This is a genomic window from Pseudomonas sp. PICF6 (assembly GCF_009831705.1).
Lineage (GTDB): Bacteria > Pseudomonadota > Gammaproteobacteria > Pseudomonadales > Pseudomonadaceae > Aquipseudomonas > Aquipseudomonas rhizophila.
On sequence record NZ_WUUD01000016.1, the window covers coordinates 298417 to 356087 of the forward strand.

Consider the following 57671-nt stretch of genomic DNA (forward strand, 5'->3'; position numbering starts at 1 on the left):
GCACCAGCATGAATTTGCCGTCTTCGAGTTGGTTGACGCGATCTCCGATCGCCAGCTTGAAAGTCGTCACAGGCTCCTTGCCGTTACCGTCGGGCGACGGGGTCGATTCTTGGTATTCATGCACTGAATAGACGCGACCTTCGGCGTCCCGCGCATGAAATTGTCCGACAAGTACTGCTGCCATTGCTTAGAACCTCTGGAAATAAATCACTCGATTTGCGGTTCTGTAGACCTTGGTCAAGCGCGGTAAGTTTTCCTACATGAAAAAAATAGTCCAGTCGGAAGGTTTTCGGTTCTCCGCTGGTCCAATTGTTCGCCCGATCATCTATAAATGGGGCTCCCTTGAACCCATCGTCGAGAAGTGTCCAATGAGTAATGTCTACACCGTGGCCGTTTTAGTGGGGAGCCTGCGCAAGGCTTCGATCAATCGCAAGCTGGCTCTGGCCCTGGCGGATCTGGCGCCGAGCAACCTGAAGCTGGAAATCATCGAGATAGGCGACCTGCCGCTCTACAACGAAGATATTGACGTCACACCCCCACAAGCCTACAGCACTTTCCGTGAGCAGGTTGGCGCGGCCGACGCATTGCTGTTTGTCACGCCTGAATACAACCGCTCGGTTCCGGCCCCGATGAAAAATGCCATTGACGTCGGCTCGCGGCCTTACGGCAAGAGCTGCCTGAGCGGTAAACCGGGGGCGGTGATCAGTGCCTCGCCGGGAGCCATGGGTGGTTTCGGTGCCAATCATCATTTGCGCCAGTCCCTGGTTTTCCTCGATGTGCCTTGCATGCAACAGCCGGAGGCTTATCTGGCCGGTGCGGGGAGCGCGTTCGATGAGCAGGGCGAGCTGTCTGAGTCGGTGAGGCCGTTTCTGCAGAAATTCATTGATGCCTATGGCAAGTGGGTTGAACAGCACAAAAAGGCCTGATGCCCGGCATTTTCAGGCATGCATAGCGGGTGAGGGGTTTATCCCCTCGCCACAAGGCGACCCTTCTTTTCCCCTACTAAATCCCTTCTTTCAAGGCTGTTGCGCATGCTCCTCGCGTCGTTGATTTTTCTGCTGACCATTACACTGGTGATCTGGCAACCCAAGGGCCTCGGTGTTGGCTGGAGTGCAACGCTCGGTGCGCTGCTGGCGTTGTTGAGCGGGGTGGTGCAGGTCGGTGACATTGCCCTGGTGTGGCAGATCATCTGGAACGCCACCGGTACGTTTATCGCGCTGATCATCATCAGCCTGTTGCTGGACGAGGCTGGGTTCTTCGCCTGGGCCGCCTTGCATGTGGCCCGCTGGGGCCGAGGCAGCGGGCGCAAGCTGTTTGCGTTCATGGTGCTGCTGGGCGCGCTGGTGTCGGCTTTGTTCGCCAATGACGGCGCGGCGTTGATCCTGACGCCCATCGTAATTTCGATGCTGCTGGCCTTGCGTTTTTCTCCGGCGGCAACCCTGGCATTCGTGATGGGCGCCGGCTTCATTGCCGATAGCGCGAGCCTGCCGCTGGTGGTGTCGAACCTGGTGAACATCGTCTCAGCCGACTTCTTCGGCATTGGCTTCAACCGTTACGCGGCGGTCATGGTGCCGGTGAACCTGGTCAGCGTCGCGGCCAGCCTGGCGATATTGCTGTGGTTCTTTCGCCGCGACATCCCGCGCGACTATGACCCGCATCAACTGGATGCCCCGGCGAGTGCCATCCACGACAGGGCCACCTTCTTCGCGGGCTGGGCGGTGTTGGCGATTCTGCTGCTTGGTTGCTTCGCCCTCGAGCCGTTGGGCATTCCCATCAGCGCGATTTCGGCGGTCTGCGCCGCGTTATTGCTGGCCGTCGCGGCCCGCGGTCACAAAATCTCCACTCGCAGGGTCATGAAGGAGGCGCCGTGGCAGATCGTGATCTTCTCCCTGGGCATGTATCTGGTGGTCTATGGCCTGCGCAATGCGGGGCTGACTGGCTACCTGGCGCAATGGCTCGATGGTTTCGCCGCCTATGGTGTGTGGGGGGCGGCGATGGGCACCGGGCTGTTGACGGCTTTGCTCTCGTCGATCATGAACAACCTGCCGACGGTGCTGATCGGTGCCTTGTCCATCGATGCCAGCCAGGCCACCGGGGTGGTGAAGGAGGCGATGATCTACGCCAACGTCATCGGCAGCGACCTGGGCCCGAAAATCACTCCGATCGGCAGCCTGGCGACTTTGCTTTGGCTGCACGTGCTGGCGCGCAAGGACATCCGGATTGGCTGGGGGTACTACTTCAAGGTCGGGATTGTGCTGACCGTGCCGGTGTTGTTGGTGACGTTGGCGGCGTTGGCGTTGCGGTTGTCTATTTAGACCGCGTTGACTTTATCGCGAGCAGGCTCGCTCCTACATGGATGCAGTGTTGCCATTGAAGTTGCAAACGCCGCGGTCACTGTGGGAGCGAGTCTGCTCGCGATGAGGCCCGGACAGACGCCGCCCATCTCACCCATTCCCCGGCACATCCGGCCAACGATCCGCCACCAGGAACGCTCGCTCGGTTTCTTCCCACTCACCCTCGGCATTTTCACTCAGGCGCACCATCAATTGTGCGGGGGCCATGGGGTCGAGGGCCATTCGCCAGGCATCCAGTTGCCCGGCGCTCCAGGTCTGGTCCGCCGGATAATGGGCCGGGGCGAGCCAGCCAGCCCGGGGCAGGGGTTGCCAGCGCCCCGGCGGACGCTGGGCAACGAACGCCGGCCAGTCCCGCTGATGCAGCCACCTTCCGCGCAAATGCCTGGGATGGGCGCCGGTTGGGGGTTCGGCTTGGCCGGGCCACGGGTAAAGCAGATAGCCGCCTAGCCAGAGTTCCGAGCGAAACAGCTCGATGCCCGAGGGTTCGATGCCCAGCGTTGCCAGGGCCTCTCGGCTTTCCGGGCGAGCGGAGATTGGTAGCTGGTGTTCGCGCAAATGCGCCAGTTTAAGGTCGAGCCGGTCATGGCAGCCCGGGCCGAGCCATTGTGCGGTGTCCTGCCCGTGGCCGTTTTGCGGCCCGAGGTACAACTTGATCGCCAGTTCCAGGTGGTGGATGCCGTCGCCATCGCGCAGCAGCAGGTCCAGTTCACCCAGGGTCTGGCCCTGGTGGCGGATCGGCAGGTTGGCGGCGATCAGCTCAATGCCCGGCGCGTGCTGCACCGCAAACTGCCACAACCGTTCGTAATACAGACCCAGGCGCCGGGTTCTGCCCTGGGACAGGCAATGCAGTAACGGATAGCTGTCGCGGTCCAGTTGTCGCAGCCACTGTTCCAGTTGATGAGGCTGTTGCACCCAGTCGCTGCCGGTCAGGGGATGGCGTTGGGGCCAGGGCGTGTCGATCAGCATCGGCGGGGCAAGGATCGCCCACGCCAGGTCGCGCACTTCGGGATGGCGCAGGCGGCGGGGCAAGTCGAGCAGTTCGGGGAACAGGATCATTTTGCGAGCATAGCCTGCGTCGAAGGCTTAAAGAATTTTGTCTATGGGCGGCTTTCGCCCATAATCGTGTTTTTCGCCCGACGCAGACCCTCGCAGGAGCCCCATGGAGCAATTTCGCAATATCGGCATCATCGGTCGCCTGGGCAGTTCGCAGGTGCTGGACACTGTTCGCCGACTCAAACGTTTCCTCCTGGAGCGGCACCTGCATGTGATCCTCGAAGATACCATCGCCGAAGTCTTGCCTGGTCACGGCCTGCAGACTTCGTCGCGCAAGATGCTCGGCGAAGTCTGTGACATGGTGATCGTGGTCGGCGGCGATGGCAGTCTGCTGGGGGCCGCCCGAGCCCTGGCGCGGCACAACATTCCGGTACTGGGCATCAACCGGGGCAGCCTGGGGTTTCTGACCGATATCCGCCCCGACGAGCTGGAAACCAAAGTGGCCGAGGTATTGGACGGTCACTATCTGGTGGAGAATCGCTTCCTGCTGCAAGCCGAGGTGCGCCGTCACGCCGAAGCCATCGGCCAGGGCGATGCCCTCAACGATGTAGTGCTGCACCCCGGCAAATCCACGCGGATGATCGAATTCGAGCTGTATATCGACGGTCAGTTCGTCTGCAGCCAGAAGGCCGACGGCCTGATCGTCGCCACGCCCACCGGCTCCACGGCCTATGCGCTTTCCGCCGGTGGCCCGATCATGCATCCCAAGCTCGACGCTATTGTGATTGTGCCCATGTACCCCCATACCTTGTCTGGGCGACCCATTGTGGTCGATGGCAACAGTGAGCTGAAAATCGTCGTGTCCAAGGATATGCAGATCTACCCGCAAGTGTCCTGTGACGGCCAGAACCATTTCACCTGCGCGCCGGGTGACACCATCACCGTCAGCAAAAAAGCGCAGAAGCTGCGCCTGATCCACCCGCTGGATCACAATTACTACGAAGTCTGCCGGACCAAGCTCGGCTGGGGCAGTCGATTGGGGGGTGGAGGCGACTGATGCTCGATCCTGCGCGCAGTTACGACCTGATCGGCGACGTGCACGGATGCGCCCTGACCCTGGAACGCCTGCTGGACCGCCTCGGTTATCACAAGCAGGGCGGCGTCTGGCGGCACCCGTCGCGCATGGCCGTGTTCCTGGGGGACATCATCGACCGTGGTCCGCGGATCCGCGAAGCCCTGCACATCGTCCACGACATGGTGGTGGCCGGTCAGGCGCTGTGCATCATGGGCAACCACGAGTTCAACGCCCTAGGCTGGAGCACGCCGGCGTTGCCGGGCAGCGGCCAGCGCTACGTGCGCGAACACACCCCGCGCCATGCCCGTCTGCTCAACGAAACCCTGACCCAGTTCGAGCAGCATCCGGGCGACTGGCATGACTTTCTCAAGTGGTTTTACGAGTTGCCGCTGTTTGTCGATGCCCAGCGCTTTCGGGTGGTCCACGCCTGCTGGGACAACGGTCTGATCGAGCCGCTGCGAGGCTTGTTCCCGGACGGCTGTATCGACGAGCATTTCCTCCAGGCCTCGGCGGAGCCGGGCAGTTTCGCCTGCACGGTGTTTGATCGCCTGCTGCGCGGTACCGACATGCGCTTGCCCCATGGCCTGACCCTCACCGGCGGCGACGGCCTGACCCGTTCGTTCTTTCGCACCAAGTTCTGGGAAGACGATCCTCAGACCTATGGAGACATCGTGTTCCAACCCGACGCCTTGCCCGAACCGGTGGCTCGCACGCCGCTGTCACCCGACGAAAAGAATAATCTGCTGCGCTATGGCGTGCATGAACCCATGCTGTTCGTCGGTCATTACTGGCGCAGCGGCAAACCCGCGCCGATCCGCTCGAACCTGGCCTGCCTGGATTACAGCGCGGTGCTTTACGGAAAACTGGTGGCCTATCGTCTCGACGCAGAAACCCGACTGGACCCGCATAAATTTGTCTGGGTCGATGTCGAACGGCCGGAGGAACTGCGATGAGCGTTGTGGCGGTCTTGCGCTTGCCCTTGGCCGAGGATCTGAGCGGCTTCGTCAAATTGCTGCAACGCATGCAGGTGCCCCATCGGGTCAGCGAGGAGGCGGGCGAGCAGGTGCTCTGGGTGCCCGATGAAATCAGCGAAGACGTGCGCTCGTTGTATGCACGCTTCCCGAGCGGCGATCCCGAGCACCAGTTGGAGTTGCCGGGCACCGGCAGCACGTCGCGACGGCCTGGTTTCGTCCAGCAACTGACCCGCAGCCCGGTTACAGCATTGGTGTTGCTGCTGAGCCTGATCGTCGGCGCCGTGACGTTGCTGGGGGAAAATCTCGAGACCTTGCGCTGGCTGACATTCCTGGAGTTTCGCGTCGTCGGCGACTATATCCATTTCACGCCCCTGGCCGACAGCCTGGCGGCAGGGCAGTGGTGGCGCCTGGTGACGCCGATGCTGATCCATTTCGGTTTCCTGCACATCGCCATGAATGGCATGTGGTACTGGGAACTGGGACGGCGGATTGAAGCGCGCCAGGGCGGCATCAACCTGCTGGGGCTGACACTGCTGTTCAGCCTCGTGTCCAACTTCGCCCAATATTTCTTCAGCGGCCCGACCTTGTTCGGCGGCTTGTCCGGCGTGCTCTATGGTCTGTTGGGGCACTGCTGGATCTTTCAACTGCTGGCGCCGAACCCGGCCTATCACTTGCCCCGTGGGGTGCTGGTGATGATGCTGGTGTGGCTGGTGCTGTGCCTGTCCGGGCTGATCTCGCTGATCGGTTTCGGCGAAATCGCCAACGCGGCCCACGTCGGCGGGCTGCTCATCGGTTGCTTCACGGGTTTGTTGGGCGGGCTGTTCGCTCGTCGTAAAATGGCCCTCTGACGGCGCCTGTAATATTTGAATATGCGCGATTGCGCGGAGAACCCATGTCCTCGTTCAACGAAATGATCAAAAACATCACCCCCGAGATCTATCAGAGCCTGAAGCTGGCGGTGGAAATCGGTAAATGGGCCGATGGCAACAAGCTCACCGCCGAACAGCGCGAATTGTCGCTGCAGGCGATGATCGCCTGGGAGATGCAGAATCTGCCCGAAGAGGAACGCACCGGCTACATGGGCCCGCAGGAGTGCCAGTCGAAGGCCACAGAAGTGCCGAACATCCTGTTCAAGTCGGATGCCATCCATTGATCGAGATTGGCCGCGGTGCAATCAGCAAGATGTCGGCACGCCTTGACGGGCCGACCGTTCAATACGCCTTTCGCCTGGGCGATACCGAGGTGCCAGTCAACCCGTTGATTGGCAGCACGGTGCGCCTGGAGTTTCTCGGTGCGATCCACTGCAGCCATTGCGGACGCAGGACCAAGACCAGCTTCAGCCAGGGTTATTGCTACCCCTGCATGACTAAACTGGCCCAGTGCGACCTGTGCATCATGAGCCCTGAGCGCTGCCACTTCGATGCGGGCACCTGCCGCGAGCCGGCCTGGGGCGAACAGTTCTGCATGACCGATCATGTGGTGTACCTGGCCAATTCCTCGGGCGTGAAAGTCGGCATCACCCGCGCCACGCAGCTGCCGACCCGCTGGCTGGACCAGGGCGCCAGCCAGGCGCTGCCGATCCTGCGGGTCGCCACTCGCCAGCAATCGGGCTTTGTCGAAGACCTGTTCCGCAGCCAGGTGGCGGACAAGACCAACTGGCGCGCATTGCTCAAGGGCGACGCCGTGGCGGTGGACCTGCCGCAGATCCGCGATTCGCTGTTCGAGAGCTGCGCCGAAGGTCTGCAAGGCTTGCAGGAACGATTCGGCCTGCAAGCGATCCAGACCATAGCGGACGTCGAGCCGATCGAGATCCGTTATCCGGTGGAGCAATACCCGGCCAAGATCGTCAGTTTCAACCTGGACAAGAACCCGATTGCCGAAGGCACGCTGCTGGGGATCAAGGGCCAATACCTGATTTTCGACACTGGCGTGATCAATATTCGTAAATACACGGCTTATCAGCTCGCCGTGCATCAGTAGAAGGATTTGCCCCATGCGCACCGAACAACCGAAGATGATTTACCTGAAGGACTATCAGGCGCCCGAGTACCTGATCGACGAGACGCACCTGACCTTCGAGTTGTTCGAGGACCACAGCCTGGTCCATGCGCAACTGGTGATGCGCCGTAACCCCGAGCGCGGTGCCGGCCTGCCGCCCCTGGTGCTCGATGGCCAGCAGCTGGAACTGCTCTCGATCAAGCTCGATGACACCGACCTCAATCCGCTGGACTATCAGCTGGACGCCAGCCACCTGACCCTGCAACCCAAGGCCCCGGCCTTCACGGTGGACACCACTGTCAGGATCCACCCGGAAACCAACACCGCCCTGGAAGGCTTGTACAAGTCCGGCAGCATGTTCTGCACCCAGTGCGAGGCCGAAGGTTTCCGCAAGATCACCTATTACCTCGACCGCCCGGATGTGATGAGTACGTTCACCACCACGGTGGTGGCCGAGCAGCACAGCTATCCGGTGTTGCTGTCCAACGGCAACCCGATCGCCAGCGGTCCCGGCGAAGATGGCCGGCACTGGGCGACCTGGGAAGACCCGTTCAAGAAACCCGCCTACCTGTTTGCCCTGGTGGCCGGCGACCTGTGGTGCGTCGAAGACACCTTCACCACCATGACCGAGCGCACCGTGGCGCTGCGCATCTATGTCGAGCCGGAAAACATCGACAAGTGCCAGCACGCCATGACCAGCCTCAAGAAGTCGATGCGCTGGGATGAAGAGGTCTATGGCCGTGAGTATGACCTGGACATCTTCATGATCGTCGCGGTCAACGACTTCAACATGGGCGCCATGGAAAACAAGGGCCTGAACATCTTCAACTCCAGCGCAGTGCTGGCCCGCGCCGAAACCGCCACCGATGCCGCGCACCAGCGGGTCGAAGCGATCGTTGCCCACGAGTATTTCCATAACTGGTCGGGCAACCGCGTGACGTGCCGTGACTGGTTCCAGTTGTCCCTCAAGGAAGGCTTCACTGTGTTCCGCGACGCCGGTTTTTCGGCCGACATGAACTCAGCCACGGTCAAGCGTATCCAGGACGTGGCGTACCTGCGCACTCACCAGTTTGCCGAAGACGCAGGTCCCATGGCCCATCCGGTGCGCCCGGACAGCTTCATCGAAATTTCCAACTTCTACACCCTGACCGTGTACGAAAAGGGGTCGGAAGTGGTCGGCATGATCCACACCCTGCTGGGGGCCGAGGGCTTTCGCAAGGGCAGCGACCTGTACTTCGAGCGCCACGACGGCCAGGCCGTGACCTGCGATGACTTCATCAAGGCCATGGAGGATGCCAACGGCGTCGACCTGAGTCAGTTCAAGCGCTGGTACAGCCAGGCGGGTACGCCACGGCTGGCGGTCAGCGAGTCCTACGACGCTGCTGCCCGAACCTACAGCCTGACCTTCAGCCAGAGCTGCCCACCGACCCCGGACAAAATGGAAAAACTGCCATTTGTGATTCCCGTGGAGCTGGGTTTGCTGGACAGCAAGGGCAATGAAATCCCTCTGCGCCTGGCCGGCGAAGCGGCGGCAACTGGCACGTCCCGGGTGATCTCGGTGACCGAAGCCGAGCAGACCTTCACCTTTGTCGACATCGCCGAAAAGCCGTTGCCTTCGTTGTTGCGCGGCTTCTCGGCCCCGGTGAAGCTTAGCTTCCCGTACGATCGGGACCACTTGATGTTCCTGATGCAGCACGACAGCGACGGCTTCAACCGCTGGGATGCCGGCCAGCAGTTGTCGGTGCAGGTGCTGCAGGAACTGATCGCCCAGCATCAGAAAGGCGAAAATCTGGTGCTGGATCCGCGTCTGGTCAGCGCTTTGCGTAGCGTGCTGTCGGACGAATCCCTGGATCAGGCCATGGTCGCGGAAATGCTCTCGCTGCCAAGCGAGGCTTATCTGACGGAAATCAGCGAAGTGGCCGACGTGGAGGCGATCCATGCCGCGCGGGAATTCGCCCGTCAGCAACTGGCGGACAATCTGTTCGAAGCCCTGTGGCTGCGCTATGAGGCCAACCGTGACCTGTCCAAGCGCACGCCGTACGTGGCCGAGGCCGAGCATTTCGCCCGCCGTGCCTTGCAGAACATCGCGCTGTCGTACCTGATGCTGACCGACAAGCCGGAAGTGCTCAGTGCCACCCTGGAGCAGTTCGACACCGCCGACAATATGACCGAGCGTCTCACGGCCCTGGCGGTGCTGGTCAATTCCCCGTTCGAAGCCGAGAAGGCCAAGGCGCTGGAAGTGTTCGCGGAGAACTTCAAAGGCAACCCGCTGGTCATGGACCAATGGTTCAGCGTCCAGGCCGGCAGCCCGTTGCCGGGCGGCCTGGCGCGGGTCAAGGCCTTGATGGAACATCCGGCGTTCAATATCAAGAACCCGAACAAGGTACGCGCTTTGGTGGGGGCGTTTGCCGGGCAGAACCTGATCAACTTCCACGCGGCTGACGGTTCAGGTTATCGCTTCCTGGCGGATCTGGTGATCCAGCTCAATGGCTTCAACCCGCAGATCGCCGCACGGCAACTGGCGCCACTGACCCGCTGGCGCAAATACGACAGTGCCCGCCAGGCGCTGATGAAAGCCGAGCTGGAGCGCATCCTGGCGTCCGGCGGGCTGTCGGCCGATGTGTTCGAAGTGGTAAGCAAGAGCCTGGCGTGACCTTGGCACCGCGGTCTGCCTGGCAGGCCGCGGTGTTCCCATCGCGAGCAGGCTCGCTCCCACAGGTGATCTTCAGTGAGCATATATCTTGTGTTCAACATTGATCCCTTGTGGGAGCGAGCCTGCTCGCGATGGCGTCAGACCTGTCTACACAACAACCGCCTCGATAGCCTGCCATAACCTCCCCGAATACCCCTTCATTCACCCCCGACCGCACTGCGCCACGGTTAACAAAAGATAACGCGGCGTCGATTGTCAGACCTTTCCAAAGCCCGATAGGATAGGTCAGCTTCCGAAGTGGCTCTAGATTGCAGGTTTCAGGACTATGCTCCAGAACAGTCAATCACGATGAGCCCGCTTACGGCGCCCTGAAGGGTTGAATGACCTAACAATAATAATGGGGGAAAGGTCTATGAATGAGCCTGTCATGGCTGTGGGCCGCTGCCGGCCGCCGGTACTGCGCAGAGTCGCGTTGCTGGTCTCGGCGCTCTCGCTGCTGGGCTCTGCCGTGTTGTCTGCACCGGTGATGGCCGTAGCGGCTTCGACATCCGATGTCATCTATTCCGTCGAGTCGGCCAAGGCCAGCAAAACCCTGATGCTCGATGTGGTCCATGCCGGCAAACGCCTGGTGGCGGTCGGTGATCGCGGGCACATTGTCTATTCGGACGATCAGGGCGGTTCCTGGACTCAGGCCAAGGTGCCGACCCGCCAGTTGCTCACCGCAGTATTTTTCGTCGATGACAAACACGGCTGGGCCGTGGGGCACGACGCGCAGATACTGGCCAGCGAAGACGGTGGCAGCACCTGGACCAAGCAATTCGAAGACCTGCCCCGTGAATCGCCGCTGCTGGACGTCTGGTTCAAGGACGCGAGCAACGGTTTTGCCGTGGGCGCCTACGGGGCGCTGTTCGAAACCACCGACGGCGGCAAGCACTGGGAAGAGGTCGGGGATCGTCTCGACAACGAAGACCAGTTCCACCTCAACGCGATAGCTGCGGTGAAAGACGCCGGGCTGTTCATCGTCGGTGAGGCTGGCAGCATGTTCCGCTCCAGCGATTGGGGCCAGACCTGGGAAAAGATCGAAGGCCCATACGAAGGTTCGCTGTTCGGCGTCATCGGCACCGCTCAGCCTTCAACGCTGTTGGCCTACGGCCTGCGCGGCAACCTCTATCGCTCCACCGATTTTGGTAGCACCTGGGAGCAGGTCGAGCTCAAGGCCACCCGCGGTGCCCTGGAATTCGGCCTGTCCGGGGCCACGCTCTTGCCAGATGGCTCCATCGTAATTGTCGGCAATGGCGGCAGTGTGGTGCGCAGCAGTGATGACGGCGTGACCTTCAGCGTGTTCAACCGCCCGGATCGGATTTCCGTGGCGGCTGTCACGGCGGCGGGCAACGGCAATCTGATCCTGGCAGGACAGGGTGGCGTTCATGCCACCACCCCCACCGGCGCTGAATTGAGCAAATGAGCCGCAAACATCCGGCGGGCACAATAACAAGAAGGCGGACCCCATGAGCAGTCATCACCAAGACAAGGCGACGTTCCTCGAGCGCCTGATTTTCAACAACCGCCCGGCAGTGATCGTCATTTGCCTGTTGGTCAGTATTTTCCTGTTCTGGCAGGCCACGCTGATCCGGCCGTCCACCAGTTTCGAAAAGATGATCCCCCTCGAGCACCCCTTCATCGAGAAGATGCTCGAACACCGCAATGACCTGGCGAACCTGGGCAACACGGTGCGGATTTCCGTGGAGGCCACCAACGGTGACATTTTCTCCAAGGATTACATGGAGACCTTGCGCCAGATTCACGACGAGGTGTTCTACATTTCCGGCGTCGACCGCTCCGGCCTCAAGTCGTTGTGGAGCCCGAGCGTGCGCTGGACCGAGGTGACGGAGGAGGGTTTTGCCGGTGGTGAGGTGATTCCCCAGAGCTATGACGGCTCGGCAGACAGCCTCGACCTGTTACGCAACAACGTGCTCAAGTCCGGCCAGGTCGGACGTCTGGTAGCCAACGATTTCAAATCGAGCATCATCGATATCCCGCTGTTGGAGTCCTATCCGGACCCGCAGGACCAGGGCAAGCTGCTGGCCCTGGATTATCAGAAGTTCTCCCACGAACTCGAAGACAAGATCCGCAACAAGTTTGAAGCCCAGAACCCCAACGTAAAGATCCATATCGTGGGCTTCGCCAAGAAGGTCGGTGACTTGATCGACGGCCTGACCATGGTGGTGATGTTCTTCGGCGTGGCCTTCATCATTACCCTGGTGCTGCTGTACTGGTTCACGAACTGCATGCGCAGCACCATTGCAGTGCTGAGCACGACCCTGGTGGCCGTGGTCTGGCAGTTGGGGCTGATGCACGCCGTCGGTTTCGGGCTCGATCCTTATTCGATGCTGGTGCCGTTTCTGATCTTCGCCATTGGTATCTCCCACGGCGTGCAGAAAATCAACGGTATCGCTTTGCAGTCCAGTGAAGCGGACAACGCCCTGACGGCGGCGCGGCGCACATTCCGCCAGTTGTTCCTGCCGGGGATGATCGCAATCCTGGCGGATGCCGTCGGCTTCATCACCTTGCTGATCATCGACATCGGCGTGATCCGGGAACTGGCCTTCGGTGCGTCCATCGGCGTGGCGGTGATTGTGTTCACCAACCTGATCCTGTTGCCGGTGGCGATTTCCTATGTTGGCATCAGCAAGCGTGCCATCGAGCGCAGCAAAAAGGATGCGACGCGGGAGCATCCGTTCTGGCGCCTGCTGTCGAAGTTCGCCAGCGCCAAAGTCGCGCCGGTGTCGATCATCCTGGCCTTGATCGCCTTTGGTGGCGGCCTCTGGTACAGCCAGAACCTGAAGATCGGTGACCTGGACCAGGGCGCGCCGGAGTTGCGTCCGGACTCGCGCTACAACCAGGACAACAACTTCATCATCAGCAACTATTCCACCAGCTCCGATGTCCTGGTGGTGATGGTCAAGACCAAGGCTGAAGGCTGCTCACGCTATGAAGCCATGGCTCCCATCGACGAGCTGATGTGGAAAATGCAGAACACCGAGGGGGTGCAGTCGGCGATCTCCCTGGTCACCGTGTCCAAGCAAATGATCAAGGGCATGAACGAGGGCAACCTGAAATGGGAAACCCTGTCGCGTAACCCAGACGTGTTGAACAACTCCATTGCCCGGGCCGATGGCCTGTACAACAACAACTGTTCCGTGGCCCCGGTGTTGGTTTTCCTCAACGACCACAAGGCCGAGACCCTGGACCGCGCCGTGAAGGTGGTGCAGGAGTTTGCCAAGGAAAATAATCGCGACGGCCTGGAGTTCATCCTCGCCGCCGGCAACGCTGGCATTGAGGCTGCAACCAACGAAGTGATCAAGGAATCGGAACTGACCATCCTGGTCCTGGTGTACATCTGTGTGGCAACCATGTGCATGATCACTTTCCGTTCCTGGGCGGCGACGCTGTGCATCGTGCTGCCGCTGGTGCTGACCTCGGTGTTGGGGAACGCCCTGATGGCCTTCATGGGTATCGGTGTGAAGGTCGCGACGCTGCCAGTGGTGGCGCTTGGCGTGGGGATAGGCGTGGACTACGGCATCTATATCTACAGTCGCCTGGAAAGCTTCCTGCGGGCCGGCTTGCCGTTGCAAGAGGCGTACTACCAGACGCTGAAGTCCACCGGTAAGGCCGTGTTGTTCACAGGCCTGTGCCTGGCTATCGGTGTGTGCACCTGGATCTTCTCGGCCATCAAGTTCCAGGCCGACATGGGGCTGATGCTGACGTTCATGTTGTTGTGGAACATGTTCGGGGCACTGTGGCTGCTGCCGGCGCTGGCGCGGTTCCTGATCAAACCTGAGAAAATGGCAGGGCAGAAGAGTAAGTCGTTGTTTGCCCATTAATACATGTGGCGAGGGAGCTTGCTCCCTCGCCACATGTATTACGCCAGCCTTTGAACAGAGATCAAGGCGCCAACGGCAAGAACTTGCTCTGCGCCAACGGCCTGCCGATCTGTCCTCGATGCACATTCACCACCGCATAAGGGCTTTTCGCCTTGGCCAGCATCGAGTGATAGTGCTCCCGGCGTTGCTCCTTGGTTTTCAGATGCGCGACGCTGAAATCCGCTTTCGGCGTATCGGCCGCCTCGTAGTGAAAATGCGCATACCACAGCGGCCAACCGTCGCGGTCATTGATGGCGTACTCCTGAAGGAAATCCTTGCGCTCGCTTTTCAAGGCTTTGCGTTCGCCGAGCCGGGCAACCTGTATCAGGTTCTTTTCGAACAGGTAGCGCAGGTTGCTGTCGGTGGGCGGCAATTTGAAACTCAGTTCGGTACGCAGGGCGCTGCCCCGGGTAGCCAGGCGGGAAGCTGCGTTTGACAGTTCATCGATCAATGTTTGATCTGCTGGTGTGCGCGGTTTTGTCGAGGCGGTGAAGGCCCTTTCCAGTTCTTCGCAGCGTTTGCGGTAGCGACTCGCCTCATTGTTCATGATCTCCTCGATTTCCTGAGGAAAGCGGCACTGGGTTTTATACCGCTCTGCGCTCAGTAAACTGTTTTCCAATTGATCCAGCAGCTTGCGCGCTTCGCTCTTGATCGTTTTGATCGCTCTGGTGCGCGGTGGTGGCGGAACCGGTCGTTGTACTTCGACGATGTCCCAGACGTCATCGTGCTGTGAATACGTGGCGAGTAACTCGTCATCGACTTCGGAGCGTAACTCGACGACTTCAATCGGCAGGGAGGTGCCGGCGGGTTTCAGATCACCAATCAACACGCCGCCCTTACGGGTTTTGATCACCTTTTTTTGCGGACGCCCGCTCGCCGTTTTGGTGCGTTTTTGCGGACGCTTGCGCGGTTGCGGCGCCGGTTTTAGCTCGGCGGACAATGTCTTGGAGGCGTCGTCATAGAGCTGTTCGATCAGCTTGAACAGCCTGTCGAAATAGGATGGGTCAATGTCGCTGGCATTGAGTGCCTTGATGCCCTGCATGGCATCAAGGGAAGCGCCATAGTTTTCGGTCAGACTTTCCAGCACTTCAAGCCGCTCCGAAGGGGGCAGGTCATATGTTCCCAGGTCGGAGTGGGAGCGCACCTGTTCCAGCAAGAACTTGATGAGGTTATGCAGACTGGCGGGAAGGTCGGAGTCGGGGTTTTTGACCAGCAGGGCCCCGAGTATGGGTAACTGCACGGCCTTGGTGGCCAGCGCCGTTCTTTCTTCCTCGGGACGGTCCTTGGTCAGCCGCTCGAATATCTGCGCGCCTTCGGCATCCAGGTTCAATAGCGCGTCCAGGTGTCGATCTTTGAGTTCCAGCCAATAGATGGAACGATCGTTGATGACGCTCATTGCGTCGAGGTACGCAAAGTAGCCTGCGGGGTTGTCGGCGACAGCCTCCTTCAACGCCGGTCCGTTTTTTATGAATTGGATATTGGCGGCATCCAGGGCCAATAAATCCAACTCGACGACAAGAAAGGCTTTACGGGCATTGTTGACCACGTTTTCCATCAGGGCGCGAAGCATTTCCGGGGGCAATGTCATGTCAAGGCCGGCATATTCGGTTGCTTTGTTCAGCAGCCGCAGATAATCGTCAGTCTGGTCCTGGAGCAATTCATAAAACTGCGTACGTTTTGCCGCACGTTGCTCCTCGGTAAAGGCGCCTTCCTGAGTTCTGCTCATGACTTCCTGGGCAACTTGCACGGCCTTTAGCTTATCGGCTTCCTGTGCATGATAATTCGCCAGCTCCCGGCTCAGTTCCATCCCCCGCTGGGCCCTGAGCTTGCGCAGTTCGGCCACCCGCTTTGGGGGCATGCCCCCGCGCAGACGCAGGCGTAGATCCATGGACCAGTTGCCTTGGGTATCCGATTTCAACACCGGACCATTTTTTGCCGGGTTTCGCGGAGCCTGCGGGTCGACGATCACCGTATTGCCGTCCGGCTCCGGACTGATCCGATACAGTTGGTCTTCCACCAGTGCGTGCCATTTGTTCAGGATGACGTACAAGCCTGTATAGGGGCCATATTTGATCGGTTCAGGCATTGAAGTAGGGCGTGGCACCTGTAGCTGTTGCAGCCGGTTACGTTGTTCCGCTGTCAGGCGCTGGCGGGCACTGGCGAAACTGAGGTCCAGGTGCCTGCTGGCGCCCTGCAAGTGTTCGCCGGGCAAGCCCACCGGCCCTTCGAGAATGCGAGGCGACGCAGGCGCAGGCCATTGCTCAGGGATGACGCGCGGTGCGGGGGGACGCATCGCCTGTTCCTTCAGCGCATCGGGCAACGGTGCATGGGACAAGGCGCTGATGGCGGGAAACTGGTGCACCAGCATGCCGAGGTTGAGCAGCAGATCGACAGCGGCGAGCTCCCGGGTCACCGGGTCTTCGCTGCTCAGTGCCGGGATATCCTGGCTGGCGCTGGCCATCAGGCTCCACAGCCAGAAGGTGGCCATGACCGGGCCACGCAGCAAGGGCATCAGCAACGTATTGAACAGCAGGCTGCCGCCCTTGAGGAGCATGGCCCAGCGGCTCTCGCTGTTGGAGACTGAATCACGGTCGGCCTGGGAGATCAGGGCGCGGGCATTGCTGCCGTAAAGATACAGCATCAGCTCGCCGTTGCGCAGGAACTGCCGCAGTTCATCGTTTGCACCGTCGATGGCCAGCGTCGCAGGGGCGGGCTTGGCGGGGAGGTTGAATTCATCGCCCTGGAAAAACCGCACGATGTGCGGCTCCTGGAAGCCGCCATTGGCATAGATCGGCCGTGCGGCATCAGTCATCCAGGTCAGGATGCTTTTTTGCAGGTCCCCTGGGGTGACGACGGCCTTCAGCAGTGCCTCGCGCGTCGGGAACTCTTGCAACGAGGGCGCGTAAAGTGGGCGATACAGCAGGTGCGGTCCGGTTTGGACATCCTCCGGCTCGATAATGAACATATTGTTCACGATGTCGGGGTGGGCCTCGGGTTTGCGCAGGAAGGCCAGGTGGCGGATGACTACCGGTCGACCGCCTACCTGTTGGCTATCGGCCCCAGGATTGAGCAAGGCTTCAACCAGGCCCAGTCCTTGGCGGGTCACACCGTTTTCGTGGTTGAGCATTTGCTGGAAGGCTTCAAGCGGCAACTGTGCCGCGATCTGTTCGGCAAATATTCGCTGGCGTTCCTGGGCTTGAGGTACATCGTCCAACAGCCGTTGTTGCAGGTAGCGGGGATAGGCCGAACCAATGTCGACCTGTTCGATCAGCCCGTTCTTGCGGGTAATGAAGTCCGGCGTCAACCACCGGGGCAGCGTCAGGCCCAAGCGATGGCTGAGGATCAGGTTTGCACTCGGTCGGGCGATGAGGTTGTTGATGGCCAGCTCGGTCAGGCTCATCGTTCTTTTTTCGATGATCCCGCTAGTTCCGGGATAACCTGCGGCGACGGTGAAGGTCAGTTCTATATCATCAGGCTGGTATTGGATGGGTTGAGCCTTGTCCGGGTGGCTGTCGTTGGTTTGCCGCATCTGTTTGAGCAAGGCGTCGGCGGTAAAGGCCTTGATGTTCTTGATGTCGCTGAGAAAGGTGCGGCCCTGGTGGCGTTTTTTCGCGCTGGCCAATGTCAGGCTGTAGTGCTGGAATTTGGTTTGATCGACGATGGAAGCTTTTTTCAACCAGTCGGGCAACAGCGGCTCGATCCGTGCCGACGTTTCCGGCGTCAGGCGCGGCGCGTCAAGCAGATAACGGGCAGGGTCGCTCAGCTCCTGGTAGAGCGTCGACAGGTCTTGCAGGCCAATCCGCGAGGGCAACTGCACTGCGTTCAGGTCGGCCAGTTGCTGCTCCAGCACCATAGCCGCCTGGGTGTCGAAGACATTGCCACTGATCTCGTTGCGTTGACAGGTGAGCGTGTCGACCACGTACCGGCTGGCGATCAGTGCGCCCCAATGGTGATTGAAGGCTTCCAGGGATGCAAACGACTGCACGGCGCCGCCAGGGCTGCATAGCAGGAGGAGGGTGACGCCCTTTTTGGAGTGGTCCAGGAGAATTTCGCTGCCGGTCAGCACGGTGTTGGAGCCGTCTCGGATGAGCTTGGTTTCCAGGCTGTAGGCGTAGACGGGGGACGGGTTGTTGCGGCGAAAGCGCTGCTCGCGCTCCGGCCAGCGGACGATCTGGTCAAGGGCTTCGCGCGCCTGGTCAGTGAGGCCGGGTTGTCGCAGCCTGCGGATAGACAGCGTGTTCTTCAGTGCATCGCTGAGCCAGCGCCAGCGGCTGAGGTTATTGCTTGTGTCGATTCCGGCGTTCCAATAACGGGTCAGCGCATCCTCCAGCCCGATCGGTACGCTCCAGGGCAGTTCAAGCAGCAGTTTTTCGATGACCCTGATGTCCAGCTTCCCGTCGTCTGGTGAGAGCTCGCGGGGCGGGGTGTCGGTAAGAAAACATCGACGCCCACCGCGCTCCGTGAAATCCACGGGCGTGCCGAGGGCCAGGTATTCGAGGACGCGGGGCATGAACGGTTGGAGCGTAAAGCCGCGAGAGGCTGGGTCCGGTGTGGCCAATCGGGTCTTGGACAGGTCGAAGGTCAGCGAGGGGTATTTTTCCTTGATGGCTTGCTCGAGCATGCGTTGCGCGATTTCTTCGAAGGTCGGACGGCTGGCAAATAGCAGGCTGACCCTTTGCGCCAACGCGGGGAGCGTATTGGCCGGAGCGGGTGCGGTCATATGAAATCCTTTTCATAAATTCATGGCCGCCGGGAGTGACGACGAGGGAAGTATCGACATCCCGCTCCTGCGAGGGCGGTAAATAAATACCACCCTGGCGAATGCGGGTTATGCCTGGCCTCGTCGGGAGGGAAGATCAGGAAGGATCGGCGCCCAGCACCACATTCAGTGCGCTGCGGGCATCGTCAAGCTGCACCAGCGTGGCATGGCGGGCGCCGAGGGCGTCGCGGTTCTCGATGGCGGTGAGGATCGCCTTGTGGCGCGGCATCGCCAGTTCATGCAGGTTGGGCCGCTGGTTGGAGTGCTTGAGGGCTTCGGCGATGGCCACCGACAACATGTTGCACAGGTTGGCGAGCAGGTCGTTGTGGGTGGCATCGGCGATGCGGCTGTGGAAGTCTAGGTCCGGTTGCAGCACCGCTTCGGGGGTCGGTGCCGCCTCCATGCGCTGGTAGGCCTCGCGGATGGCAGCGATGTCGGTATCGTTGGCGAACTGTGCGGCGAGGGCCGCGGCGGCCGGCTCGATGATGCTGCGCACGCTGGTCAGCAGATTGAAGAACTCATTCTGCGGGCTGCTTTGCATCAACCAGTGCAGAACATCGGGGTCGAGCATGTGCCATTCCCGACGCGCCTTGACCACCGTGCCAACCCGTGGCCGCGAATACACCAGACCCTTGGCTACCAGCACGCGCGTGGCCTCGCGCAACACCGGACGGCTGACGGCATACTCCTCGCACAACAAAGCTTCGGCGGGCAGTTTATCGTCGGGTTTGAACCGCCCGGAAACGATCTGCATGCCCAGTTCCTGGACGATGCGCGCGTGCATGCTTTTGCGGTCGGAGGGTTTACGGTAGTCCATGGGGGGTGGCGCGATCCTGTGCGAAGGGGATGCTGCGCATGATAGCAGGCGCGGCGAGGGCGGGTCGCTAATGCGATTTTGATGTACACCCGAGCCCATTGTGGGAGCGAGCCTTTGTGGGAGCTGAGCTTGCTCGCGATGAGGCCCTGCCAGTCAATATCTCTGTTGTCTGTTACACCGCTATCGCGAGCAAGCTCAGCTCCCACAAAAAGCTTGCTCGCGCAAGGGGATGAGTGGGGTCAGTGGGAGTGACGCGGCACCTCGGCGCCGCGGCAACCGACCAGGAAGTCGAAGTCACAACCCTGGTCCGCTTGCAGCACATGGTCGATGTACAGCTGGCGGTAGCCGCCCACCAACAGGTTCTGCGCTGGCGGCAGGTCGGCCAGGCGGGCGGCCAGTTCGGCGTCGCAAATGTCCAGGTGCAGACGCCCGCTGGCGCAGTCCAGTTCGATCCAGTCACCTTCCTTCACGGCCGCCAGTGGTCCGCCGGCTGCGGCTTCCGGGGCCACATGCAGCACCACGGTGCCGTAGGCGGTGCCGCTCATGCGCGCATCGGAGATACGCACCATGTCGGTCACTCCCTGGGCCAGCAACTTGGCCGGCAAGCCCATGTTGCCCACTTCGGCCATGCCTGGATAACCCTTGGGCCCGCAGTTCTTCATCACCAGAATCGAGCTGGCATCGACATCCAGCTCCGGATCATTGATCCGCGCCTTGTACTCGTCGAAGTTCTCGAACACCACCGCGCGACCACGATGTTGCATCAGCTCGGGCGTGGCGGCGGAGGGTTTGAGTACCGCGCCGAGGGGCGCCAGGTTACCGCGCAGCACGCAGATACCGCCGTCGGCCCGGATCGGGTTGTCCAGGGTGCGAATGACTTCGTCCTGGCCATAGATCGGTGCGTCCTTGGTGTTCTCGCCAAGGCTCTTGCCGTTGACGGTCAACGCGTCGGGGTTAGGGATCAGGTTGGCTTCGCCGAGACGGCGCAGCACGGCGGGTAAACCACCAGCGTAATAGAACTCCTCCATCAGGAAGCGCCCGGACGGCTGCAGGTCGACGATGGTCGGCATGCCTCGACCGATGCGGGTCCAGTCGTCCAGGTCCAGTTGCACGCCGATGCGTCCGGCAATGGCCTTGAGGTGGATCACCGCGTTGGTCGAGCCGCCGATGGCTGCGTTGACCCGGATGGCGTTCTCGAAAGCCTCCTTGGTCAGGATCTTCGACAGCTTCAAGTCTTCACGGACCATTTCCACCGCACGCATGCCGGACATGTGGGCCAGCACATAACGGCGCGCGTCCACCGCCGGAATCGCGGCGTTGTGCGGCAGGGACGTGCCGAGGGCTTCGGCCATGCAGGCCATGGTCGAGGCGGTGCCCATGGTGTTGCAGGTCCCGGCCGAGCGGGACATGCCGCCCTCGGCCGCAAGGAAATCATCGATCGTGATGGTGCCGGCCTTGACCTGTTCGCTCAACTGCCAGACCACTGTGCCCGACCCGATGTCCTGGCCCTTGTGCTTGCCGTTGAGCATCGGTCCGCCGGTAACGACAATGGCCGGCACGTCGCAACTGGCTGCCCCCATCAGCAAGGCTGGGGTGGTCTTGTCGCAACCGGTGAGCAGCACCACGCCGTCAATCGGATTGCCGCGAATGGCTTCCTCCACGTCCATGCTCGCCAGGTTGCGCGTCAGCATGGCGGTGGGGCGCAGGTTCGATTCGCCGTTGGAGAACACCGGAAACTCCACCGGGAAGCCCCCGGCCTCGATCACGCCGCGCTTGACGTGTTCGGCGATCTGCCGGAAGTGCGCGTTGCATGGCGTCAGCTCCGACCAGGTGTTGCAGATGCCGATGATTGGCTTGCCATGAAACTGATGGTCGGCGATGCCCTGATTTTTCATCCAACTGCGGTACATGAAGCCGTTTTTGTCGGCGGTGCCAAACCATTGGGCCGAGCGCAGGGAGGGTTTCTTATCAGACATGATCGATTCTCTTATTGTATGACTATATGGTTTTAGCTTGCGCCTAGCATAAGCGCAATTTGCTCTGTTTGGAAGTGTTGTTGGGTAAATAGTATTACTATATAGTCCGATTCAACGGAGGGATTGTCCTGGCGCTCATTGGTCAGAGAAATCCCCCAGGGTTCTATAACAACAACAATCGGAGACCGGTCCCATGAGCCAGGAATTGCGGCTTATTCGCCGCATCACGCTGAAACTAATTCCTTTCCTGATCCTGCTATACCTGATCGCCTACGTGGACCGTTCCGCCGTGGGTTTCGCCAAGCTGCACATGGGCGCCGACATCGGCATCGGCGACGCCGCCTACGGCCTGGGCGCCGGGTTGTTTTTCATTGGCTACTTCCTGCTGGAGATCCCCAGCAACCTGATGCTGGAACGCTTCGGTGCCCGGCGCTGGTTCGCGCGGATCATGATCACCTGGGGCGCCATCACCATCGGCATGGCGTTTGTGCAAGGGCCTTACAGCTTCTATGTGATGCGCTTTCTGCTCGGCGCGGCGGAAGCCGGATTCTTCCCCGGCGTGCTGTACTACATCACCCAATGGTTCCCGGTCCGCCATCGCGGCAAGATCCTGGGCCTGTTCATTCTGTCTCAGCCCATCGCCATGATGATCACCGGCCCCGTCTCCGGCGGCTTGCTGGGCATGGACGGCATCCTGGGCTTGCACGGCTGGCAGTGGTTGTTCATCGTCATCGGCCTGCCGGCGGTCTTGCTGACCTGGCCGGTGCTGCGTTATCTGCCGGATGGTCCGCAACAGGTGAAGTGGATGGACCAGGCCGAAAAGGACTGGCTGACCGGTGAACTGAAAAAAGACCTTGAGGAATACGGCCAGACCCGGCACGGCAATCCGCTGCACGCCTTGAAGGACAAGCGTGTCCTGCTGCTGGCGCTGTTCTATCTGCCGGTGACCCTGAGCATCTACGGGCTGGGCCTGTGGCTGCCCACGTTGATCAAGCAATTTGGCGGCACTGACCTGGTGACCGGTTTCGTGTCTTCGGTGCCCTACATCTTCGGCATCATCGGTTTGCTGATCATTCCTCGCAGTTCCGACCGCTTGAACGATCGCTACGGTCATCTGGCCGTGCTTTATGTGCTGGGCGCCATCGGTCTGTTCCTCAGTGCCTGGCTGACGGTACCGGTGTTGCAGCTGGCGGCGCTGTGCCTGGTGGCGTTCGCGCTGTTTTCCTGCACCGCGGTGTTCTGGACCTTGCCGGGGCGTTTCTTTGCCGGCGCCAGTGCGGCGGCGGGTATCGCGCTGATCAACTCGGTGGGCAACCTGGGTGGCTACATCGGGCCGTTCGTGATCGGTGCGCTGAAGGAATACACCGGCAACCTGGCGTCGGGGCTGTACTTCCTGTCCTGCGTGATGGTGTTCGGCCTGGTGTTGACCGGCGTGGTGTATCGCCTGCTGGAGCGCAAGCATGTGCTGCCGGCGGAGCAGTTCGCGGCCAGCGCCCGGGGGGCGACGCGGACCTGAGGTGATTGAAATCCCCTGTGGGAGCGAGCCTGCTCGCGATAGCGTTGGGTCAGCAACATTGATGCGACTGACAGATCGCAATCGTGAGCAGGCTCGCTCCCACAGGGATCAGCGTGTTATTCAAGCTTTGTTTGCAGGGAGAAAAATATGCGTTTAGTTCAGTTCGAATTGAATAACGGCGAACGCCGCGTCGGCGTGGTCGATGGCGAGCAAGTGCGCGAAGTCCAGGGCGCCCGGACCGTGCGCGACCTGGCTCTGGCGGCCATCGAGGCGGGTGTGAAGCTTGAGCAGCAGGTCAACAGCCTGGGCCTGGGAACCGCCCATGATTACCCGCAGTTACTCAGTGAACTGCGCATTCTGCCTCCGCTGGACCACCCGGACCCGGCGCACCTGCTGGTCAGCGGCACCGGCCTGACCCATCTGGGCAGTGCTTCGGCCCGGGACAAGATGCATCAGCAGGCCGGCGACGAAACAGCCATGACCGACACCATGCGCATCTTCAAGTGGGGCGTGGAGGGCGGTAAGCCTCAGAGCGGACAGGCCGGTGTGCAACCGGAGTGGTTCTACAAGGGCGACGGCAGCATCGTGGTCCGTCCGGGCCATCCGTTCCCGCTGCCGCCGTTTGCCGAAGATGCCGGCGAAGAGCCGGAAATCAGCGGACTGTATGTCATCGGCCACGACGCTAAGCCATACAGACTGGGCTTTGCGGTGGGTAACGAGTTTTCCGATCATGTGATGGAGCGCAAGAATTACCTGTACCTGGCCCATTCGAAATTGCGCAGCTGCAGCTTTGGCCCGGAACTTCGCCTGGGTGAACTGCCTCAACATCTTTCCGGGACCAGTCGTATCCTGCGCAATGGCCAGGTGCTGTGGCAGAACGAGTTTCTCAGTGGCGAGGCGAACATGTGTCACAGCCTCGAAAACCTTGAGTTCCACCATTTCAAGTACAGTCAGTTCCTGCGTCCGGGTGACGTGCACGTGCATTTTTTCGGCACCGCGACCCTGTCGTTCGCCGACGGCATCCGCACGCAACCGGGGGATGTGTTCGAAATCAGCCAGACCGAATTCGGCGCACCGCTGGTCAACGGCATTGCCCCGGTGGACGCGGTGTTCAACCCGGGTACTATCGGCACACTTTAAAGGAGACTTTCGATGAACCAGATCCTTGGCCACAACTACATTGGTGGCGCGCGCAGCGCGGCCGGCCAGACACGCTTGCAGAGCCTTGACGCCAGCAGCGGCGAAGCCTTGCCCCATGAGTTCGTCCAGGCGACGGCCGAAGAAGTTGACGCTGCCGCCAAGGCTGCGGCTGCCGCTTATCCGGCCTACCGCAGCTTGAGCGCAGTGCGCCGGGCCGAGTTCCTCGAAGCCATTGCCGATGAGCTGGATGGCTTGGGCGATGAGTTCGTGGCCGTGGTCTGCCGGGAAACCGCCTTGCCGGCGGCGCGGATCCAGGGTGAGCGCGGTCGCACCAGCGGCCAGATGCGTCTGTTCGCCAAGGTCCTGCGTCGCGGCGATTTCTACGGCGCGCGCATCGACCGGGCCTTACCGGAACGCACGCCGTTGCCGCGTCCGGACTTGCGTCAGTACCGCATCGGCCTGGGGCCGGTTGCGGTGTTTGGCGCCAGTAACTTTCCTCTGGCATTTTCTACAGCGGGTGGCGACACCGCGTCGGCCCTGGCCGCGGGTTGCCCGGTGGTGTTCAAGGCCCACAGCGGCCACATGGCAACGGCCGAATGGGTGGCTGATGCGATTATCCGCGCGGCTGAAAAAACCTCGATGCCCGCCGGCGTATTCAACATGATCTACGGCGGTGGTGTTGGCGAATGGCTGGTCAAGCATCCGGCGATCCAGGCGGTAGGCTTCACCGGTTCCCTCAAGGGCGGCCGCGCCCTGTGCGACATGGCCGCCGCGCGGCCCCAGCCGATCCCGGTATTCGCCGAGATGTCGAGCATCAACCCGGTGATCGTGTTGCCGCAAGCGTTGGAAAAGCGTGCCGACAGCGTCGCCCGCGATTTGACCGCCTCGGTGGTACAGGGCTGTGGTCAGTTCTGCACCAATCCCGGCCTGGTGATCGGCATCCGCTCGCCGCAATTCAGCGCCTTCACCCAACAAGTGGCCGCGCTGATCGGCGATCAGGCCCCGCAAACCATGCTCAACGCCGGCACGCTGCAAAGCTACGGCAAGGGCCTGCAGAAGTTGCTGGCTCACCCGGGCATCGAACATCTGGCCGGACGTGCGCAACAGGGCAACCAGGCCCAGCCGCAGTTGTTCAAGGCTGACGCCAGCTTGTTGATCAACGGTGACGAGGCGCTGCAAGAAGAAGTGTTCGGCCCGACCACGGTGTTTGTCGAAGTGGCGGACCCAGCCGAGCTCACTGCCGCGCTGAACGGCCTGCACGGTCAGTTGACTGCAACCATGATCGGGGAGCCAGCGGATTTCGAGCAGTTCAGCGAATTGACTCCGTTGCTGGAGCAAAAAGTCGGTCGCATCCTGCTCAACGGTTATCCAACCGGCGTCGAGGTTTGCGACTCGATGGTCCATGGCGGGCCTTACCCGGCGACGTCCGATGCCCGTGGGACTTCGGTGGGTACGCTGGCGATCGATCGTTTCCTGCGCCCGGTGTGCTTCCAGAACTACCCCGACAGCCTGTTGCCCGAGCCTTTGAAAAACGCCAATCCGCTGGGCATCCAGCGATTGGTCGATGGGGTGCCGGGGCGCGAGGCGCTCTGATCGCAGTCAGGCAGTTGCATTGAAGTTCAATGGGTTGCCGCTATCGCGAGCGGGCTCGCTCCCACAGTGGATGGGTGGTGAATACAAGATGTGTGTTCGCTGCAAATCCAATTGTGGGAGCGAGCCTGCTCGCGATGGCGATCTGGCAGTTGACCGTGCTTTCGAACCTTTTGGCCCAAGGCCCACTCCCACATTGGGTTATCATGAGCACTTTCCCAACGACCGACTGATCGCCATGACTGCCTTGACCGACACCCTGCTGCACGCCCTCGAAACCTGCGACATGCTGATCATCGACGGGCTGCACGCATTCGATTTTTCCCTCGACGAACAAGACCAGTTGCACGTCGAGTGCATGAACGGTCGCACTCTCGAGCATTGGCGCTTCACGCCTGCGCAGATGGAGGCCGCGACGTTCGACGTGGTCAAGAAACACTGGATCATCACCAGCGATTCGGGCGACCACCACTTGGAGTGCGTGGAAGCGACCAGCGGCCACGACGATGAGGAAGACACACATGAGGATGCGTAGTTTCTGGCCCTTGTTGATGGCCGGTAGCGTGGGTGCCATGGGCGTCCAGGCAGAGACCGATGAGCGCCATCAACTGTTGGTGGGTTCCTATACCGCCGGCCAGAGCCAGGGCATCTACCGCCTGCAATTCGACAGCCGCAACGGCCAGCTCGATGCCCAGCCGTTGCAAGTGATCAAGACCGACAACCCATCGTGGCTGACCCTTTCCAGGGACATGAGCCGGCTGTTCGTGGTGAATGAAAACGGGCCGGGGCAAAAAGACCCGGTGGGCAAGGTCAGCAGCTACGCCATTGACCCGAAGACCCATGAGCTGAGCCTGATCAGTCAGGTGCAGTCATTGGGCAACGAACCGACTCATTCGAGCCTCAGTGGCGATGGTCGACATTTGCTGGTCAGCAACTATTCGGTGGTGGAAGACCCGGGAGGCACCCTGGCGGTGTTGCCGGTGGGAACCGACGGTAAGCTGTCGCCGGTGGTGCAACTGAGCAGCCATCAACCGAGTCGGATCAATCCCGAGCGGCAGATGTCCGCCCATGTGCACTCGGCCGTGTCTTCGCCCGATGGCAAGTACGTGTTCGCCAGCGACCTGGGGGCGGACAAGGTGTTCATCTACCGCCACGACCCCAAGGCCAACCCCGAACTGCCACTGACCGCCGCCGATCCGGCCTTCGTGCAGTTGCCGCCCGGCAGCGGCCCGCGTCATTTGCTGTTCAGCGCCGACGGCAAGCATGCGTGGCTGACCATGGAAATGAGCGCCCAGGTGGCGGTGTTCGATTATCAGGATGGGCGTTTGACCCAGCGGCAACTGGTCGACCTGGCAGCGGGCAAACCACAGCCCGGTAGGGCGGCGGCAGCGCTGCATGCCTCCAAGGATGGCAAGTTCCTGTACGTCAGCAATCGTGGCACCACCAACGAAGTGCTGGTGTTCGCCATCGACCCGACTGCCGGCACGCTGACAGAGCTTCAGCGCCGCTCCGTGGAGGGGGATCATCCGCGGGAATTCAGCCTCGATCCGAGCGGGAAATTCCTGCTGATCGCCAATCAGAAGAGCAACCAGATCGTGGTTCTCGAGCGTGACCCCAAGACCGGCCTGCTGGGTAAAACCGTGCAAAAGCTGGCGATGGATGCGCCGAGCGACTTGAAGTTCATGCTCCCTCAGTAAAGCGCAGGCCCCGATTTTCGGGGCCTGCGTCGCTGTATCAACAAGACTGATATTCGCTAGTGTTGCAAAGCATTTCAAAGCGAGACGCCTCGGCGCGTAAGTTTGCTTCACGGCCCAACCGGGCAGGCAAGCCAACTCATCCGAGGACTATCGACATGAATCTGAATCTCTTCTCCGTGATCGCTGCTTCCGCTATCTCCGCCACCGTAGCGCTGCCAGCCAGTGCCAACATTGAAATCAGCGACAAGAAAAATCGCACCCAGAGCTATACCGAAAAATACCTGCAACAGAGCGCCAACTTCTACGCCGCCCTGGACCACAAGACCCAACACTGAACCGCGCTGAAGACTGAAGCCTGCGATCTTTTCATCTTTGAAAAAGAGAAAAAATCGCAGGCTTTGCCTGCTCCTACGAAAAACCCGCTGTAATATCACATGGCCATGTGTTTAAATTTGACGCTAGTAAATTGACTCCTTCTCCAACAAGAGATCGACACTATGGCGATGCGTCTGGCAATGATGCTGCTGTTTCTCTATTCCACCCCCATTGTTTCGGCCGCCCAGCCGACCCCCGGCGAGCCGGACGCTGCTCGTGAGCGATTATTGAGCCTGCTTAGGGACTGATCTGTTTGGATTAGTAATCAATAAAACTGATAGACACTATGCGTACTGGTCGCTATTAAAATCGGTTTAGTTGATTGATTCTGTGGGCACTGAAACATGCCCACGGAGAACCCAATGGCCAGCACAATCCTATCTTCTGCCAGACACGGCGCGTACATCGCCATCGGCCTTTACGTGGCGATGGTGTTGGTGGTCAGCCTCGGTGCCCAATACCAAGGCTCTGCCGAAACCTCTCTCCAGGCTGCCCGGCCTTCTGTTCATTATGGTCCCCCGGTTGCCCGCGCGGCGCTCGAGCATGGCGCCGCAAAAGGGGCGGTCGGCGCATGAACAGAAGCAAGTTTTGGGTGATCGCATTCCTGGCGTTCATCACCAATGGTTTTTCATTGCTGGGTCTGGGGCAAGCCTCGGCGGGATCTCTGGCGCGGACCATCGAGTGCAACCACAACATCGCGCACAACATTCTGACCGCCAAGGCTTTGGGGGCGTTGGTGGGGAATCCGCCGGTCAAGCCCAGGGTTGCCGTCTTCGGGCCTTTTCAGGTCGATTGTGCAGTGGTGCGCATGTGCAGCGTGGCTGCCTGAAGCAAACCACAAAAGCTGTTCACCGGGTGGGTGATTGCTTGGCCATGATCGCCACGAACAACTCGGAATCCAGCAAGCCTTGCAGCCAACGCTGTAGGCGAGGGTAGGGCGCTGCGGCAAACCATTCCCGGTCGACATGAGCAAACTGCCGTACGAACGGCATCACCGCCACGTCGGCCTGGCTCTGGTGAGCCGCTGCCAGAAATGCTCGGGTTTCAAGCAACGCTTCCAGCCTGCGCAAGAAGACCTCGCCCTCGGCCCGATAATGTTCCAATGGATACTCGGGATGGCGCTCGGGGTATTTGTAGCGGTTCAGATGAAGCTTGAAGACCTGGTCGTTTTCCTCGATCAACGCGGCCGTCAACGCCTGGCCTTCGAGGTCGCCAAGCAATCTCCAATTATCCGGATCATGCTGCGCCAGAGCCCAGTGCATGATCTCCAGGCTTTCATCAATCACCTTGCCATCGACCTGCAGCACCGGCACCGTACCCTTGCTGGAAAGCGCCAGCATTTCGGGCGGCTTGGCCTTGAGGCTGACTTCGACAATGTTCAAATCGACCGCGCTGTAGCGCAACGCCATGCGCGCTCGCATCGCGTAGGGACAACGCCGGAACGAGTAGAGCGTGGCGCGGCTCATTTCACCTCCACGGTACTCAAGCCATTCCCTTGACGACGAACCTGGATCTGCACCGGGATCCGCTCATGCATTTCCTGCACGTGGGAAATCACCGCAACCTTGCGTCCCTGGGCTTGCAAACCGTCGAGAGCATCCATGGCCAGTTGCAGCGATTCGGGGTCCAGGCTGCCAAAGCCTTCGTCAATGAACAGCGATTCGATTTTCAGCGTGCTGGACGCCATCGAGGCCAGACCCAGCGCCAAGGCCAGGGAAACCAGGAAGGTTTCACCGCCGGACAACGAATGCACCGAGCGCAGCTCATCGCCCATCTCTGTGTCCATCACCAGAAGCCCCAACATGCTGCCACCGCGTTTGAGCCGGTAGCGGCGCACCAGTTGTCGTAGCTGCACGTTGGCGTGATGCACCAGCAAATCGAGGTTGTATGCCTGCGCCAGCTTGCGGAAGCGGTCGCCGGTGGCCGAACCGATCAGCGCATCGAGCCGTGCCCAGCGTTGGTACTCGGTATAAGCCTGTTCGATCTGCTGGGCCAGGGCCTGGTTAGCGTTCTGCCTGCGCTGGTCCTCGGCCTGTTCGGCGCGTAGTTCGGCGCAACGCTGCTCGCTGGCGGTAAATTGGCTTTGAAGTTCGGTAAGGGCCTGGGCCAGTTGTTCAGATTCCAGGTTGCCGTTGTGCTGGGCCTGATGCTGTTGCAGGCGCTGCTCGCGCTCAGTGAGCAACACGCGGGCTTGCTCAATGGCTTTTTCGCTGTTGAGCAGTTGCTGACGCAGTTGGCCGACACTTTGCTCGTCCAGGTCAAGCAAGGCGGCCAGAGAGGCATCATCCAGTTCCGGGTGGCTGGCGCGCCATTGTGCGATGCCGGCGGCCAGGGCTGTGTGTTCAGTGTCCAGCGCTTGGGCCTGTTCCTGGCGGGCCTTGAGTTCGGCGGCCAGTTCCACCCGGTTGTGGCGTAGCGCTTGCAGTTGTTGATTGGCCGCCGTTTCGGCGCTGTGGGCCTGTTCCAGGGCTTGGTCGAGTTGCTGCTGCCACTGTTCGGCGCTGGTGTGTTCGCCCAGCAATTGCTTGAGCCGCTGCTGGCAGGCCTGCTGTTGTTCCGTCAGGGCGCTCAGTTGCCGTTGCGCCAACTCCAACTGCTGGAGGCGGGTTTGCTGGCGATCCTGCTCTTTCTCCAGGGCCTGCTGACGCTGAAGCTGCTCGCTGAGTTCGTCGCGTTGCTGTTCCAGGTGCGCCAGGCGTTGAGCGATCTGCTGGTCAAGCTGCATGAAGGTCGCGGCCGGCTCGGTGCGCAGGGCCTGTAGTGTGTCTGCCGGCAACAACGTACTGAAGTGGCTCAGTTCCTCGTCCAGGCGCTGGCGATCCCGGGCCAGCTCCTGCTGTTGGTTGTTCAGGTGCAGTGATGCCTGCTGATGCGCAATTTCAGCCTCGCGCAATTGCTGCGCCAGGCGCGCGGCGTCCTGTTGCAGCGTCAGCAGGGCGGCCTGGCGTTGTTCGTCCTGACTGATACGCAGGTTGAGCTGACTGCTTTGCTGGTCCAGCCAGGCGTCGCGTTTGGCTGCATCCTGGGCCAGCAGTTGCGCCGAGAGCGGATGGCCTTCAAGGCTGGGCGCCAGACTTTGATGCTGGCTGGCGAGCTGTTCCTGTTGCTGCTTGAGTTCTTTGAGCTGGGCGATGACGCCGCTGTATTGCGCGCGCAGGTCGATGACTTTTTCATGGAGCGACTCGACGGCTTTGCGTGCATTGGCCTCTTCGGTTTCATCAAAACGCCCCAGGTTTTGCAGCAAGGCTTCGGGCTGATGGTAAGGATGCTCGACGCTGCCACACACCGGGCATGGCTGGTCATCCTTGAGCTGTTCACGCAATTGTTCGACGCTTTCGCTGCGGGCCAGGCGCTGACGCTCCAGCAGTTGGCGGGTGACGCTCAGGGTCTGTTCGGCAATCGCCAGTTCGGCCTTGGCTTCGCTGCCTTCGCGTACCAATCGGTCGCGTTCCTGCAACGCCTGTTGCTGGCGCTGTTCAAGCTCGGCACCTCGCTTGTCCAGCTCTTGCTGGCTGGCCCAGAGCCGCGTCAGATCCTCGAATGCACGCAGTTGCTTGCGATTGTCTTGCAGCAGATTAGCGAGCAACTGGATCTGCTCGGCCACCGCTTGCGGTTCGGCGTCGGCTTCCTTGTAGAGCACTTCGAGGTTTTGCCGGTGGGTTGCCAGGTGCTCGGCGGCGTGGGCGGCATTTTGCTCCAGGGTGGCGAGTTCAACCTGACCCTGGTTCAGGCGATTGCCAATCAGCATCAGCTGTTGGAGGCGATCACGATAGGCCTGCCAGGCGTCGCTCAACGGCGCCAGGTGAGTGCTTTGTTCAAGCTCCCCGGCGATTCGCTGCAAGCGCTCGGCCACCTGTTTTTGCTGCTCAAGCAGCGTGTCGATGGTGCGCTGGCCTTCGCTACAGGCGTGTTGTGCCTGCTCCTGGCGTTCGGCGCTTTGGCGAGCCTCCTTGTCGAGGCGGGCGAGGGTGCCTTGTTCTTCAAAGGCCTGGCGCAGCAAGGGGGCGCTGTCGGTGCTTTGTTGTCGGGCTGCGGTCAGCGCCAGTTGCGCAACGCCCAGGCCTTTCTCCAGCTCGGCCTGGCGTTCATGCAGATCGATCTGTTGCTGGTTGAGCTGCTGAACCTGTACCGCCAGGGGTTCGAGCTGCCGGGTCAGTTCCGTCTGGCGGATGAACTGATGCCGTTGCGGCGCGAGTTGTTCCAGGCGGGTCAGCTTCAGGCGTTCGTCGGCCAGGGCGTCCCAGTCAGCTTGGGCCTGTTGCAGTTGCTCGGCGGCGCTGGCCCGTTGCTCTTGCAACTGGCGCAGTTCCTTGAGCCAGGTGTGTTGCTGCTCCAGTTGCTTGAGTTGCGCCTGTTGGGTCTTGAGCTGTTGCTGGGCTTCGTTGAAGCGCTGGTCCAGTTCGGCGCGGGCCTCTGGGGCCAGGGGTGTGACGCCCGTGGCCTGGTCCTGCAATTGCTTGTGGGACTCTTTGGCTTGCTTGGCCTTGTCGAAGGCGCGCCGGCCCAATCGGGTATACAGGGCCGTATCAGTGAGCTTTTCCAGCAGCTCGCTGCGGTCGTTGTCGTCGGCCTTGAGAAATGCGCTGAACTCGCTTTGGGCCAGCAACACGGCACGAGTGAACTGTTCAAAGTTCAAGCCCAGGGCGGCTTCGAGCTGGGCCTTGTATTCGCCTTTCTGACTCGCCAGCAACTGATCGTTGTCCAGATCCCGCAGGCTCTGGCGGCTGGCTTGCAGCTTGCCACCGGCCTTTTCCCGGGCGCGATTGGCTTCCCAGCGCGCCCGGTAGCGACGGCCGTCGATGCCGCGAAAATCCACTTCGGCGTAACCATCGCCAGTACCACGGCGCAGCAGCGTACGCGGATCGCCCGTAGCGATTTCGCCGTCGGCGTCCGGCACCTTGGCGTCGCGCCCGGTGTTGTTGAGGCGCGGCACGGCGCCGAACAGCGCCAGGCACAACGCGTCGAGCAGGGTGCTTTTACCGGCGCCTGTGGGGCCGGTGATGGCGAACAGGCCTGCACTGGCAAGCGGTTCGGCGGTGAAGTCTATTTCGAAGGGCCCGGCCAGGGACGCGAGGTTCTTGAGACGGATCGCGAGAATTTTCATGGCTGCTCGCCCTCCATCTGCACGTCTTGCAACAGCACGGCAAAATCCTTGAGGGTCTGTTCGTCCACTTCGTTGCCGTAGGTGTCCTGCCAGGCGCGGCTGAACAATTCCTGCGGGCTCAACTGATCCAGTTCCACCAACGCGGCGCCGTCATCGACGTTTGTGCTGCCGCCGTTGCCGGCGTATTCGGCGGCGATCCGCACCAGGCGCACGGCTTTGCCTTGCAGGGCGGTTTCCACTTGATGGCGCAGGTCAGGCTGCGGCTCATCGAGGCGCACCCGCACCTCCAGCCAGGGCTGGCGCTGGACATCGGCCAACAGGTCGATGTCCGGCAGGTCCTTGAGTTGCACCAGAATATCGGCCAGGGGTGCCGGGCCCAGGCGCTGCAGATTGACGGCCCGGGGAATCAGCCGTGGCTCGACTTTGACCAGGGTTTCGCCTTCCAGGGTGATATCGAGAATCTGATGCTGATAACCGATTTCCGAAAATGACAATGGAATCGGCGAGCCGCTGTAGCGGATGCGCTCTTCGCCGTTGACCTTTTGTGGTTTGTGCAAATGGCCGAGGGCGACGTAGCTGATGCTCGGGCCGAACAGGCTGGCGGGCAGGGCCTCGGCGTTGCCAATGATCAGGCTGCGCTCGGAATCCTCGGACACCGAGCCGCCGGCCATGTGGGCGTGGCTGATGGCGATCAGTGCCTGGCCCTTCTTGCGTTTGTCGTTGGCGGCGGCGATCAGCCATTCATGGACCTGACCGATGCCCCGCAGGTAATCGTCACCCAGTTGTGCGCCTGTCACCTCGGCAGGCCGCAGGAATGGCAGGGCCAGGCACCAGGCCTTGACCTTGCCCTTGGCGTCGGGCAACGGCAGCAGCAAGCGCTCGACGTCCAATTGCCCGTCGTCCAGCCACAACACCCGGCCCAGGGCATGGGTGCGCAACCGACGCATCAGCGGCGCCGGTAGTTCGATACGCGAACCGGAGTCGTGGTTGCCGGCGATCATCACAATGGTCAGATTGGCGTTTTGTTCATGGGCACTGACGATGAAGTCGTACAGCCGCTCCTGGGCTTTGACCGGCGGGTTCACCGTGTCGAAGATATCCCCGGCAATCAGCAGCACGTCGGGCTTTTCACTGGTCAACTGACGCAGCAGCCAGTCAAGGAAACAGGCGTGTTCGAAGTCGCGTTCCTGACCGTGCAGGTTTTGCCCAAGGTGCCAGTCGGAGGTGTGGAACAGACGCAAGATGAACTCCAGAAAACAGATGATGGCCGCAGGAAGAGAGGCGGCTAAAAGATGGAGAGTTTACTGGGAAACAGAGGAGAGAAACCGGGCAACTTCTCCAAATGAGTTGGCACCACTCCTGTGGCTAGCCACAGAAGCGCTATGTCCCGCAAAGGGATCACTTGGGGTAGAGCGGTGGCAAGCCACTGTCGCCGGCCGGGTCCTGGAAGCCTTCCGCAGCGGGAATGGTACGAATGGCTCGCCACAGATCTTCGCCCTGCCAATATTGACCCGTTTCGCTGTAGAGCGCGCCGTTGAGGCCGTCCAGGGCGTCGGACAGTGGCACGAAGCGCGCGGCCATGTCGGCCAGGGTTTCCGGTTGCTGGCGAGCCCAGGCGTCCAGCGCCTGGCGTGTAGCGTGGGAGTCGTTGGCCAGGCAGGCACGCTTGAGGTCGTCCAGCAAGGTCCGCGGGCTCGGCCCGGCCTGGGTCGCGCGCAGGATGGCCGGCTGCGAACGGGCGCGCCACCACAGGCCCAAGCCCAGCAGCGTGGTGCAGGCCAGGATGAAAGTGCTCAATTGCCAATACCGCAAGGTGTCGCTGTCGACGATCGTCACAATCTGAGGTGTGCTTGTTGGCGTGTCCACCATCAGGCTCGGATTGTTCGCCACTTGCAGGGTCCGCGCTGGAAGGCTGGTGCGGTCCAGGTGGTCTTCCCGGGTGTTCCACCAAACCACTTCCACCGGCGGCAATTCAATGGTGCCGCTGCGGTTGGGCACCAGGGCCTCGCGGTCTTCACGGCTGCCCACCAAACCGCGCTCGCTGCTGCGACTGCTGAGTACCGGTTGGTCGGGGTAGCGCCGCAGGCCGCTGATTTCAGTGGCTGGCAGGGGCGGTAGCTGGGCGCTGGCCAGACCCTCGGCTTCCAGGGTCAGGCTGCGGGTCAGGGAGTCACCCACCTGGCTGTGGGTTGGTTCCGGGCTCCAGCTCTCGCTCAAGGAAAGGCTGCGCGCCGGCAGCCAGGGCACATCTGCCGGGTAGCTGGCGGGCTTGGGGTTGACGGTCAGGCGCAGTTGCTCGGAGCTGACCCGCATCAACTGGCCGGGCTTGGGCCCCGACGGCGCGGTTCCCTGGGCCACCGGCTCGACCAGGGTGGCGCTGAAGGTCTGGGCCGGGATCATCAGTTCGCCGCTGCGTTGGGGGTAGATGCCGTAGCGCAGTTCGATCACGCCGTGGCGTACGTTGTTGATGACCTTTTCGTAGGTGCGTGATTCGCCCAGTTGCTCGGTACGGGCATCGGGAATGTGCAGCGGTGTCAGGCTGCTGTCGTCGTACAGCGACACCGAATGGTAGATGCGTAAGGTCAGGATCGCCTGTGCCTGCACATAGACGTCGGTCTGGTCGAGGCTGGCCTCGATGAACACCGGGGCCAGTTTGCCCGGCTCATTGCGCGTTTCGCTTTCGATCACTTGCAGGGTGATCGGTTGGCTGGTCACTTCGCCCAATTGCAGGGGCGGAATGACCACGGTGCCACTTTGGCGCGGCAGCAGGGTGACGATCCAGCGGGTGGTGGCGCGATTCTCGCCATCAAGAGTCGTCAGTTGGTTGACCTGGCGGGTGCCGCGCACTTCGAACAGCGCCTGGAGCGGGCTCAGGTCGGGTTTGCCGAACAGTGTGGCGTCATTGGACTCCAGGGTCAGTTCCACGGTCTCCCCGGAATTCAGGCGCCCGCGATCCACACTGGCAGTCAACTGTACGGCCTGGGTTCCAGATGCCCAGAGCAGCAACACGAGGAGGTAGGCGGTGAAGCGGGTCATGGGGTTTTTCCCTGGGCCTGATGGCTTTGCTGTTCATACCAGAATTTACGTCTGAGCAGTTCGCCCGGATTATCCGGGATCTGGCGCAGCCATTGTTCCAGTGCCTGGCGCTGTTCTTCGTCGTTGCGCTGGCCGGCCCCGGGGCGCAGTGGTGGGGTCGTGGTCCGCTCATCAGGCAACTCGCTGCCCGGCACATCCTGGGCACCAGGCGGTTGCGCTGCCTGGGGGCCCTGGGATTGTTCCGGTGTCGCGGTCGCTTCGGAGGAGGGCTGTCCCGGCGCAGAACTTTGTGCCTGGGCATTGGCGTTCGGTGCTTGCTCGGCGGGCCCTGGCTGCTCACTTTCACTGGGCTCAGGTTCGGCAGGTTTTGCCGTCTGCTCTTTGAGCAGGCTCTGCACCAGCGCTTTGTTGGTTTGGGCGGGACGCAGGTCCGGTTGCAATTCCAGGGCTTGCTCGTACGCATCCAGCGCGGCGTCCAGTTCGCCGCTTTTGGCCAGGGCGTTGCCGCGATTGTAGTGGGCGCGGGCGTCGTTGCCCTCGGCAAAGCGGCGAGCGGCTTCGCTGTAGGCACCGGCTTCATACAGGGCCACACCTTGCCATTGGTGGTCCTCGAAGTGGACGGCAGCCTCGGCCGGACGCTTCTGCTTGAGCAGGTGCTGGCCTTGTTGATCGGGGCGCAGCCACAGGTCCTGGAGTTCGAAGGCATGACCGGTTTGCGGCACCATGAACACCCACGGCAGGCAGAACAGCCAGCCGCGCCGTCCGGCGCAGGCGGCCAGCAACAACAGCGGCAGGAGCAGCCAGTAGCCATGGTCCGCCCAGGTATCCAGGCGCAACGTCTGACCGTCGCTGCGCAAATGGCGAGGGCCGTCCAGCAGCCCCAGGCCACGCAGGTCGCTATCGTCCAGGCGCGCCGGGCGATAGCGGCCGTCCAGCTCATTGAGGAAGGACTTGAGGCTCGGGCTGTCCAGGCGCGGTACCAGAATCGCGCCCTGGGCATCCTTGAGGTAACTGCCATCTTCCTGGGTTACCGGGGCGCCTTCGCGTGTTCCGATGCCCAGCATCAGCAATTGCGTGGCAGATCCATCGAGGATCTGGCGGATATGCTCGCGTTCCTGTTCGTTCAACGATGAACCTATCAGCAGGATCCGACCGTGACCAAGTCCGCTCTGATCCAGCAGGGCCATGGCCTTGTTGACCGCCAGGTCGGCGCGATGGCCGTTCTGGGGCATGATCGAGGGGGTGAGTGCTTCCAGGAGGTTGGCGCTGGTGGACAGGTCGTCGGACAGCGGCACCAGCGTATGGGCACTGCCGGAATAGACGATGATTGCGGTCTGGGCGTCGCTGCGGCTATGAAGCAAGTCCAGCACCTTGCGCCGGGCTTGCTCCAGACGCGTGGGCGGGACGTCGGCGGCGAGCATTTGCGGAGTCAGTTCCAGCACCACCACCAGCGGATCGGCGGGTTTTTGGCTGGTCTGTTCGACCCGTGCCCAACTGGGGCCCAGCAGCGCAAGCACCACCAACAGCCAGCCCAGGCCAAGGGCAACCCACGGGAGCTTGCTTTCGCGGCCGTTGCCGCCACTGAGCAGCACGGCATGAAACGCCGGCGGCAGAATCATTTGCCAGCGGCCCACGCGTTTCTGCCGGTGCCACAGGTGCCACAGCAGCCACCCCAACAAAGGCAGCAGCAATAGGAACCAGGGACGCAACCAGTGTGGCCAGAGAGCGATCATCGGCGTTTCCCCAGACGCATGCGCTTGAGTCGCCGGCGCCACTCGGAATGTTCTGCCGGTTGGAACAATGGCTGGGTGAACAGACGCTGCAGAGGGTTGTCCGGCCAGCGTTCCCGGGCTACCAGCAAGACGCTCAGCAGCAGCGCAACGGCCAGGGGCCATTGGTAAAGTGCCTGGGCGGGGCGCGCCTGGGTCGGCTGTTGGGTCACCGGTTCGAGCTGGTCGAGGGTGGTCTTGATCGCCAACAGTTGTTGGCCGTCCTGGGCGCGGAAATACTGGCCGCCCGTGGTTTGGGCAATTTCCCTGAGTGTCGCTTCGTCGAGGTCCAGGCTCGGGTTGACCCCGACAAACCCTGCTGTGCCACTTTCTTCCGGATCGGCGCCAATGCCGATCGGGTAGATCTTCACGTCTTCTTCGGCGGCCAGCCGGGCGGCGGTCAGCGGGTCGATTTCCCCGCCGTTGTTGGCGCCATCGGTCACCAGGATCAGCACGCGGCTGTTTGCCGGACGTTGACGCAGGCGCTTGAGCGCCAGGCCGATGGCGTCGCCGATAGCGGTGTTCTTGCCGGCGATGCCGATGCGCGCTTCATCCAGCCACAGCCGCACGGTGCGACGGTCGAAGGTCAGCGGTGCCTGGAGGTAGGCCTGGCTGCCGAACAGGATCAGGCCGACCCGATCACCTTCGCGGCTCTCGAGAAAATCTCCCAGCAGGTGCTGGACCAGCGCGAGGCGACTGATTTCCTCGTCTTGCCAGCGCATATCGGGAAAGTCCATGGACCCCGAGACATCCACCGCCACCAACAGGTCCCGGCCGCTGGCGGCGATGGGCAACGGCTCACCCAACCATTGCGGGCGGGCAGCGGCAATCAGCAACAGCAGCCAGAGCAGGATGAAGGGTGCCTGCTGAGGCCAGGTCGGCAGATTGCTTCGGGCCCGGCGCCCCACGAGACCTTCGAGGTCGCCCAGGAAACTGACCCTGAGGGCCGGCTCGCCACTGTCGGCCGCCGGCAGCACCAGGCGCATCAGCCAGGGCAGCGGCAACAGCGCGAAAATCCACGGCCAGGCGAACTCAAACATGTTTGCGAATCCAGATTTCGACGGCTTGGGTCAGGCCGGCAATGGCTTTGTCATCGAGCTTGCATTCGGGTTTGTAGGCGCCTTCCACCAGCACCATCCAGCGGGTCAGGCCTGCCGCCGGGCAGCGGTTATCCAGGAAAGCCAGCCATTTACGTCCGTTGAGGGTGTGGCTCTGGCTGTACGGATAGTGGTTGCGACACAGGCGCTTGAGCAGCCCGTTGAGCTGTTGCAGCCAGGCGCCGGCAGGGGCGCCATCGTAGGGTTTGGGCAGTTGGGCGAGTTCCGCCAGCGCGGCCAGGCGCGCAGGGTCCAGGGGTTGCTCGGCGCGCACGGTGGAGCGCTTGGCGGGAAGGAACCGGCGCAATTGCCACAGTCCAAGCCCCAGCAACGGCAATACCACCAGCAGCAGCCACCAGCCTGGCGCGGGAGGCCAGAAGCCGATGGGTGGCGGCGTGATCAGTGGCTGCAGTTGATCGAGACTGCTCATCGGCTTTTCCCCGACCGCTTGGGGTTCAGGTATTCGCGTAGCTGTTCGACCATGTCGCCCTGGGTGCTCAGGGGCATGAGCAGAATCCGCAGCTTCTGGGCCAGCAATTCCCAGCGCTCCTGGCGCGCCTCGGCCTGGGCGCGATAGGTCTGGCGCAGTTCGAAATTCAGGGTGTCGAGTTCCAACTGCGCGCCGCGCTGGGCGAAACGCAGCAATCCGGCGGCGGGCAGGGCGTGATCCAGCGGATCCGAAAGCGGCAACAGCAACAGGTCGCAATGGCGTGACAGCAGGCTCAACTGTTGCTCGGCGCTGTCGGACAGCGCGCGCTCATCGCAAATCACGATCACCAGGCTGCCAGGGCGCAATACTTCCCGGGCCCGGCGCAAGGCGTTGCCGAACGAATCGCGGTCCGCTTCGCCCTCGGTATGCAGCGATTGATTGACCCGCACCAGGCGGTTCAGCAGTTGCAGAAGGCTCTGTTTGCTGCGCCGAGGCTTGACCTCGTAATGGGTGTTATCTCCGAACACCAGCCCGCCGACCCGGTCGTTGTGCCCCAGCGCGGCCCAGCCGATCAGGCTGGCGGCCTGGGCCGCGAGCACCGACTTGAACATCAGCCCCGAGCCGAAGAACAGCCGATGGCTTTGCTCGATCATGATGAAGATCGGCCGCTCCCGCTCCTCATGAAACAGCTTGGTGTGGGGCTCCTGAGTACGAGCGGTCACGCGCCAGTCAATGGTGCGTACGTCGTCGCCGGCCTGATAGACCCGCACCTGATCGAAATCCACGCCGCGCCCGCGCAGTTTGGAGTGGTGCAGGCCGATCAGTGGGCTACGTTGGCCTGGCGTCGAGAACAACTGCACTTCACGCACGCGATGGCGCATCTCGATCAGCTCCGAAAGGCTGACGCGGATGCCCGGTACGGGCGCCAGTGGGTTGTTCATGGCTGGCTACTCAAGCGACGGCGACGACGTCGAGAATCCGCTGCACGACGCGGTCCTGGTCAATACCGGCAGCTTCGGCTTCGAACGACAGGATGATGCGATGGCGCAGCACGTCGAACAGCACGGCCTGGATGTCTTCGGGGCTGACGAAGTCGCGGCCGGCGAGCCAGGCGTGGGCACGGGCGCAGCGGTCCAGGGCAATGGAGCCTCGCGGGCTGGCGCCGTAGGCGATCCATTCGGCCATTTCCGGGTCGAACTTGGCCGGCGTACGGGTGGCCATGACCAGTTGCACCAGGTATTCCTCCACGGCGTCGGCCATGTACAACCCGAGGATCTCCTTGCGAGCGGAGAAAATAGCCTGCTGGCTCACGCGGCGCTCGGGCTTGGTTTCGCCGTGCAGCGCTTCACCTCGGGCCTGCTGCAGAATACGACGCTCCACCGCGGCATCCGGGAAGCCGATCTTGACGTGCATCAGGAAGCGGTCGAGCTGGGCCTCGGGCAGCGGGTAGGTGCCTTCCTGCTCGATCGGGTTTTGCGTGGCCATCACCAAAAACAGGGGCGACAGCTCGTACGTGCTGCGCCCGACGCTGACCTGGCGCTCGGCCATTGCTTCGAGCAAGGCCGACTGGACCTTGGCCGGGGCACGGTTGATTTCGTCCGCCAGCACCAGGTTGTGGAAGATCGGCCCCTGCTGGAACACGAAACTGCCGGTTTCCGGGCGGTAGATTTCCGTGCCGGTAATGTCGGCGGGCAGCAGATCGGGGGTGAACTGAATACGATGGAACTGCGCTTCAATGCCCTCGGCCAGCTCTTTGATGGCCTTGGTCTTGGCCAGCCCCGGCGCGCCTTCCACCAGCATGTGGCCGTCAGCGAGCAGGGCGATGAGCAGACGCTCGATGAGTTTTTCCTGGCCGAGGATCTGCGTTGAAAGAAAGGTTCGCAGCGCCAGCAGCGCTTCACGATGTTCCATCGGTGACTGTTCCTGGAAAGGGTGGCCCAGGCGTTCGGATAACGTCGGGGCTGGGGGCGTTACTTTAATGCATGGCGGGGGGTGGCGACTAACGGGATTTTGTTTGGTGTGCGGATTTGTGATCGGTTTGGATTCATTGTGGGATCTGAGGTGAACACCGACTCTATGAACACCCCTGATCGGCTCCCGCAGGGACTGGCGTTTAGATCTATTCCTGTATGCCTGCTAGTGCCGTGTCCTGAAAGTCATTGAGCAACAATTTGATTGCCGGTCTGTCGGCCAGCTCCTGCCAACACCCGTCGTCAACAATAGCGCCGTCGCGCAGGACGATGACCCGATCAAAGCGCTGTAGATGCTCGAAATCATGAGTGACACAAATTAGCCCGCGTTCTGCGAAGGTATCGAACAGCAAGTCCCATAGGGAGTCGGTCAACCCGGGCTCGATTGATGCACTGGGTTCATCGAACAAATTGAATCGCCCAGGCCTGTTGATCAGACGCAGCAGTGACAGACGCTTGGCTTCACCGCCAGAAATATTCGATGCGTGTTCACTGATGTTCCGTTCACAGACAATGTCCTGTAGCTGCAGTCGTCGTATTGCCTGGTCGAGGTGAGGCGACGCTTTAACGCCAAACAGAACGGACCTTTCAAAGAGACCTTCGAGAAAACAGGGCTGCTGAGGGCAGTACCTCAATGCACTCAAGTGGGCGCGAGGATTCAGTTGCGAAACGGGAGTTGCGTCGATGCTCAACTGATTTCGCGTTTCTTGATCAAGACCAGCGAGAACTTCCAACAAGGTGGATTTGCCCGCACCGCTCTGGCCGATGATCGCCACGGATTGACCTTGAGTAAATCTCAGGCTTTGCGTGATCGACAAGCGAACGTCGCCATTTTCGGTCAGTACGCACGGATCCAGAATCAGTGTCGATGCCCCTCGAAAATTGACTTCCGATTGCCGATTGCCATGGTCAAAATTTGGGAGCAAAAGCAGGCTTTGAAGTCGACGCTGATCGGCAAGAAACTGATCCAGCACACGATAGCCCTCCGTTAACGCGGCGATATTGAGTAAGTAACTGCCGGCGATGGAAAAAATGGCCACCAGTTGTCCGACACTGATACTGGGCTGGTTCGACAGTTGATCAACAACCCCCCATCCCAGTAATCCGCCCGTGGAGAGGCTGACGAACAGAATCTTGGCAGCGCTCAAGAAACCACCCGAGGTTGCCGCGGTCACCGCAGTATTGGCATAGCATTTGAAGGCCTCATTCAACGGCTGTGTGGCGGTTGACTCGGCGTTTTCCAGCTTTATTGCTTTGCCTGCATTGAGCGTGTTGTATAGGTGGGCGCTCAATTCATCTTCCTGCTCGTTGACAGCGTCAATGTGCTTCCTGCGCCATCTGATAATTTTGTGGCTGACAATCAGGTAGATAAATCCTAGACCCGTCATGCTCACAAAAACTTCAATGCCACCCATGTAAAAAAAAGCGCCGCCAACGATCAAGAACTCCAGGCACAGCGGCAGTCCGACGGTAACAAAAAACGTCAATAGTTGTTCGTGAGCGGTAATTCCACGCTCCACCGACTTTATGAAGTGACCGATTCGCCATGAATTGAACCGGGCAAATTCCTTGCGCATAAGGTTTGCCAGCCATTCAATAGATGCGGCCATGATAATTTGCTGGACAAGCTTGGATAGGAAATGGATCTGTAGCGGGCTGATAATTGCCTGCACGCACCCAGCGAGCACAAGGCCTGCCGTAAGAGTGAGCATTAGGTTGACGGTTGCATGTTTCTCGCCGTACAGGGTGTCGACGATGGCCCCCAGGAGCAAAGGTGGGGCAAGTGCGATGAGCTTGAGCACCAGGATTGTTGCAATGGTGGATGCCAGAAGAGTCGTATGTTCTTTGCAGGCAGTTCTAATGAGCGTTTGCATAGGATGCATACGACCGTCCGTTATTGTTTTATGGGTGGTTGGTTTCAACTGCTGAGTAATACATGCTGAGGTACAACGAGTTGCCCATTTCTAATGATGTTGAAACGTTCAAGTCCAGGGATGTAAGCCTGGGTAACGATGCTGTTGTTCGGGAAGCGCACTACAGTTCTATGAAATATTTTTTTGTCGGACGCCGATACGGCTTTGTGCAAGGTGTCTAATTGCGCTGGGACAGTTTCGTTGCTGTCGTGTGGTGGGCATTCAAGCTCAGGAAGGTTCAGGCTTCTAACAGGGGCCAAGTCGATTAAATTTTTAAGGGTTTTTGAGTGCGATAATAGCTTGACAGTCTTTCTGTCCATGGAGTCTTCAAAGACATCATATAGACTCTCGGATTGGAATTGTTCAGTCACCGCTCTCTGAATGGCGGTGCAAATGTCCATCGAACAGCCTGAGCCAATAGGTGAGAGAGGCTGGTCTCCAGGGCCGGCTTTGGGAAAGGCGACGGCAAAGTAAACAGATAAGACATCTTTGATAATGATGATCTGCAGTTTATTGGCGGGTTCTAAGGCGGAAGGGTCGTTGAGGAGCGCCTTGTTAAGCAAGCTCGTCGACGGTTGGTATAGGTCCATCTTGGGGCCGATTCCGCATATCGCCATGAAAAAAAGAGATAAGACATGTCGTTCGATTATTTCCTGAATGCCATGCAATAAAGCTTCATTTTCAGTGCAGCCAAAAGCAATGCCTGAGTTGGATGAGTAACGTGCCAAGAATTGCATGGTAGAACGCGTGTCGTTGGAGTTGCTTCGGGCAGCAGCAGGGCAGAGTAGAGCGCTTGGAGCAATCAGGTGTTCTTTTTTATCCAGCGATGTGAGAGTGAAGCAGTCTATTGGTTCGTCGCTGTATGGCAGGCGGGTGAAAAAACCGTCGTATTTAGCTGCTTTCTGACTGGCAATACTGTCGGTGCTGTGCCATGTCGACTCATGATTAGGGGCTAGAAAAGAGCTGGCATGCTCGATGGTTTCTGCCAGCGCACCTATAAGTGCGTCCGGCCCTTTACCCGCACCTGACTCAATAAAATGATTGTCACTATCAAAAAGCTCCGCGGTTGCCACTAGCCTGGAGGGTGTCGTATAGCGGGCCTCGGCTCTAAAACCGAGCGTGTGCAGGGTGGACATGATATTGAATAGAGCTTCGGTAGATGTTAGTTCGCGTTCTGGCATAGAAACCTCTAGGTTTAGGCGCCGAAAGGTGGAAACCTTTCGGCGCCTGTTCACAGGCACTTAATCGATCAATGATTTCAGTTGATCAGAGATGCAAAAAAGTTGGCTTCGGTTGTCAGAAGCCCTTTGGAAAAGCCCATTGCCTGCGGCAGAACATCAAAGGTGTTGATTTCAGAACGCTTCCTACCCATATCATATACTCCTTTATTGATTATTCAGTGTCGCTTAGCGATCACCTAACTTGCGCGTTTTTGTGCAAGTGCATAATTAATAACACTGGGCTTTTGGATGGGCTAGGATGCAACTTCCGATGCTGGTGTAGGCCTGTTCTTGGCGATCGGTAGGACGTGCCTGAGGGAAGGTGGTTTTTTGTTGAAGTTTGCTTTTCTGGGCTATCTACTCAATGGGTAGAGTGGTTTATTCATCCCGGGATGAAATGCCGCTAGAGTCATTGAGCAAGATTCAAAGGAGGGGTGTTGCCAGTCGGCTATCCAGTACTGGCAGAGCCGGTGGCGAGGGGAGAGATTCCCTCGCCAAAAAGCTGCGCTTGGCTTCATTCTCGTGGACGAACGAATCAACCCTCCCACGCCTCCGGATTCACCAGATTCACCGGTCGCTCTCCCGCCAACGCCATCAGGAGATTATCCACCGCACAGCGCGCCATTGCCTCCCGTGTCTCGTGGGTGGCCGAACCCATGTGCGGCGTTGCCACTACGTTATCCATTTGTAATAACGGTGAGTCCGCACTCAGGGGTTCGCGCTCGAACACATCCAGCCCCGCGCCACGGATCTGTCCGTTGCGCAGGGCGTCGATCAGAGCGGCTTCGTCCACCACCTTGCCTCGGGAGATATTGATGAAGATGCTTTCGGGACGCATCTGCGCGAACGCTTGTGCGCCGATCAGCCCTTGGGTTTCTGCCGTCAGAGGCAAAGTCAGACAAATGAAATCCGCCTGTCGCAACAGCGTCTCGAGGTTGCAATAACGGGCCCCGAAACGTTGCTCGACCGCGGGCTTGGGCGAATGGCTGTGGTAGAGCACCGGCATGCCGAAACCGAAATGCCCGCGCTGGGCCAAGGCTTCGCCGATGCGGCCCATGCCTATGATGCCGAGGGTCTTGCCATGGACATCGGTGCCGAAATGTTTGGAGCCGATGCTCTGTTGCCACTGGCCTGAGCGGATCAGGTTGGCCAACTCCACCACGCGCCGAGCCGTTGCCAGGATCAGTGCAAAACCGGTGTCCGCGGTGGTTTCGGTCAGCACGTCCGGGGTATTGGTGAGCAGGATGCGGCGTTCGGTCAGATAGTCGATGTCGTAGTTGTCGACCCCCACCGAGACGCTGGCGATGGCTTGCAGGTTCGGCGCTGAGTCCAGTAGTGGCGCATCCAGTTTCAGGCTGGCCCCCAACAGGCCATGGGCGCTAGGCAAGGCGTCGCGCAATTGGGCCAGGCCTGGCGCATCGAGGTGCTCGATGAGGGTGACCTGGGCCTGAGCTTGCAGACGGTCCATCAGTTGCGCCGAGAGCGCTTTGTACAACACTACGTGCTTTTTCATGGAGGGCTCGATTCAGGACTGTGCGGACGCCGGGTGTGGCGTCGCGGTTTGAGACACGGCGCGGTCGCTGGCGCCGGGCTTGAGGGCCAGGGTCAGTACCACCGACAACAGCAAGGCGCCACTCATTAGTAGAAAGGACATGCCGGGAGAGCCGGTGGTGCCGTTGAGATAGCCCACCAGGTACGAGCCGCCGAACGAACCCAACGCGCCCATGCTGTTGATCAGTGCCATGGCACCGCCGGCGACGTTGGCCGGCAGGATCTCTGGAACGATGGCAAAAAACGGCCCGTACGGCGCGTACATGCAAGCCCCGGCAACCACCAACAAACTGTAGGACCACCAGAAATGCTCAGGCCCCAGCAAATAGGAGGCGTAAAACGCGACGGACGCGATCAGCAGCGGCGGCCAGACGAAACGTTTGCGCTTCTGCGCCTTGTCCGACGCCCAGGACACGACCAGCATGGCGACTACTGCCGCCAGGTATGGCAACGACGACAGCCAACCGGCCTCGACAATGCTCATTTGCAGGCCAGCCTTGAGGATTGACGGCAGCCACAGCACGAACCCGTAGACCCCAATGCTCCAGCAGAAAAATTGCAGTGCCAGGATGATGACTTTGGGTGAGCGGAAGGCTTCGGCATAGTTTTTCACGGCCTTGATACCGACCTGTTCAGCCGCCAGTGCGCTTTCCAGGTCTTGTTTTTCCTGGTTGCTGAGCCACTTGGCCTGGGACGGACGATCATCAGCCAGGCGCCACCAGATAAAGGCCCAGAGCACCGCCGGCAGACCTTCGATGATGAACATCCAGCGCCAGTCGAATTGTTGCACCAGATAGCCGGACACCACGGACATCCACAGCATGGTGACCGGGTTACCAAGGATCAGGAAGGTGTTGGCACGTGAGCGTTCGGCCCGGGTGAACCAGTGGCAGAGATACACCAGCATGGCCGGCATGACCGCAGCTTCGACCACGCCGAGCATGAAGCGGATCACGATTAGCCAGTAAGCATTGGAGACCACGCCCGTCAGGGTCGCCAGCGAGCCCCAGAGGATCAGGCTGACAAAAATCAGCTTCTTCACACTGTGTCTCTGCGCGTAGATCGCCCCCGGTACCTGGAAGAAAAAGTAACCAAGGAAAAACAGTGCGCCCAGCAATGAGGACAGCCCCGGGGTGATCATCAGATCCTCGGCCATGCCCGAGGCGGCGGCGAAGCCGTAGTTGGCCCGGTCCAGGTAAGCCAGGCTGTAGGTGATGAAGACGATGGGCATGATGTACCACCAGCGGCGGGTGGCGAGGTTGAGCGTTTGCATGTCGTTGACTCCTGAGCTTGTTGTTTTTGTTGCAGCAGGTGTGTTTTGTGGTGGTTCTAATCGCGAGCAGGCTCGCTCCCGCATGAGGATGCGTCGACCCTGTGGGAGCGAGCCTGCTGGCGATTGGCATCATTAAATTCAGCCAGTAACTCAATGCGCGTCGGCAATCCCTCCATGTCTCCACGGCTCTGCACTGCGCGGCTACCAATCCAGTTGGCGCGCTGTACGGCTTCGGTGATGGCGCGGCCTTCGAGTAACGCACTGATCAGGCCGACCGCGAAGCCATCGCCGGCGCCCACGGTGTCCACCACCTGGGCCACCGGCACGCCGGCAACTACGCCCTGGCCTAGCTGAGTGCGGAAATAGGCGCCATCCGCGCCGAGCTTGATCGCGACGATTTCGGCACCCAGGTCCAGATAGAACGCGGCGATGTCGGCCGGGTCGTCGAAACCAGTCAGCAAGCGACCTTCGCCGAGCCCCGGCATGACCCAGTGGGCGAGGGCGGCGAGGCGATTGATTTCGTGAATCATCATCGACTCGCTAGCCCACAGGCTCGGCCGCAGGTTGGGATCGAAGGACAGGCTGCGGCCGGCCTCGCGCATCCGCATCATTAATTCAGAGGACATCTCACGGGCCGTGACCGACAAGGCCGGGACGATGCCGGTGGCGTGCAAGTGGCGGGCTTCGAGCTGCGAGGGGGCGATGGTGTCGATCGACAGATGACTGGCCGCCGAGCCGCGACGGAAATATTCGACTTGTGGGTCGCTGCCATCGTCGCTACGGGATTTGAACTGGAACCCGGTGGGGTGGGCTGGATCGACCGTCACGTGGCGACAATCCAGGCCTTCGTTTTCCAGCGTCTGCACCACGAAGCGTCCTAGGGAGTCAGCACCCACCCGGCTCAGCCACGCCACTTTGAAGCCCAGTCGCGACAGACCGATGGCCACGTTACTGTCGGCCCCGGCGACGCGCTTGTGGAACTGCTCGACATTGGCCAGGTCACCGCGCTGGTCGGCCACCAGCATCGCCATGGTTTCGCCGAAAGACAACACATCGAACTCAGGCATGGGCTGGCTCCCGGCATGATTGGCCTAGGCGGGCGAGGGTGGCGACATGTCCCGCAGTCAACTGCAGCAAATCATCGTCTTGCAGCGGATATTCGGCTGCGCGCATTACACCAGCGGGCATGTGTTTGAACAGTTGTTCCCACAGATGCAGGTCTGTCATCGCCGGAGGCACCGCGACCAGTTTGCCGTCGGCGCGCCGGGCCACGGCCTTGCAATGCACATAAGCCACATACCGCCCAAGCTGTCGGGCGGCCACAGCGGCCGATTGGTCCTGCCATTGCCAGTTGCCAATGTCGAAGGTCATACCGATGGGCAGCGCTTGCTCCTCTGTCGCAGCAAAAAAACGCTGTAATGGTTCGATCCGCCCGCCTTGCAGGGTCTGGTCGTTTTCCACCAGCAATCGCACCGGGCTGGCGGCCAGCGCATCCGCCAGGGCTGGCAGATCATGGGAGTCGGTGAAATAGCCGAGAGAGACTTTCAGCCATGCCGAGCCAAACGCCTCGGCACGTCGCAAGGCAAGTGACAGGGCGGGATTGGGCTTGGGCTGGCCGGCGAGCCACAGTTCAAGTGGAGAGGAAAAAATACTTTGCAGTCCTTTGGCCAAGGCACCGGCGGCCAGTTTAGCGGGCTGTTCAGTGGTGAGCAGTTCTTCGCGCCATTCGATCCGTGAAGCGCCAGCGGCAGCCAGCAGATCGATAAAACTGCCTTGGCCCTGTTGCCGTACCAGATCGGCACCGTAGCTGGAAAGGCTGATGGAGACGGGTGGGTTGTGCATTGTTTTTATACCTCTGAAACCGGTTTCAGTTTTGTGCAAAAAAAAGTTGTGCTTGAGAGGGCCCTATCGCGAGCAGGCTCGCTCCCACAGGGGACTCCAGTGCGATGCAGATCCAGTGTGGGAGCGAGCCTGCTCGCGGTAGGGCTTTATCACCGACCATTTCCCCGCGTGGACCCACGCTCGATCAACCGCGCCGCAAAATCCAGGGTTCGCACCGGCCCGTTATCGCCACGCAAGCGCTTGAGCAAACATTCGAACGCGCTGGCGCCGATCTCGGCCGTCGGTTGGGCCAGGGCGGTGATGCCGCTGCCCACCAGCGGGTACCAATCCAGATCATCGAGGGCGATCAGGCCTACATCGTCGAACAAGTGGCAACCCAGTTCGCGCAGCACCGTCGTGGCGGCCAGGGCGGCAATGCCATTGGCGCAGAACAATGCTTTGGGGCTATGTCCCGGCGGGGCAAGAAAGTTCTTGATGCGCGTGGTCAACTGATCACAGGTTTCCACAACGGTGCCGGCCAGGGCAGGCCGTCGTTGAATGCCGGCCTTGAAACTCTCGACCCGTTCGATCCGCGAGCTGGTGCCGTCGAATGGTTCGGTCACCAGCAACAGATCGCGGTAGCCCCGCTGTTCGAGATGATCGAGCGCCATCTCGACGGCCGCCGGATTGTCCAGGCCCACCAGGTCGCTTTCCAGTCGATCGACCTTGCGATCGACCAGCACCAGGGGCATTTCACTGCGCAGTTCCAACAATTCATCACGGTGGTGGCCGAGGGTGTTAACAATCAGCCCTTCGATGTTATAGGCGCGCAACAAGGCCAGATGCTGGCGTTCCTGCTCATCGTCGCGGTCGGTGTTACACACCACCAGGCTGTAGCCGTGGCGACGGCAGGCTGTTTCCACGCCGTGCATCACGGCAATTGAATAAGGGTTGCGGATATCGGCCACCAGCATGCCGATCAGGCGTGTGCGTCCGCGCTTGAGGCCGCGGGCCATCTGATTTGGACGGTAGCCCAGTTCGCTGATCGCTTGCTCGATGCGTTGAGCGATGGCCTCGGAAAGCAGGGCGCGATCCTCGCCAATGAAGCGCGAGACGCTGGCCTTGGAGACCCCGGCGCGTTCGGCGACATCAAGCATGGTCACGCGGCTGCGCTGGGCGGCGGAGAAAGGGTTCATCAATTGAAACCTGCTTATTTTTGTTAGTGGCTTTGAAACCGGTTTCAGAAGACCTCAGAACCCAGGGGGTCGTCAAGAGCGACGCGACATAAGAACGACCGACGGTGGTTTACCTCAGCCCAGGAAAGCGCAGGTATCGTGTCCTGACGAGTATCTGGTCCATGACTCGGACGGCAATCTTGTGCCGGCGCAGGAATAAGTTAGGCGGGGTGCCTCCAAGTTCCGTGTGGCGAGCAAGCATGCTCGTCGCAGGGAGTCAGTCGCGCTTCAGGTTCAGAGCTGGCTGATATAGGTGCCCGTCCCCTTGAGGATGTTCTGCAACGTCAATTCCACCTCCGCCAAATCCGCCGCATCGGTGTTGTGGGTGATCTCCAGCACATCATCCCCGTTCAGCACATCGGCGTCCGACGCGGCAATTTCGATTTTCAGCAGGGTCGGGCTGAGGGTCACCTTGACGCCTTCCAGTGTCGAAGGCTCACCCTCCAGGGCGATTTCCAGTTCGTCTTCGTCGGGGTAACGGGTCATCAGGAACATTTCGCCCTGGGTGCTGTGGCAGCACAGCATGGCCATGTTGTCTTCTTCCTCGTCGCACGGGTTGGCGATCAGAAGGGCGGTGGTCATTTGCATGGTGATGGCTCCTGGCTCGATGAGCCTTGCTGGGCGCAAATAGAGTGGATTTTGCCAGCCCGAACAACTTTCTGCTGGATTACTGCAGTCACACGCAGAATATGCGCGCAATTTCCCACCGCAAGGTGCCGTTTTGCTCGCCGGGCTGCTACGGTTGTTCGATGCAAACCGGCTGTTTAGCTTGCCGTTGACCGAATATGTCGCAGCGCTGCAAGCAGGCACATTGTCGCACTCGTTAAGCTGCACGGCGGATGTACACCTGCAAAGGGCACCACGAGGGCTTTTTGCAGGTGTCCATTACATGGAAATTACATGGAAAAGGATGTGACCTGCCGGTCTTGTCCAGCTTCACCCACCTGTCGTCCTGTTTCCTCTGCCCGAGAATCAGGAGCAGGATGGCCGACAGCCCTGAAAGGGGCTGCACGCGACGCTTCCATCAATAACAAGCCCAAGCGGAGTACCACAGATGGCGTTCTTCACCGCAGCCAGCAAAGCCGACTTCCAGCACCAACTGCAAGCGGCACTGGCGCAGCACATCAGTGAACAGGCACTGCCACAAGTGGCGCTGTTCGCTGAACAATTCTTCGGCATCATTTCCCTCGATGAACTTACCCAGCGCCGGTTGTCCGACCTCGCCGGCTGCACCCTGTCTGCCTGGCGCCTGCTTGAGCGCTTCGATCATGCGCAGCCACAGGTCCGCGTCTACAACCCGGATTACGAACGCCACGGTTGGCAGTCGACCCATACGGCAGTGGAAGTGTTGCACCACGACCTGCCATTTCTGGTGGATTCGGTCCGCACCGAACTGAACCGTCGCGGTTACAGCATCCATACCCTGCAAACCACCGTGTTGAGCGTGCGTCGCGGCAACAAGGGCGAGTTGCTGGAGATCCTGCCCAAAGGCACCCAGGGCGATGGCATTCTCCAAGAATCCCTGATGTATCTTGAAATCGACCGCTGCGCCAACGCCGCCGAACTCAACGTCCTGAGCAAGGAACTTGAGCAGGTGCTGGGCGAAGTGCGCGTGGCGGTGGCTGATTTCGAGCCGATGAAAGCCAAGGTCCAGGATATTCTGTCCAGCCTGGACAACAGCGCCTATGCCATCGATGCCGACGAAAAAGGTGAAATCAAGAGTTTCCTGGAATGGCTGGTGGGTAACCACTTCACCTTCCTTGGCTATGAAGAGTTCGTGGTTCGTGATGACCCTGATGGCGGCCATATCGAATACGACGCCGATTCGTTCCTCGGCCTGACCAAACTGTTGCGTGCCGGCCTCACGGTCGATGACCTGCGCATTGAAGACTACGCCGTCAATTACCTGCGTGAACCGACCCCGCTGTCGTTCGCCAAGGCCGCACACCCGAGCCGTGTACACCGTCCGGCTTACCCGGACTACGTATCGATCCGTGAGATCGACGCCGATGGCAAGGTCATCAAGGAATGCCGCTTCATGGGCCTGTACACCTCGTCGGTGTATGGCGAAAGCGTGCGCGTCATCCCGTATATCCGTCGCAAGGTCGAGGAAATCGAACGTCGCTCGGGCTTCCAGGCCAAGGCGCACCTGGGCAAGGAACTGGCTCAGGTGGTCGAAGTGCTGCCTCGCGACGATCTGTTCCAGACCCCGGTGGACGAGCTGTTCAGCACCGTGATGTCCATCGTGCAGATCCAGGAACGCAACAAGATCCGCGTATTCCTGCGCAAAGACCCGTATGGCCGTTTCTGCTACTGCCTGGCCTACGTGCCGCGCGACATCTATTCCACCGAAGTGCGCCAGAAGATCCAGCAAGTGCTGATGGAGCGTCTGAAAGCCTCGGACTGCGAGTTCTGGACCTTCTTCTCCGAATCCGTGCTGGCCCGTGTACAGCTGATCTTGCGGGTAGACCCGAAGAACCGTCTCGACATCGACCCGGTCTTGCTGGAAAAAGAAGTGGTGCAGGCCTGCCGCAGCTGGAAGGACGACTACGCCAGTCTGGTGATCGAAAGCTTCGGCGAAGCCCATGGCACCAACGTGCTGTCCGATTTCCCGAAAGGCTTCCCGGCCGGCTACCGCGAGCGTTTTGCCGCGCACTCGGCCGTGGTCGACATGCAGCACCTGCTGAGCCTGAACGAAAAAAATCCGCTGGTCATGAGCTTCTACCAGCCGCTGGGCCAGGTGTCCGGCCAGCGCGAGCTGCACTGCAAGCTGTATCACGCCGACACGCCGCTGGCGCTGTCCGACGTCCTGCCGATCCTGGAAAACCTCGGCCTGCGCGTGCTGGGCGAGTTCCCGTACCGCCTGCGCCACACCAATGGCCGCGAGTTCTGGATTCATGATTTCGCGTTCACCGCCGCCGAAGGCCTGGACCTGGACATCCAACAGCTCAACGACACCTTGCAGGACGCCTTCGTCCACATCGTGCGTGGCGATGCCGAGAACGATGCATTCAACCGCCTGGTGCTGACCGCCGGCCTGCCATGGCGCGACGTGGCGCTGCTGCGTGCCTACGCCCGTTACCTGAAGCAGATCCGCCTGGGCTTCGACCTGGGTTACATCGCCAGTACCCTGAACAACCACACCGACATCGCTCGTGAACTGACCCGGTTGTTCAAGACCCGCTTCTACCTGGCGCGCAAACTCAGCGGCGACGACCTGGAAGACAAGCAGTTGCGTCTTGAACAGGCGATCCTCACGGCACTGGACGACGTTCAGGTGCTCAACGAAGACCGCATCCTGCGTCGCTACCTGGACCTGATCAAGGCCACCCTGCGGACCAACTTCTACCAGACCGACGCCAACGGCCAGAACAAGTCCTACTTCAGCTTCAAGTTCAACCCGCACCTGATCCCGGAACTGCCGAAACCGGTGCCCAAGTTCGAGATCTTCGTGTATTCGCCTCGGGTCGAAGGCGTGCACCTGCGCTTCGGTAACGTTGCTCGCGGTGGCCTGCGCTGGTCCGACCGTGAAGAAGACTACCGCACCGAAGTGCTGGGTCTGGTCAAGGCCCAGCAAGTGAAGAACTCGGTGATCGTGCCAGTCGGCGCCAAAGGTGGTTTCCTGCCGCGACGTCTGCCGCTGGGCGGTGGCCGGGATGAGATCGCCGCCGAAGGCGTAGCGTGCTACCGCATCTTCATCTCCGGTCTGTTGGACATCACCGACAACCTCAAGGAAGGCGCACTGGTTCCGCCGACCAATGTCGTGCGTCATGACGACGATGACCCGTACCTGGTAGTGGCTGCGGACAAAGGCACTGCAACCTTCTCCGACATCGCCAACGGCATCGCCATCGACTACGGCTTCTGGCTCGGCGATGCGTTCGCTTCTGGCGGTTCTGCCGGCTACGACCACAAGAAAATGGGCATCACCGCCAAAGGCGCGTGGGTCGGCGTACAGCGTCACTTCCGTGAACGCGGTATCAATGTCCAGGAAGACAGCATCACCGTGGTGGGCGTCGGCGACATGGCCGGCGACGTGTTCGGTAACGGCCTGTTGATGTCTGACAAGTTGCAACTGGTGGCAGCCTTCAACCACCTGCACATCTTCATCGACCCGAACCCGGAGCCTGCCAGCAGCTTCGCCGAGCGCCAGCGTCTGTTCGACCTGCCGCGTTCGGCCTGGACCGACTACGACACCAGCATCATGTCCGAAGGCGGCGGTATCTTCTCGCGTAGCGCCAAGAGCATCGCCATCTCGCCACAGATGAAAGAACGCTTCGACATCAAGGCCGACAAACTGACCCCGACCGAGCTGCTCAACGCCTTGCTCAAGGCGCCGGTGGATCTGTTGTGGAACGGTGGTATCGGCACTTACGTCAAGGCCAGCAGCGAAAGCCACGCCGATGTGGGCGACAAGGCCAACGATGCGCTGCGCGTGAACGGCAACGAACTGCGCTGCAAAGTGGTGGGCGAGGGTGGCAACCTGGGCATGACTCAGTTGGGTCGTGTCGAGTTCGGCCTGCATGGCGGCGCCACCAACACCGACTTCATCGACAACGCCGGTGGTGTGGACTGCTCCGACCACGAAGTGAACATCAAGATCCTGCTCAACGAAGTGGTGCAGGCCGGCGACATGACCGAGAAGCAACGTAACCAGTTGCTTGGCAGCATGACCGACGAAGTCGGTGGCCTGGTGTTGGGCAACAACTACAAGCAGACCCAGGCCCTGTCCCTGGCGGCACGCCGCGCATTCGTGCGCATTGCCGAATACAAGCGCCTGATGAACGATCTGGAGGCACGAGGCAAGCTGGATCGCGCCATCGAGTTCCTGCCGGCCGAAGAGCAACTGGCGGAACGCGTCGCGGCGGGCCAAGGCCTGACCCGTGCCGAACTGTCGGTACTGATCTCCTACAGCAAGATCGACCTCAAGGAAGCGCTGCTCAACTCCCAGGTGCCGGATGACGACTACCTGACCCGTGACATGGAGACCGCGTTCCCGCCGACACTGGTGAGCAAGTTCTCCGAAGCCATGCGTCGCCATCGCCTCAAGCGTGAGATCGTCAGCACCCAGATCGCCAACGACCTGGTCAACCACATGGGCATCACCTTCGTTCAACGGCTCAAAGAGTCCACCGGCATGAGCCCGGCGAACGTGGCTGGCGCTTACGTGATCGTGCGGGACATCTTCCATCTCCCGCACTGGTTCCGTCAGATTGAAGCCCTGGATCACCAGGTGTCGGCTGACGTGCAACTGGAGCTGATGGACGAGCTGATGCGCCTGGGTCGTCGTGCGACGCGCTGGTTCCTGCGCAGCCGCCGCAACGAGCAGAACGCTGCCCGTGATGTTGCTCACTTCGGTCCGCACCTGGCGGCGCTGGGCCTCAAGCTCGACGAACTGCTGGAAGGCCCGACCCGCGAAGGCTGGCAGACCCGCTACCAGGCCTACGTAGCAGCCGGCGTGCCGGAACTGCTGGCGCGCATGGTTGCAGGCACTACGCACCTGTACACCTTGCTGCCGATCATCGAAGCGTCCGATGTCACTGGCCAGAACGCCGCCGATGTGGCCAAGGCCTACTTCGCCGTGGGCAGTGCCCTGGACATCACCTGGTACTTGCAACAGATCAGCGCGCTGCCGGTGGAAAACAACTGGCAGGCCCTGGCCCGTGAAGCGTTCCGCGATGACGTCGACTGGCAGCAACGGGCGATCACCATTTCGGTCCTGCAGCAGGGCGACGGCACCCAGGAGGTGGAAACACGCCTGGCGCTGTGGCTGGAGCAGCATCACGACATGGTCGAGCGCTGGCGCGCCATGCTGGTGGACATCCGTGCCGCCAGTGGCACGGACTACGCCATGTACGCGGTCGCCAACCGCGAACTGCTGGACCTGGCGTTGAGTGGTCAACCGGTCCTGCCGGCCAACTGATCCGGCGTTGAATGAAAAAGCCCCGCATTGAGAGATGCGGGGCTTTTTTGCGTTTGTAATACGCGATTGGTTGGAGCGCAGAGCCCCTGTGGGAGCGAGCCTGCTCGCGATGGCGTTTGACCCGCGACATTGATGTTGACTGACACCCAGCTATCGCGAGCAGGCTCGCTCCCACAGGGGGCTCAAAGGTGTTAGTTCTTCAGCGGAATCAACACCGCCTCATCCTTGCCCATCACCATGAACACCAACAGTTTCGCCGGCTCGGTCGAGCTGGCGTTTTTCGAAACCAGATGCTCGGAACCCGCGGCTTCGTACCAGAACTCCCCGGCCTTGTAGGTGGTCGCCGGCTCGCCTTTGACCTGGGAGGTGATGGCGCCTTCCAGCACATAGGCCATGGCCGTTCCTTCATGTTTGTGGGCGACGGACGACTGGCCGGGGGCGTAGTCGACGGTCAGCATCATGGCTTTTTTACCAGGCAGGTTCTTCAGCATCTTCTCCTGCAGCACGTTGACCTTTTCCGAGGGTGCGGTTTCGTGGGCATAGACCGGGGCCAGAGGCAGCAGGCTGAGGGTGGCGATCAGGCAGAGGGTTTTCATGGCAATGACCTTCGTGGGTTTGAGTGAGTTCGCGCTGTGGCAGCGATGGATTCACCCTAAGCCCCACGGAGGGGCAAACAAACGTCCAATCTTTCGGAAGGCGGGTAGACCAATGCCGCGATCCACCCCAAGACAAAGGTCAGCGGTTGAAGTCCACGCTTCGAGCCAGACGGTTGTCGATCAGGCCGATGAACCCTTGCACTTCAGGGCAGTTGAAATGGGCTTGCATCGCCGCTTCCGATTGCCAGCGGGCGCTGACGGTCCAGCGGTCACCGTCGTCCGGGCAACGGTCGACCATGTAGGCATCGCACCCCGGTTGTGCACGCAGGGTTTCGACGATTTGCTGCAACTGGCGGCCCAGTTCTTCCGAGCGCCCGGCGGCGGCTTGGACCTGTACGGTATTGATCACCTGGCGAGTCATGGTTCTGGCTCCTGAATCAAGTCGGACGGGATTGGCTCGACAATCAACGAGACCCCTGCAGGATAGGCCTGTATTTACGAGGCTAAAACAGCCAATGGGCGGATAAATGTCCAGTCCAATGGCTCAGGCGACCTGCTGCAAAATGTCCCGCAAACGGTCCAGGGCGGTGTCGATGTCGAGGATTTCGATGGCGCCAAAACCGAAGAACAGACCCGGCCGCACCGGGGCGTCGTTGAAAAAGCCATCGAGGCGGTACAGCCCGACTTCGGCTTTTTTCGCCAGTTCGATCACCAGTGCCAGATCGATGGGCACCTTGCACAGCACGGCCAGGTGGAAGCCTGCGGTGGTGGGAACCGCCTCGAACCAGGGCGACAGGTCCCCAGCCATGCGCGCCAGAATTCGCTCGCGGCGGCCGGCATACAGCGTGTGGCAGCGGCGGATGTGCTTGAGCAGGCAGCCCTCGGCGATGAAC

45 protein-coding genes (2 of these 45 only partly in view) are annotated in these 57671 nt (G+C 60.7%); 20 read left to right on the plus strand and 25 right to left on the minus strand.

Annotated features, from left to right (window positions below):
- Positions 1 to 184, minus strand: the 5' portion of a protein-coding gene (locus tag GSM73_RS09145) for a hypothetical protein (protein WP_047225770.1). The gene continues 80 nt to the left of window position 1, outside the view; only the first 184 of its 264 coding nucleotides appear in the window; the start codon lies at positions 182 to 184; its stop codon lies beyond the left edge, outside the window.
- Positions 185 to 368: 184 nt separating this feature from the next.
- Between GSM73_RS09145 and GSM73_RS09150 the strand changes: the two genes are divergently transcribed.
- Positions 369 to 926 (plus strand): NADPH-dependent FMN reductase, encoded by a 558-nt coding sequence (locus tag GSM73_RS09150; RefSeq protein ID WP_139049964.1) that lies wholly within the window; start codon positions 369 to 371, stop codon positions 924 to 926.
- A 105-nt stretch (positions 927 to 1031) separates the two neighbouring features.
- A complete protein-coding gene (locus GSM73_RS09155; RefSeq protein ID WP_107322357.1) occupies positions 1032 to 2315 on the plus strand; it encodes an arsenic transporter in 1284 nt (427 codons plus the stop codon).
- Between the two features lie 129 nt (positions 2316 to 2444).
- Here the strand turns inward: GSM73_RS09155 and GSM73_RS09160 are convergent, their stop codons facing one another.
- The gene (locus tag GSM73_RS09160) at positions 2445 to 3410 is read right to left on the minus strand and encodes a DUF1853 family protein (protein WP_107322358.1); all 966 of its coding nucleotides are present in this window, start codon (positions 3408 to 3410) and stop codon (positions 2445 to 2447) included.
- A 103-nt stretch (positions 3411 to 3513) separates the two neighbouring features.
- On the opposite strand from GSM73_RS09160, the gene GSM73_RS09165 reads away from it, so the two are divergent.
- The 8 genes from GSM73_RS09165 (at position 3514) to GSM73_RS09200 (ending at position 13931) form a co-directional block, all read left to right on the plus strand.
- A complete protein-coding gene (locus GSM73_RS09165) occupies positions 3514 to 4404 on the plus strand; it encodes an NAD(+) kinase (RefSeq protein WP_003202709.1) in 891 nt (296 codons plus the stop codon).
- Positions 4401 to 5375 carry a metallophosphoesterase gene (locus GSM73_RS09170; protein WP_171061363.1) on the plus strand — a complete coding sequence of 325 codons (975 nt, stop codon included), beginning with the start codon at positions 4401 to 4403 and terminating at the stop codon, positions 5373 to 5375. The genes GSM73_RS09165 and GSM73_RS09170 overlap by 4 nt, the downstream gene beginning before the upstream one ends.
- Positions 5372 to 6244: a rhomboid family intramembrane serine protease gene (locus tag GSM73_RS09175; protein WP_047225775.1), complete on the plus strand. Its 873-nt coding sequence runs from the start codon at positions 5372 to 5374 to the stop codon at positions 6242 to 6244. The genes GSM73_RS09170 and GSM73_RS09175 overlap by 4 nt, the downstream gene beginning before the upstream one ends.
- 44 nt (positions 6245 to 6288) lie before the next feature.
- A complete protein-coding gene (locus tag GSM73_RS09180; protein WP_047225776.1) occupies positions 6289 to 6549 on the plus strand; it encodes a YeaC family protein in 261 nt (86 codons plus the stop codon).
- Positions 6546 to 7376: a DUF2797 domain-containing protein gene (locus tag GSM73_RS09185; RefSeq protein ID WP_076384435.1), complete on the plus strand. Its 831-nt coding sequence runs from the start codon at positions 6546 to 6548 to the stop codon at positions 7374 to 7376. Before GSM73_RS09180 ends, GSM73_RS09185 begins: the two co-directional genes overlap by 4 nt.
- A gap of 13 nt (positions 7377 to 7389) precedes the next feature.
- A complete protein-coding gene (gene pepN, locus GSM73_RS09190) occupies positions 7390 to 10047 on the plus strand; it encodes an aminopeptidase N (RefSeq protein ID WP_076384437.1) in 2658 nt (885 codons plus the stop codon).
- 412 nt (positions 10048 to 10459) lie between these two features.
- On the plus strand, positions 10460 to 11512 hold the full coding sequence (locus tag GSM73_RS09195) for a YCF48-related protein (RefSeq protein WP_107322360.1): 1053 nt from the start codon (positions 10460 to 10462) through the stop codon (positions 11510 to 11512).
- A gap of 43 nt (positions 11513 to 11555) precedes the next feature.
- Complete coding sequence (locus GSM73_RS09200) at positions 11556 to 13931, plus strand: RND family transporter (RefSeq protein ID WP_047225780.1); 2376 nt, start codon at positions 11556 to 11558, stop codon at positions 13929 to 13931.
- 61 nt (positions 13932 to 13992) lie between these two features.
- Here GSM73_RS09200 and GSM73_RS09205 read toward each other — a convergent pair whose 3' ends face one another.
- The 3 genes from GSM73_RS09205 to GSM73_RS09215 all read right to left on the minus strand — a co-directional run bounded on the left by GSM73_RS09205 (position 13993) and on the right by GSM73_RS09215 (position 21522).
- Positions 13993 to 18690: a dermonecrotic toxin domain-containing protein gene (locus GSM73_RS09205; protein ID WP_160892255.1), complete on the minus strand. Its 4698-nt coding sequence runs from the start codon at positions 18688 to 18690 to the stop codon at positions 13993 to 13995.
- 136 nt (positions 18691 to 18826) lie between these two features.
- A complete protein-coding gene (locus tag GSM73_RS09210; protein ID WP_047225782.1) occupies positions 18827 to 19546 on the minus strand; it encodes a FadR/GntR family transcriptional regulator in 720 nt (239 codons plus the stop codon).
- A 239-nt stretch (positions 19547 to 19785) separates the two neighbouring features.
- A complete protein-coding gene (locus GSM73_RS09215; protein WP_047225783.1) occupies positions 19786 to 21522 on the minus strand; it encodes an IlvD/Edd family dehydratase in 1737 nt (578 codons plus the stop codon).
- A gap of 193 nt (positions 21523 to 21715) precedes the next feature.
- Between GSM73_RS09215 and GSM73_RS09220 the strand changes: the two genes are divergently transcribed.
- The 9 genes from GSM73_RS09220 (at position 21716) to GSM73_RS09250 (ending at position 28669) form a co-directional block, all read left to right on the plus strand.
- On the plus strand, positions 21716 to 23038 hold the full coding sequence (locus GSM73_RS09220; RefSeq protein ID WP_107322362.1) for an MFS transporter: 1323 nt from the start codon (positions 21716 to 21718) through the stop codon (positions 23036 to 23038).
- A gap of 147 nt (positions 23039 to 23185) precedes the next feature.
- The gene (gene araD1, locus GSM73_RS09225) at positions 23186 to 24178 is read left to right on the plus strand and encodes an AraD1 family protein (RefSeq protein ID WP_160892257.1); all 993 of its coding nucleotides are present in this window, start codon (positions 23186 to 23188) and stop codon (positions 24176 to 24178) included.
- A gap of 12 nt (positions 24179 to 24190) precedes the next feature.
- A complete protein-coding gene (locus tag GSM73_RS09230; RefSeq protein ID WP_047225786.1) occupies positions 24191 to 25771 on the plus strand; it encodes an aldehyde dehydrogenase (NADP(+)) in 1581 nt (526 codons plus the stop codon).
- A gap of 235 nt (positions 25772 to 26006) precedes the next feature.
- Positions 26007 to 26303, plus strand: coding sequence for a DUF5629 family protein (locus GSM73_RS09235; protein WP_173406906.1), 297 nt, complete (start codon positions 26007 to 26009; stop codon positions 26301 to 26303).
- Entirely contained in the window at positions 26290 to 27465 is a 1176-nt protein-coding gene (locus tag GSM73_RS09240; RefSeq protein ID WP_107322366.1) for a lactonase family protein, read from the plus strand. Before GSM73_RS09235 ends, GSM73_RS09240 begins: the two co-directional genes overlap by 14 nt.
- A 155-nt stretch (positions 27466 to 27620) precedes the next feature.
- Positions 27621 to 27800, plus strand: coding sequence for a hypothetical protein (locus GSM73_RS09245; protein WP_047225788.1), 180 nt, complete (start codon positions 27621 to 27623; stop codon positions 27798 to 27800).
- 162 nt (positions 27801 to 27962) lie between these two features.
- Complete coding sequence (locus GSM73_RS27130; RefSeq protein WP_256676792.1) at positions 27963 to 28088, plus strand: hypothetical protein; 126 nt, start codon at positions 27963 to 27965, stop codon at positions 28086 to 28088.
- A 114-nt stretch (positions 28089 to 28202) separates the two neighbouring features.
- Positions 28203 to 28415, plus strand: a complete 213-nt coding sequence (locus GSM73_RS26400; protein WP_178129667.1) for a hypothetical protein — start codon at positions 28203 to 28205, stop codon at positions 28413 to 28415.
- Positions 28412 to 28669 carry a hypothetical protein gene (locus tag GSM73_RS09250; RefSeq protein ID WP_160892259.1) on the plus strand — a complete coding sequence of 86 codons (258 nt, stop codon included), beginning with the start codon at positions 28412 to 28414 and terminating at the stop codon, positions 28667 to 28669. Before GSM73_RS26400 ends, GSM73_RS09250 begins: the two co-directional genes overlap by 4 nt.
- Before the next feature lie 19 nt (positions 28670 to 28688).
- On the opposite strand, the gene GSM73_RS09255 is transcribed toward GSM73_RS09250, so the two are convergent.
- From GSM73_RS09255 to GSM73_RS09335, 17 genes are all read right to left on the minus strand, one after another.
- Positions 28689 to 29306 (minus strand): glutathione S-transferase, encoded by a 618-nt coding sequence (locus GSM73_RS09255; RefSeq protein WP_160892261.1) that lies wholly within the window; start codon positions 29304 to 29306, stop codon positions 28689 to 28691.
- Entirely contained in the window at positions 29303 to 32944 is a 3642-nt protein-coding gene (locus tag GSM73_RS09260) for an AAA family ATPase (protein ID WP_160892263.1), read from the minus strand. Before GSM73_RS09260 ends, GSM73_RS09255 begins: the two co-directional genes overlap by 4 nt.
- Positions 32941 to 34185 carry an exonuclease SbcCD subunit D C-terminal domain-containing protein gene (locus GSM73_RS09265; RefSeq protein ID WP_047225793.1) on the minus strand — a complete coding sequence of 415 codons (1245 nt, stop codon included), beginning with the start codon at positions 34183 to 34185 and terminating at the stop codon, positions 32941 to 32943. Before GSM73_RS09265 ends, GSM73_RS09260 begins: the two co-directional genes overlap by 4 nt.
- Before the next feature lie 157 nt (positions 34186 to 34342).
- Positions 34343 to 35980 carry a BatD family protein gene (locus tag GSM73_RS09270; RefSeq protein ID WP_047225794.1) on the minus strand — a complete coding sequence of 546 codons (1638 nt, stop codon included), beginning with the start codon at positions 35978 to 35980 and terminating at the stop codon, positions 34343 to 34345.
- On the minus strand, positions 35977 to 37713 hold the full coding sequence (locus GSM73_RS09275) for a VWA domain-containing protein (protein ID WP_160892265.1): 1737 nt from the start codon (positions 37711 to 37713) through the stop codon (positions 35977 to 35979). The genes GSM73_RS09270 and GSM73_RS09275 overlap by 4 nt, the downstream gene beginning before the upstream one ends.
- Positions 37710 to 38789: a VWA domain-containing protein gene (locus GSM73_RS09280; protein ID WP_160892267.1), complete on the minus strand. Its 1080-nt coding sequence runs from the start codon at positions 38787 to 38789 to the stop codon at positions 37710 to 37712. Before GSM73_RS09280 ends, GSM73_RS09275 begins: the two co-directional genes overlap by 4 nt.
- On the minus strand, positions 38782 to 39276 hold the full coding sequence (locus GSM73_RS09285) for a DUF4381 domain-containing protein (protein ID WP_047225797.1): 495 nt from the start codon (positions 39274 to 39276) through the stop codon (positions 38782 to 38784). Before GSM73_RS09285 ends, GSM73_RS09280 begins: the two co-directional genes overlap by 8 nt.
- Positions 39273 to 40217 (minus strand): DUF58 domain-containing protein, encoded by a 945-nt coding sequence (locus tag GSM73_RS09290; protein WP_047225798.1) that lies wholly within the window; start codon positions 40215 to 40217, stop codon positions 39273 to 39275. The genes GSM73_RS09285 and GSM73_RS09290 overlap by 4 nt, the downstream gene beginning before the upstream one ends.
- A gap of 10 nt (positions 40218 to 40227) precedes the next feature.
- Positions 40228 to 41187, minus strand: a complete 960-nt coding sequence (locus tag GSM73_RS09295; RefSeq protein WP_047225799.1) for a MoxR family ATPase — start codon at positions 41185 to 41187, stop codon at positions 40228 to 40230.
- Between the two features lie 208 nt (positions 41188 to 41395).
- Positions 41396 to 43129, minus strand: coding sequence for an ATP-binding cassette domain-containing protein (locus GSM73_RS09300; protein ID WP_178129669.1), 1734 nt, complete (start codon positions 43127 to 43129; stop codon positions 41396 to 41398).
- A 35-nt stretch (positions 43130 to 43164) separates the two neighbouring features.
- Positions 43165 to 44340 carry a YcaO-like family protein gene (locus GSM73_RS09305; protein ID WP_256676795.1) on the minus strand — a complete coding sequence of 392 codons (1176 nt, stop codon included), beginning with the start codon at positions 44338 to 44340 and terminating at the stop codon, positions 43165 to 43167.
- Between the two features lie 574 nt (positions 44341 to 44914).
- Positions 44915 to 45892: a D-glycerate dehydrogenase gene (locus GSM73_RS09310; protein ID WP_160892269.1), complete on the minus strand. Its 978-nt coding sequence runs from the start codon at positions 45890 to 45892 to the stop codon at positions 44915 to 44917.
- Positions 45893 to 45904: 12 nt separating this feature from the next.
- On the minus strand, positions 45905 to 47203 hold the full coding sequence (locus GSM73_RS09315; protein WP_047225802.1) for an MFS transporter: 1299 nt from the start codon (positions 47201 to 47203) through the stop codon (positions 45905 to 45907).
- Positions 47204 to 47259: 56 nt separating this feature from the next.
- Entirely contained in the window at positions 47260 to 48270 is a 1011-nt protein-coding gene (locus GSM73_RS09320; RefSeq protein ID WP_160892271.1) for a sugar kinase, read from the minus strand.
- Positions 48263 to 49045 (minus strand): TIM barrel protein, encoded by a 783-nt coding sequence (locus tag GSM73_RS09325; protein ID WP_076384463.1) that lies wholly within the window; start codon positions 49043 to 49045, stop codon positions 48263 to 48265. Before GSM73_RS09325 ends, GSM73_RS09320 begins: the two co-directional genes overlap by 8 nt.
- A gap of 149 nt (positions 49046 to 49194) precedes the next feature.
- A complete protein-coding gene (locus GSM73_RS09330; protein WP_047225805.1) occupies positions 49195 to 50220 on the minus strand; it encodes a LacI family DNA-binding transcriptional regulator in 1026 nt (341 codons plus the stop codon).
- A gap of 273 nt (positions 50221 to 50493) precedes the next feature.
- Positions 50494 to 50847 (minus strand): hypothetical protein, encoded by a 354-nt coding sequence (locus tag GSM73_RS09335; RefSeq protein WP_139049980.1) that lies wholly within the window; start codon positions 50845 to 50847, stop codon positions 50494 to 50496.
- A 466-nt stretch (positions 50848 to 51313) separates the two neighbouring features.
- Between GSM73_RS09335 and GSM73_RS09340 the strand changes: the two genes are divergently transcribed.
- Positions 51314 to 56182: an NAD-glutamate dehydrogenase gene (locus tag GSM73_RS09340; protein WP_139049981.1), complete on the plus strand. Its 4869-nt coding sequence runs from the start codon at positions 51314 to 51316 to the stop codon at positions 56180 to 56182.
- Positions 56183 to 56373: 191 nt separating this feature from the next.
- On the opposite strand, the gene GSM73_RS09345 is transcribed toward GSM73_RS09340, so the two are convergent.
- The 3 genes from GSM73_RS09345 to GSM73_RS09355 all read right to left on the minus strand — a co-directional run.
- Positions 56374 to 56778: a cupin domain-containing protein gene (locus GSM73_RS09345; RefSeq protein WP_047225808.1), complete on the minus strand. Its 405-nt coding sequence runs from the start codon at positions 56776 to 56778 to the stop codon at positions 56374 to 56376.
- A 139-nt stretch (positions 56779 to 56917) separates the two neighbouring features.
- Positions 56918 to 57199 carry an antibiotic biosynthesis monooxygenase family protein gene (locus tag GSM73_RS09350; protein WP_047225809.1) on the minus strand — a complete coding sequence of 94 codons (282 nt, stop codon included), beginning with the start codon at positions 57197 to 57199 and terminating at the stop codon, positions 56918 to 56920.
- A gap of 123 nt (positions 57200 to 57322) precedes the next feature.
- A protein-coding gene (locus tag GSM73_RS09355; RefSeq protein ID WP_076384469.1) for a PLP-dependent aminotransferase family protein crosses the window boundary here: on the minus strand, positions 57323 to 57671 show its end. Its footprint extends 1085 nt past the window's final position; 349 of the gene's 1434 nt are visible here — the last part of the coding sequence; its start codon lies beyond the right edge, outside the window; its stop codon occupies positions 57323 to 57325.

What these genes read in the sequence shown, in the direction of transcription:
- GSM73_RS09325 (WP_076384463.1), bottom strand. Translation starts at nt 49,045, where the DNA reads ATGCACAACCCACCCGTCTCCATCAGCCTTTCCAGCTACGGTGCCGAT.
- GSM73_RS09150 (WP_139049964.1), top strand. Translation starts at nt 369, where the DNA reads ATGAGTAATGTCTACACCGTGGCCGTTTTAGTGGGGAGCCTGCGCAAG.
- GSM73_RS09285 (WP_047225797.1), bottom strand. Translation starts at nt 39,276, where the DNA reads ATGAGCAGTCTCGATCAACTGCAGCCACTGATCACGCCGCCACCCATC.
- GSM73_RS09300 (WP_178129669.1), bottom strand. Translation starts at nt 43,129, where the DNA reads ATGCATCCTATGCAAACGCTCATTAGAACTGCCTGCAAAGAACATACG.
- GSM73_RS09275 (WP_160892265.1), bottom strand. Translation starts at nt 37,713, where the DNA reads ATGATCGCTCTCTGGCCACACTGGTTGCGTCCCTGGTTCCTATTGCTG.
- GSM73_RS09250 (WP_160892259.1), top strand. Translation starts at nt 28,412, where the DNA reads ATGAACAGAAGCAAGTTTTGGGTGATCGCATTCCTGGCGTTCATCACC.
- GSM73_RS09210 (WP_047225782.1), bottom strand. Translation starts at nt 19,546, where the DNA reads ATGGACTACCGTAAACCCTCCGACCGCAAAAGCATGCACGCGCGCATC.
- GSM73_RS26400 (WP_178129667.1), top strand. Translation starts at nt 28,203, where the DNA reads ATGGCCAGCACAATCCTATCTTCTGCCAGACACGGCGCGTACATCGCC.
- GSM73_RS09295 (WP_047225799.1), bottom strand. Translation starts at nt 41,187, where the DNA reads ATGGAACATCGTGAAGCGCTGCTGGCGCTGCGAACCTTTCTTTCAACG.
- GSM73_RS09305 (WP_256676795.1), bottom strand. Translation starts at nt 44,340, where the DNA reads ATGCCAGAACGCGAACTAACATCTACCGAAGCTCTATTCAATATCATG.
- GSM73_RS09155 (WP_107322357.1), top strand. Translation starts at nt 1,032, where the DNA reads ATGCTCCTCGCGTCGTTGATTTTTCTGCTGACCATTACACTGGTGATC.
- GSM73_RS09270 (WP_047225794.1), bottom strand. Translation starts at nt 35,980, where the DNA reads ATGACCCGCTTCACCGCCTACCTCCTCGTGTTGCTGCTCTGGGCATCT.
- GSM73_RS09215 (WP_047225783.1), bottom strand. Translation starts at nt 21,522, where the DNA reads ATGTCTGATAAGAAACCCTCCCTGCGCTCGGCCCAATGGTTTGGCACC.
- GSM73_RS09195 (WP_107322360.1), top strand. Translation starts at nt 10,460, where the DNA reads ATGAATGAGCCTGTCATGGCTGTGGGCCGCTGCCGGCCGCCGGTACTG.
- GSM73_RS09220 (WP_107322362.1), top strand. Translation starts at nt 21,716, where the DNA reads ATGAGCCAGGAATTGCGGCTTATTCGCCGCATCACGCTGAAACTAATT.
- GSM73_RS09280 (WP_160892267.1), bottom strand. Translation starts at nt 38,789, where the DNA reads ATGTTTGAGTTCGCCTGGCCGTGGATTTTCGCGCTGTTGCCGCTGCCC.
- GSM73_RS09230 (WP_047225786.1), top strand. Translation starts at nt 24,191, where the DNA reads ATGAACCAGATCCTTGGCCACAACTACATTGGTGGCGCGCGCAGCGCG.
- GSM73_RS09240 (WP_107322366.1), top strand. Translation starts at nt 26,290, where the DNA reads ATGAGGATGCGTAGTTTCTGGCCCTTGTTGATGGCCGGTAGCGTGGGT.
- GSM73_RS09260 (WP_160892263.1), bottom strand. Translation starts at nt 32,944, where the DNA reads ATGAAAATTCTCGCGATCCGTCTCAAGAACCTCGCGTCCCTGGCCGGG.
- GSM73_RS09175 (WP_047225775.1), top strand. Translation starts at nt 5,372, where the DNA reads ATGAGCGTTGTGGCGGTCTTGCGCTTGCCCTTGGCCGAGGATCTGAGC.
- GSM73_RS09350 (WP_047225809.1), bottom strand. Translation starts at nt 57,199, where the DNA reads ATGACTCGCCAGGTGATCAATACCGTACAGGTCCAAGCCGCCGCCGGG.
- GSM73_RS09235 (WP_173406906.1), top strand. Translation starts at nt 26,007, where the DNA reads ATGACTGCCTTGACCGACACCCTGCTGCACGCCCTCGAAACCTGCGAC.
- GSM73_RS09340 (WP_139049981.1), top strand. Translation starts at nt 51,314, where the DNA reads ATGGCGTTCTTCACCGCAGCCAGCAAAGCCGACTTCCAGCACCAACTG.
- GSM73_RS09330 (WP_047225805.1), bottom strand. Translation starts at nt 50,220, where the DNA reads ATGAACCCTTTCTCCGCCGCCCAGCGCAGCCGCGTGACCATGCTTGAT.
- GSM73_RS09290 (WP_047225798.1), bottom strand. Translation starts at nt 40,217, where the DNA reads ATGAACAACCCACTGGCGCCCGTACCGGGCATCCGCGTCAGCCTTTCG.
- GSM73_RS09160 (WP_107322358.1), bottom strand. Translation starts at nt 3,410, where the DNA reads ATGATCCTGTTCCCCGAACTGCTCGACTTGCCCCGCCGCCTGCGCCAT.
- GSM73_RS27130 (WP_256676792.1), top strand. Translation starts at nt 27,963, where the DNA reads ATGGCGATGCGTCTGGCAATGATGCTGCTGTTTCTCTATTCCACCCCC.
- GSM73_RS09165 (WP_003202709.1), top strand. Translation starts at nt 3,514, where the DNA reads ATGGAGCAATTTCGCAATATCGGCATCATCGGTCGCCTGGGCAGTTCG.
- GSM73_RS09315 (WP_047225802.1), bottom strand. Translation starts at nt 47,203, where the DNA reads ATGCAAACGCTCAACCTCGCCACCCGCCGCTGGTGGTACATCATGCCC.
- GSM73_RS09310 (WP_160892269.1), bottom strand. Translation starts at nt 45,892, where the DNA reads ATGAAAAAGCACGTAGTGTTGTACAAAGCGCTCTCGGCGCAACTGATG.
- GSM73_RS09245 (WP_047225788.1), top strand. Translation starts at nt 27,621, where the DNA reads ATGAATCTGAATCTCTTCTCCGTGATCGCTGCTTCCGCTATCTCCGCC.
- GSM73_RS09345 (WP_047225808.1), bottom strand. Translation starts at nt 56,778, where the DNA reads ATGAAAACCCTCTGCCTGATCGCCACCCTCAGCCTGCTGCCTCTGGCC.
- GSM73_RS09205 (WP_160892255.1), bottom strand. Translation starts at nt 18,690, where the DNA reads ATGACCGCACCCGCTCCGGCCAATACGCTCCCCGCGTTGGCGCAAAGG.
- GSM73_RS09180 (WP_047225776.1), top strand. Translation starts at nt 6,289, where the DNA reads ATGTCCTCGTTCAACGAAATGATCAAAAACATCACCCCCGAGATCTAT.
- GSM73_RS09200 (WP_047225780.1), top strand. Translation starts at nt 11,556, where the DNA reads ATGAGCAGTCATCACCAAGACAAGGCGACGTTCCTCGAGCGCCTGATT.
- pepN (WP_076384437.1), top strand. Translation starts at nt 7,390, where the DNA reads ATGCGCACCGAACAACCGAAGATGATTTACCTGAAGGACTATCAGGCG.
- araD1 (WP_160892257.1), top strand. Translation starts at nt 23,186, where the DNA reads ATGCGTTTAGTTCAGTTCGAATTGAATAACGGCGAACGCCGCGTCGGC.
- GSM73_RS09335 (WP_139049980.1), bottom strand. Translation starts at nt 50,847, where the DNA reads ATGCAAATGACCACCGCCCTTCTGATCGCCAACCCGTGCGACGAGGAA.
- GSM73_RS09320 (WP_160892271.1), bottom strand. Translation starts at nt 48,270, where the DNA reads ATGCCTGAGTTCGATGTGTTGTCTTTCGGCGAAACCATGGCGATGCTG.
- GSM73_RS09255 (WP_160892261.1), bottom strand. Translation starts at nt 29,306, where the DNA reads ATGAGCCGCGCCACGCTCTACTCGTTCCGGCGTTGTCCCTACGCGATG.